At 61.5% G+C, this 55,885-nt stretch carries 54 protein-coding genes (2 of these 54 running past the window's edge); 23 read left to right on the forward strand and 31 right to left on the reverse strand.

Translation table 11 applies throughout. The features are described 5' to 3' along the window. The 16 genes from dnaE to rpsB form a co-directional block, all read right to left on the reverse strand. On the reverse strand, positions 1–2,258 hold the 5' portion of the coding sequence (gene dnaE / locus BLO80_RS22595) for a DNA polymerase III subunit alpha (RefSeq protein ID WP_092330638.1). The gene continues 1,264 nt to the left of window position 1, outside the view; 2,258 of the gene's 3,522 nt are visible here — the first part of the coding sequence; its start codon is at positions 2,256–2,258; its stop codon lies off the left edge, out of view. A gap of 201 nt (positions 2,259–2,459) precedes the next feature. Beyond that, entirely contained in the window at positions 2,460–3,113 is a 654-nt protein-coding gene (gene rnhB / locus BLO80_RS22600; protein ID WP_092330641.1) for a ribonuclease HII, read from the reverse strand. After that, a complete protein-coding gene (lpxB, locus tag BLO80_RS22605; protein ID WP_092330643.1) occupies positions 3,110–4,240 on the reverse strand; it encodes a lipid-A-disaccharide synthase in 1,131 nt (376 codons plus the stop codon). Before lpxB ends, rnhB begins: the two co-directional genes overlap by 4 nt. A 2-nt stretch (positions 4,241–4,242) precedes the next feature. Then, positions 4,243–5,019: an acyl-ACP--UDP-N-acetylglucosamine O-acyltransferase gene (lpxA, locus tag BLO80_RS22610; protein WP_003198252.1), complete on the reverse strand. Its 777-nt coding sequence runs from the start codon at positions 5,017–5,019 to the stop codon at positions 4,243–4,245. After that, positions 5,016–5,456: a 3-hydroxyacyl-ACP dehydratase FabZ gene (gene fabZ, locus BLO80_RS22615; RefSeq protein WP_003184897.1), complete on the reverse strand. Its 441-nt coding sequence runs from the start codon at positions 5,454–5,456 to the stop codon at positions 5,016–5,018. Before fabZ ends, lpxA begins: the two co-directional genes overlap by 4 nt. 105 nt (positions 5,457–5,561) lie before the next feature. Next, positions 5,562–6,617, reverse strand: coding sequence for a UDP-3-O-(3-hydroxymyristoyl)glucosamine N-acyltransferase (gene lpxD / locus BLO80_RS22620; RefSeq protein WP_092330646.1), 1,056 nt, complete (start codon positions 6,615–6,617; stop codon positions 5,562–5,564). A 3-nt stretch (positions 6,618–6,620) separates the two neighbouring features. Further along, positions 6,621–7,124 (reverse strand): OmpH/Skp family outer membrane protein, encoded by a 504-nt coding sequence (locus BLO80_RS22625; protein ID WP_003184901.1) that lies wholly within the window; start codon positions 7,122–7,124, stop codon positions 6,621–6,623. A gap of 45 nt (positions 7,125–7,169) precedes the next feature. Next, a complete protein-coding gene (gene bamA / locus BLO80_RS22630) occupies positions 7,170–9,545 on the reverse strand; it encodes an outer membrane protein assembly factor BamA (protein WP_092330649.1) in 2,376 nt (791 codons plus the stop codon). 74 nt (positions 9,546–9,619) lie between these two features. Further along, positions 9,620–10,972, reverse strand: coding sequence for an RIP metalloprotease RseP (gene rseP, locus BLO80_RS22635; protein WP_092330651.1), 1,353 nt, complete (start codon positions 10,970–10,972; stop codon positions 9,620–9,622). 52 nt (positions 10,973–11,024) lie between these two features. Continuing rightward, positions 11,025–12,215: a 1-deoxy-D-xylulose-5-phosphate reductoisomerase gene (gene ispC / locus BLO80_RS22640; RefSeq protein WP_092330654.1), complete on the reverse strand. Its 1,191-nt coding sequence runs from the start codon at positions 12,213–12,215 to the stop codon at positions 11,025–11,027. After that, positions 12,212–13,018, reverse strand: a complete 807-nt coding sequence (locus BLO80_RS22645) for a phosphatidate cytidylyltransferase (protein ID WP_092330656.1) — start codon at positions 13,016–13,018, stop codon at positions 12,212–12,214. Before BLO80_RS22645 ends, ispC begins: the two co-directional genes overlap by 4 nt. Beyond that, the gene (gene uppS / locus BLO80_RS22650) at positions 13,018–13,773 is read right to left on the reverse strand and encodes a polyprenyl diphosphate synthase (RefSeq protein ID WP_060739000.1); all 756 of its coding nucleotides are present in this window, start codon (positions 13,771–13,773) and stop codon (positions 13,018–13,020) included. Before uppS ends, BLO80_RS22645 begins: the two co-directional genes overlap by 1 nt. 13 nt (positions 13,774–13,786) lie before the next feature. Further along, positions 13,787–14,344 (reverse strand): ribosome recycling factor, encoded by a 558-nt coding sequence (gene frr, locus BLO80_RS22655; RefSeq protein WP_092330659.1) that lies wholly within the window; start codon positions 14,342–14,344, stop codon positions 13,787–13,789. Then, complete coding sequence (gene pyrH / locus BLO80_RS22660; protein WP_024779012.1) at positions 14,341–15,084, reverse strand: UMP kinase; 744 nt, start codon at positions 15,082–15,084, stop codon at positions 14,341–14,343. The genes frr and pyrH overlap by 4 nt, the downstream gene beginning before the upstream one ends. Before the next feature lie 216 nt (positions 15,085–15,300). Next, complete coding sequence (gene tsf, locus BLO80_RS22665; RefSeq protein WP_092330662.1) at positions 15,301–16,167, reverse strand: translation elongation factor Ts; 867 nt, start codon at positions 16,165–16,167, stop codon at positions 15,301–15,303. 195 nt (positions 16,168–16,362) lie between these two features. Next, positions 16,363–17,100, reverse strand: a complete 738-nt coding sequence (gene rpsB, locus BLO80_RS22670; RefSeq protein ID WP_003198231.1) for a 30S ribosomal protein S2 — start codon at positions 17,098–17,100, stop codon at positions 16,363–16,365. A gap of 433 nt (positions 17,101–17,533) precedes the next feature. Between rpsB and map the strand changes: the two genes are divergently transcribed. The 5 genes from map (at position 17,534) to BLO80_RS22695 (ending at position 23,217) form a co-directional block, all read left to right on the forward strand. Beyond that, positions 17,534–18,316, forward strand: coding sequence for a type I methionyl aminopeptidase (map, locus tag BLO80_RS22675; RefSeq protein WP_053118843.1), 783 nt, complete (start codon positions 17,534–17,536; stop codon positions 18,314–18,316). 53 nt (positions 18,317–18,369) lie between these two features. Continuing rightward, the gene (locus BLO80_RS22680) at positions 18,370–21,072 is read left to right on the forward strand and encodes a [protein-PII] uridylyltransferase (protein WP_092330665.1); all 2,703 of its coding nucleotides are present in this window, start codon (positions 18,370–18,372) and stop codon (positions 21,070–21,072) included. 123 nt (positions 21,073–21,195) lie between these two features. Then, positions 21,196–22,395 (forward strand): succinyldiaminopimelate transaminase, encoded by a 1,200-nt coding sequence (gene dapC / locus BLO80_RS22685; RefSeq protein WP_092330667.1) that lies wholly within the window; start codon positions 21,196–21,198, stop codon positions 22,393–22,395. 167 nt (positions 22,396–22,562) lie between these two features. Next, a complete protein-coding gene (locus BLO80_RS22690) occupies positions 22,563–22,904 on the forward strand; it encodes a type II toxin-antitoxin system RelE/ParE family toxin (RefSeq protein ID WP_170862084.1) in 342 nt (113 codons plus the stop codon). A gap of 10 nt (positions 22,905–22,914) precedes the next feature. Beyond that, complete coding sequence (locus BLO80_RS22695; RefSeq protein ID WP_092330670.1) at positions 22,915–23,217, forward strand: XRE family transcriptional regulator; 303 nt, start codon at positions 22,915–22,917, stop codon at positions 23,215–23,217. 305 nt (positions 23,218–23,522) lie between these two features. Here the strand turns inward: BLO80_RS22695 and BLO80_RS22700 are convergent, their stop codons facing one another. After that, positions 23,523–23,882 (reverse strand): DUF6124 family protein, encoded by a 360-nt coding sequence (locus BLO80_RS22700; protein WP_092330672.1) that lies wholly within the window; start codon positions 23,880–23,882, stop codon positions 23,523–23,525. Between the two features lie 723 nt (positions 23,883–24,605). Here BLO80_RS22700 and BLO80_RS22705 point away from each other — a divergent pair. From BLO80_RS22705 to BLO80_RS22715, 3 genes are all read left to right on the forward strand, one after another. Then, the gene (locus tag BLO80_RS22705; RefSeq protein WP_092330675.1) at positions 24,606–24,908 is read left to right on the forward strand and encodes a type II toxin-antitoxin system HigB family toxin; all 303 of its coding nucleotides are present in this window, start codon (positions 24,606–24,608) and stop codon (positions 24,906–24,908) included. 5 nt (positions 24,909–24,913) lie between these two features. Then, entirely contained in the window at positions 24,914–25,285 is a 372-nt protein-coding gene (locus BLO80_RS22710; protein ID WP_092330678.1) for a helix-turn-helix domain-containing protein, read from the forward strand. A 139-nt stretch (positions 25,286–25,424) separates the two neighbouring features. Beyond that, a complete protein-coding gene (locus tag BLO80_RS22715; RefSeq protein WP_092330680.1) occupies positions 25,425–25,619 on the forward strand; it encodes a hypothetical protein in 195 nt (64 codons plus the stop codon). Positions 25,620–25,721: 102 nt separating this feature from the next. On the opposite strand, the gene BLO80_RS22720 is transcribed toward BLO80_RS22715, so the two are convergent. Both BLO80_RS22720 and BLO80_RS22725 read right to left on the reverse strand, forming a co-directional pair. After that, positions 25,722–27,368 carry a Na+/H+ antiporter gene (locus BLO80_RS22720; protein ID WP_092330683.1) on the reverse strand — a complete coding sequence of 549 codons (1,647 nt, stop codon included), beginning with the start codon at positions 27,366–27,368 and terminating at the stop codon, positions 25,722–25,724. 192 nt (positions 27,369–27,560) lie between these two features. Beyond that, positions 27,561–28,721: a type III effector protein RopAA gene (locus BLO80_RS22725; RefSeq protein ID WP_256574234.1), complete on the reverse strand. Its 1,161-nt coding sequence runs from the start codon at positions 28,719–28,721 to the stop codon at positions 27,561–27,563. Positions 28,722–29,091: 370 nt separating this feature from the next. On the opposite strand from BLO80_RS22725, the gene BLO80_RS22730 reads away from it, so the two are divergent. The 4 genes from BLO80_RS22730 (at position 29,092) to BLO80_RS22745 (ending at position 32,301) form a co-directional block, all read left to right on the forward strand. Further along, entirely contained in the window at positions 29,092–29,454 is a 363-nt protein-coding gene (locus tag BLO80_RS22730) for an ArsC family reductase (protein ID WP_092330688.1), read from the forward strand. Between the two features lie 32 nt (positions 29,455–29,486). After that, positions 29,487–30,521: a 2,3,4,5-tetrahydropyridine-2,6-dicarboxylate N-succinyltransferase gene (dapD, locus tag BLO80_RS22735; RefSeq protein ID WP_092330690.1), complete on the forward strand. Its 1,035-nt coding sequence runs from the start codon at positions 29,487–29,489 to the stop codon at positions 30,519–30,521. Between the two features lie 173 nt (positions 30,522–30,694). After that, positions 30,695–31,900, forward strand: a complete 1,206-nt coding sequence (locus tag BLO80_RS22740; RefSeq protein WP_092330693.1) for an aminotransferase class V-fold PLP-dependent enzyme — start codon at positions 30,695–30,697, stop codon at positions 31,898–31,900. Continuing rightward, positions 31,897–32,301, forward strand: a complete 405-nt coding sequence (locus tag BLO80_RS22745; RefSeq protein ID WP_092330695.1) for a SufE family protein — start codon at positions 31,897–31,899, stop codon at positions 32,299–32,301. Before BLO80_RS22740 ends, BLO80_RS22745 begins: the two co-directional genes overlap by 4 nt. A gap of 111 nt (positions 32,302–32,412) precedes the next feature. Here BLO80_RS22745 and tcdA read toward each other — a convergent pair whose 3' ends face one another. Next, positions 32,413–33,231, reverse strand: a complete 819-nt coding sequence (gene tcdA, locus BLO80_RS22750; protein ID WP_092330698.1) for a tRNA cyclic N6-threonylcarbamoyladenosine(37) synthase TcdA — start codon at positions 33,229–33,231, stop codon at positions 32,413–32,415. 412 nt (positions 33,232–33,643) lie between these two features. Between tcdA and dapE the strand changes: the two genes are divergently transcribed. The 3 genes from dapE (at position 33,644) to BLO80_RS22765 (ending at position 36,066) form a co-directional block, all read left to right on the forward strand. Further along, positions 33,644–34,795 (forward strand): succinyl-diaminopimelate desuccinylase, encoded by a 1,152-nt coding sequence (dapE, locus tag BLO80_RS22755; RefSeq protein ID WP_092202223.1) that lies wholly within the window; start codon positions 33,644–33,646, stop codon positions 34,793–34,795. Beyond that, on the forward strand, positions 34,795–35,604 hold the full coding sequence (locus tag BLO80_RS22760; RefSeq protein ID WP_092330701.1) for a putative RNA methyltransferase: 810 nt from the start codon (positions 34,795–34,797) through the stop codon (positions 35,602–35,604). The genes dapE and BLO80_RS22760 overlap by 1 nt, the downstream gene beginning before the upstream one ends. Positions 35,605–35,688: 84 nt before the next feature. Then, positions 35,689–36,066, forward strand: a complete 378-nt coding sequence (locus BLO80_RS22765) for a hypothetical protein (protein WP_053182357.1) — start codon at positions 35,689–35,691, stop codon at positions 36,064–36,066. Positions 36,067–36,246: 180 nt separating this feature from the next. Here BLO80_RS22765 and BLO80_RS22770 read toward each other — a convergent pair whose 3' ends face one another. Next, positions 36,247–36,456, reverse strand: coding sequence for a cold shock domain-containing protein (locus tag BLO80_RS22770; protein ID WP_092165825.1), 210 nt, complete (start codon positions 36,454–36,456; stop codon positions 36,247–36,249). A gap of 233 nt (positions 36,457–36,689) precedes the next feature. On the opposite strand from BLO80_RS22770, the gene plsB reads away from it, so the two are divergent. The 4 genes from plsB to BLO80_RS22790 all read left to right on the forward strand — a co-directional run bounded on the left by plsB (position 36,690) and on the right by BLO80_RS22790 (position 40,961). After that, positions 36,690–39,188, forward strand: a complete 2,499-nt coding sequence (plsB, locus tag BLO80_RS22775) for a glycerol-3-phosphate 1-O-acyltransferase PlsB (protein WP_092330703.1) — start codon at positions 36,690–36,692, stop codon at positions 39,186–39,188. A gap of 187 nt (positions 39,189–39,375) precedes the next feature. After that, positions 39,376–39,747, forward strand: coding sequence for a hypothetical protein (locus BLO80_RS22780; RefSeq protein WP_092330706.1), 372 nt, complete (start codon positions 39,376–39,378; stop codon positions 39,745–39,747). A 95-nt stretch (positions 39,748–39,842) separates the two neighbouring features. Next, the gene (locus BLO80_RS22785; protein WP_092330710.1) at positions 39,843–40,238 is read left to right on the forward strand and encodes a YbaY family lipoprotein; all 396 of its coding nucleotides are present in this window, start codon (positions 39,843–39,845) and stop codon (positions 40,236–40,238) included. A 33-nt stretch (positions 40,239–40,271) separates the two neighbouring features. After that, complete coding sequence (locus BLO80_RS22790; protein ID WP_092330713.1) at positions 40,272–40,961, forward strand: DUF4197 domain-containing protein; 690 nt, start codon at positions 40,272–40,274, stop codon at positions 40,959–40,961. 189 nt (positions 40,962–41,150) lie between these two features. Here the strand turns inward: BLO80_RS22790 and BLO80_RS22795 are convergent, their stop codons facing one another. Then, positions 41,151–44,216 carry an efflux RND transporter permease subunit gene (locus BLO80_RS22795; protein ID WP_092330715.1) on the reverse strand — a complete coding sequence of 1,022 codons (3,066 nt, stop codon included), beginning with the start codon at positions 44,214–44,216 and terminating at the stop codon, positions 41,151–41,153. Between the two features lie 5 nt (positions 44,217–44,221). Continuing rightward, positions 44,222–45,322 carry an efflux RND transporter periplasmic adaptor subunit gene (locus tag BLO80_RS22800; protein WP_092330718.1) on the reverse strand — a complete coding sequence of 367 codons (1,101 nt, stop codon included), beginning with the start codon at positions 45,320–45,322 and terminating at the stop codon, positions 44,222–44,224. A 94-nt stretch (positions 45,323–45,416) separates the two neighbouring features. On the opposite strand from BLO80_RS22800, the gene BLO80_RS22805 reads away from it, so the two are divergent. After that, complete coding sequence (locus tag BLO80_RS22805) at positions 45,417–46,052, forward strand: TetR/AcrR family transcriptional regulator (RefSeq protein WP_092330720.1); 636 nt, start codon at positions 45,417–45,419, stop codon at positions 46,050–46,052. Between the two features lie 125 nt (positions 46,053–46,177). On the opposite strand, the gene BLO80_RS22810 is transcribed toward BLO80_RS22805, so the two are convergent. Continuing rightward, a complete protein-coding gene (locus BLO80_RS22810) occupies positions 46,178–46,960 on the reverse strand; it encodes a class I SAM-dependent methyltransferase (RefSeq protein WP_092330723.1) in 783 nt (260 codons plus the stop codon). Between the two features lie 91 nt (positions 46,961–47,051). On the opposite strand from BLO80_RS22810, the gene BLO80_RS22815 reads away from it, so the two are divergent. After that, positions 47,052–47,672 (forward strand): energy transducer TonB, encoded by a 621-nt coding sequence (locus BLO80_RS22815; protein WP_092330726.1) that lies wholly within the window; start codon positions 47,052–47,054, stop codon positions 47,670–47,672. 1 nt (position 47,673) lies between these two features. On the opposite strand, the gene BLO80_RS22820 is transcribed toward BLO80_RS22815, so the two are convergent. From BLO80_RS22820 to ppc, 7 genes are all read right to left on the reverse strand, one after another. Further along, positions 47,674–48,372 (reverse strand): extensin-like domain-containing protein, encoded by a 699-nt coding sequence (locus tag BLO80_RS22820; RefSeq protein ID WP_092330728.1) that lies wholly within the window; start codon positions 48,370–48,372, stop codon positions 47,674–47,676. Positions 48,373–48,388: 16 nt separating this feature from the next. Then, the gene (locus tag BLO80_RS22825; RefSeq protein WP_092330731.1) at positions 48,389–49,210 is read right to left on the reverse strand and encodes an isocitrate lyase/PEP mutase family protein; all 822 of its coding nucleotides are present in this window, start codon (positions 49,208–49,210) and stop codon (positions 48,389–48,391) included. Between the two features lie 33 nt (positions 49,211–49,243). Further along, positions 49,244–50,104 carry a DUF72 domain-containing protein gene (locus BLO80_RS22830; RefSeq protein WP_092330733.1) on the reverse strand — a complete coding sequence of 287 codons (861 nt, stop codon included), beginning with the start codon at positions 50,102–50,104 and terminating at the stop codon, positions 49,244–49,246. Next, a complete protein-coding gene (locus tag BLO80_RS22835; RefSeq protein WP_092330736.1) occupies positions 50,104–50,412 on the reverse strand; it encodes a hypothetical protein in 309 nt (102 codons plus the stop codon). Before BLO80_RS22835 ends, BLO80_RS22830 begins: the two co-directional genes overlap by 1 nt. Before the next feature lie 199 nt (positions 50,413–50,611). Next, complete coding sequence (gene tsaB, locus BLO80_RS22840; protein WP_092330739.1) at positions 50,612–51,289, reverse strand: tRNA (adenosine(37)-N6)-threonylcarbamoyltransferase complex dimerization subunit type 1 TsaB; 678 nt, start codon at positions 51,287–51,289, stop codon at positions 50,612–50,614. Between the two features lie 93 nt (positions 51,290–51,382). Further along, on the reverse strand, positions 51,383–52,030 hold the full coding sequence (gene adk, locus BLO80_RS22845) for an adenylate kinase (RefSeq protein WP_092165800.1): 648 nt from the start codon (positions 52,028–52,030) through the stop codon (positions 51,383–51,385). Between the two features lie 291 nt (positions 52,031–52,321). Continuing rightward, positions 52,322–54,952, reverse strand: a complete 2,631-nt coding sequence (ppc, locus tag BLO80_RS22850) for a phosphoenolpyruvate carboxylase (RefSeq protein WP_092330741.1) — start codon at positions 54,950–54,952, stop codon at positions 52,322–52,324. A 180-nt stretch (positions 54,953–55,132) separates the two neighbouring features. Here ppc and BLO80_RS22855 point away from each other — a divergent pair, with 180 nt between their 5' ends. Together BLO80_RS22855 and BLO80_RS22860 are read left to right on the forward strand one after the other, a co-directional pair. After that, positions 55,133–55,477 (forward strand): hypothetical protein, encoded by a 345-nt coding sequence (locus BLO80_RS22855; protein WP_003198166.1) that lies wholly within the window; start codon positions 55,133–55,135, stop codon positions 55,475–55,477. A 387-nt stretch (positions 55,478–55,864) separates the two neighbouring features. Continuing rightward, positions 55,865–55,885 carry the beginning of a DUF4398 domain-containing protein gene (locus BLO80_RS22860; RefSeq protein ID WP_092330744.1) on the forward strand. It continues 393 nt past the right edge of the window, so 21 of the gene's 414 nt are visible here — the first part of the coding sequence; it begins with the start codon at positions 55,865–55,867; its stop codon lies beyond the right edge, outside the window.

Below are 55,885 nucleotides of genomic sequence, written 5' to 3' on the forward strand. Positions count from 1 at the left end.
AATTTTTCCACCAGGTCGAAGATGTTGCCCGCCAGGTCCGCATCGATGCCGTTGTTCGCGCAACCTTCGATGAAACCGCCGCGCTGCTTGGCCATTTCCTCGGGTTTTTTCTTACCCATGGCTCGACGCAGCATGTCCGCGCCGCCGAGGGTGTAGCCGGCCATCACCTGGGCAATCTGCATCACCTGTTCCTGGTACAGGATGATGCCGTAGGTCGGGGCCAGCACTGGCTTGAGGCCGTCGTACTGATAATCCGGGTGCGGGTACGCCAGCTCGGCGCGACCGTGCTTACGGTTGATGAAGTCATCCACCATGCCCGATTGCAGGGGCCCCGGACGGAACAGGGCCACCAGTGCGATCAGGTCTTCCAGGCAGTCGGGCTTGAGCTTCTTGATCAGCTCCTTCATGCCCCGGGATTCAAGCTGGAACACCGCCGTGGTTTCGGCTTTTTGCAACAGGCTGTAGGTCGGCTTGTCATCCAGCGGGATGAAGGCAATGTCCAGCGGCTCTTCACCAACCTTGGCCCGGTCGCGGTTGATGGTTTTCAGCGCCCAGTCGATGATCGTCAGGGTCCGCAGGCCGAGGAAGTCGAACTTCACCAGGCCCGCCGCCTCGACGTCGTCCTTGTCGAACTGGGTCACCAGGCCGTCGCCTTCTTCATCGCAATAGATCGGCGAGAAGTCCGTCAGCTTGGTCGGCGCGATGACCACGCCCCCGGCGTGCTTGCCGACGTTACGCACCACGCCTTCGAGCTTGCGGGCCATCTCCCAGATTTCCGCGGCCTCTTCGTCGACCTTGATGAAGTCCCGCAGGATTTCTTCCTGCTCATAGGCCTTCTCCAGGGTCATGCCGACTTCGAACGGAATCATCTTCGACAGGCGATCCGCCAGACCGTAGGACTTGCCCTGCACCCGCGCCACGTCACGCACCACCGCCTTGGCGGCCATGGAACCGAAGGTGATGATCTGGCTTACCGCGTTGCGGCCGTATTTCTCGGCGACATAGTCGATGACCCGGTCGCGGCCGTCCATGCAGAAGTCGACGTCGAAGTCGGGCATGGATACCCGTTCCGGGTTGAGGAAACGTTCGAACAGCAGGTCATATTCCAGCGGGTCGAGGTCGGTGATCTTCTGCACATAGGCCACCAGCGACCCGGCACCCGATCCACGGCCAGGGCCCACCGGCACGCCGTTGTTCTTGGCCCACTGGATGAAGTCCATCACGATCAGGAAGTAACCGGGAAAACCCATCTGGATGATGATATCCAGCTCGAAATTCAACCGATCGACATAGACCTGGCGCTTGGCTTCGTAATCTTCGGTGGTGTCCTTGGGCAACAGGACGCGGAGGCGTTCTTCGAGGCCGTCGAAGGAGACTTTGCGGAAATATTCGTCGATGGTCATGCCATCGGGAATCGGGAAGTTGGGCAGGAAGTGCTTGCCCAGCTTCACTTCGATGTTGCAGCGCTTGGCGATCTCGACAGTGTTTTCCAGCGCCTCGGGCAAGTCGCTGAACAACTCGGCCATTTCCTCGGCGCTCTTGAGGTATTGCTGGTCGCTGTAGTTCTTCGACCGACGCGGGTCGTCGAGGGCACGGCCCTCACCGATGCAGACCCGCGTTTCGTGGGCTTCGAAATCTTCCTGCTTGATGAACCGCACGTCGTTGGTCGCCACCAGCGGCGCGCCGATCCTGTCGGCCAGGGCCACGGCGGCATGCAGGTGCTCTTCGTCATTGGGACGGTTGGTGCGCTGCACCTCGATGTAGAAGCGGTCCGGGAACACCGCCATCCAGTCACGGGCCAGGGTCTCGGCTTCGTCGGGACTGCCACTGAGCAGGGCCAGGCCGATTTCACCTTCCTTGGCCGCCGACAGCATGATCAGCCCTTCGCTGGCCTCGGCCACCCACTCGCGCTCGATGATGATCGAGCCGTTGCGCTGGCCATCGATAAAGCCGCGGGAGATCAGCTCGGTGAGGTTGCGATAACCCACGCCGTTCATCACCAACAGGCTGATACGGCTCAGCGGCGCGTCCGGGTCCTTGTTCGACAGCCACAGGTCGGCGCCACAGATCGGCTTGATCCCGGCGCCCATGGCGGCCTTGTAGAACTTGACCAGCGAGCACATGTTGTTCTGGTCGGTAACCGCCACGGCAGGCATGTTCATGCCCACCAGGGTCTTGACCAGGGGCTTGATCCGCACCAGACCGTCGACCAGGGAGTATTCAGTGTGCAGGCGTAGATGAACGAATGAAGCCGGCATAGTGATCCTGCGTTAAGTCATGAAAACAACAAGGCCCGGATTGTACCGGGCCTTGGGTAAAACATCAGCCTGCAACCCATACCGCTCATTGAAGTGATTGAATCCGTGGCGAGGGAGCTTGCTCCCGCTGGGCTGCGCAGCAGCCCCCTTCTTATGGGCGCTTCGCACCCAAGCGGGAGCAAGCGCCCTCGCCACAATGAATCAGGTGAATCCCTCGCTTTCGATCAAGCCTTCACGAGCTTCATAAGCCAGCCGCACCGGGGCGAACGAGCGCCGGTGGATCGGCGTTGGTCCCAGGCGCGCCAGGGCTTCCAGATGAACGGGGGTCGGGTAGCCCTTGTGGCTGCCGATGCCGTAGCCCGGGTAGATCAACTCGAAGGCGCTCATTTCCCGGTCACGGCTGACCTTCGCCAGGATCGAGGCCGCCGCGATGGCCGGCACCTTACCGTCGCCCTGGATGACCGCTTCGGCGCGCATAGACAGTTTCGGGCAGCGATTGCCATCGATCATCGCCAACTTCGGCGTGATGTGCAGGCCCTGCACCGCACGCTGCATGGCGAGCATGGTGGCGTGCAGGATATTGAGCTCATCGATTTCTTCGACTTCGGCCCGGGCGATGCACCAGCTCAGGGCTTTCTCGCAGATTTCGTCGTAGAGTGTTTCGCGACGGGCTTGTGTGAGCTTCTTCGAGTCATTGAGCCCCAGGATCGGCCGGTTCGGGTCGAGAATCACCGCCGCCGTCACCACCGCGCCGCACAATGGGCCGCGCCCCACTTCATCGACACCAGCCACCAGCTCTTCCACTTCGGCGACCAGGTTGAAGTCCAGGCCCATCTGTAGCTTTACGTTGCTCATGGTTTTGCGCCGATCAGGGTCAGTACCGCGTCAGCCGCCTGGTTGGAGGCATCGCGACGCAGGGTACGGTGAATTTCGTCAAAGCCCCGCGTCTGTTCCTCGCCGCCGTCGATCAAGGGCGAGAGCGTGGTGGCCAGCGCCTCGGCGGTCGCATCGTCCTGCAGCAGCTCCGGCACCAACAGGCGTTGGGCCAGCAGGTTCGGCAAGGACACGTAGGGACTCTTGACCATGCGCTTGAGAATCCAGAACGTCAGCGGCGCCAGGCGATAGGCGACCACCATCGGGCGTTTATACAACAATGCCTCAAGGGTAGCAGTGCCGGAAGCAATCAACACCGCATCACAGGCCGCCAACGCGTCATGGGAACGGCCGTCGAGCAACGTCACCGGCAAATCGCGACCGACCAGCAGGGCTTCCAGCTGGACGCGACGCTGAGGACTGGCACACGGCAGGACAAAACGCACATCAGGACGCATCGCCCGAAGGCGTTCGGCGGCGTCGAAGAACAAGCCACCCAGGCGACTCACCTCGCCGCCCCGGCTACCGGGCATCAAGGCCACCAGCGGCCCGTCGGGCAAGCCCAACGCCTGGCGAGCCGCCTCGCGGTCGGCCTCCAGGGGAATGGTATCGGCCAGGGTGTGCCCGACAAACCGCACCGGCACGCCCTTCTCTTCGTAGAACCTGGCCTCGAACGGCAGCAGCGTCAGCATCAGGTCGCAGCCTTCGCGGATCTTCAGCACTCGCTTCTGCCGCCAGGCCCAGACCGACGGGCTGACGTAGTGCACGGTCTTGATCCCGGCCTGACGCAATTTGAGTTCGATAGTGAGGGTGAAATCCGGCGCATCGATGCCGATGAACACATCCGGTTTTTCTTCGATCAGGGTCTGGATCAGTTTCTTGCGCCGGGCCAGCAGCTCGCGCAGGCGACCGAGCACTTCCACCAGGCCCATCACCGACAGGCGCTCCATCGGAAAATAGGAGATCAGGCCTTCGGCCTGCATCAATGGCCCACCGACCCCGATGAATTCCACCGCAGGGTGCTGCGCCTTGAGCGCTCGCATCAGACCCGCACCCAGAATGTCACCGGAAGCCTCTCCCGCCACCAGTGCAACGCGCACGTTAGCCATGGTCAGCGAGTGATGCCGCGGGTCGAAGACTGGATGGAGTCGCGGAAGATCGCGACTTCCGGGTGTTGCGCCGACGCCTCGGCCAGTTCGGCGAGCGCCTGCTCGACGGTCAGGCCCTGGCGGTACACCACCTTGTAGGCGCGACGCAGGGCCGTAATCGCCTCTTCGCTGAAACCACGACGGCGCATGCCTTCGAAGTTCATGCTGCGGGCTTCCGCCGGGTTGCCGAACACCGTGACATAGGCAGGGACGTCCTTGCCAATGGCGGTGCCCATGCCAGAGAAGCTGTGGGCGCCGATATGGCAATACTGGTGCACCAGGGTGAACCCGGACAGGATCGCCCAATCGTCCACGTGCACATGGCCGGCCAACGCGGTGTTGTTGACCAGGATGCAATGGTTGCCAATCACGCTGTCATGGCCGATGTGTGCGTAAGCCATAATCAGGTTGTGGTCGCCCAGGGTCGTTTCGGAACGATCCTGAACAGTGCCACGGTGAATCGTCACGCCTTCGCGGATCACGTTGTGATCGCCAATGACCAGACGGGTTTCTTCACCTTTGTACTTGAGATCGGGCGTGTCCTCGCCTACCGAAGAAAACTGGTAGATGCGATTGTGCCGACCAATCCGGGTCGGTCCCTTGAGAATTACGTGGGGACCGATCACCGTACCCTCGCCGATTTCCACACCTGCGCCGACAATCGACCACGGGCCGACCTCGACATCGGCGGCCAGGACGGCCGTCGGATCGATGATTGCGCGAGGGTCAATCAAACTCATAGTTTGCGTTCCGCACAGATGATTTCAGCGGAGCAGACTGGCTTGCCGTCGACCGAAGCCTGGCATTCGAATTTCCAGATCTGGCGCTTGCAACTGATGAACTTGGCTTCGAGGATCAACTGATCGCCCGGGGTGACCGGCTGGCGGAAGCGCAGCTTGTCGGAGCCGACGAAGTAATAGAGCGTGCCGTCGGCAGGCTTGACGTCGAGCATTTTGAAACCAAGGATCCCGGCAGCCTGGGCCATCGCCTCGATGATCAATACGCCCGGCATGATGGGATGCGCGGGGAAGTGACCATTGAAGAACGGCTCGTTGATGCTGACATTCTTATAGGCGCGAATGCGCTTGCCTTCAACGTCCAGGTCCACCACCCGATCCACCAGCAGGAACGGGTAACGGTGAGGCAGGTATTCGCGAATCTCGTTGATGTCCATCATTTCGGGGGGAAGCCTATGTAAAGATTGGAAGCGCACGAGTGACGCGCACTCCGCTAGCAAATCAAGATGCCCTAACGGCTGTGCACACTTGATATGGAAATGGTATCAGCCATCTGATGAAGCATTACCGCCAGGGGTCACGTCCCCTACACGCTTTTCCACCTGCTTGAGGCGCCGCGCGATGTCGTCGAGCTGGCGGATACGCGCCGCGCTCTTGCGCCATTCGGCTGCCGGTTGCATGGCTGTGCCGGAAGAATAGGCGCCCGGCTCGGTAATCGAGTGGGTCACCATGGTCATCCCGGTCAGGAATACGTTGTCACAGATGTCGATATGACCCACCAGGCCCACGCCACCGGCGAGCATGCAGTGCTTGCCGATCTTGGTGCTGCCAGAGATGCCCACGCAGGCGGCCATGGCGGTGTGGTCACCGACCTGGACGTTGTGGGCGATCTGGATCTGGTTGTCGAGCTTGACGCCATTGCCGATGACCGTGTCGGCCAGGGCACCGCGGTCGATCGCGGTGTTGACGCCGATCTCCACGTCATCGCCGATGGTGACACCACCGATCTGGGCGATCTTCTGCCAGATGCCTTTCTCGTTGGCAAAACCGAACCCTTCGCCACCCAGCACGGCGCCGGACTGGATCACCACCCGCTTGCCGATGCGCACATCGTGATACAGGGTGACCCGTGGCGCCAGCCAGCCGCCTTCGCCGATCTCGCTGCGTGCGCCAATGAAGCAATGGGCGCCCAGCGTGACGCCGGCACCAATTCGGGCCGCGCTTTCGATGACCACGAACGGGCCGACGCTGGCGGTAGGGTCCACCACGGCATCTGCGGCGATCACGGCACTGGGATGGATACCGGCGGCCGATGTCGGCTTGGGATCGAACAGATGGGAAATGCGGGCATACGCCAGGTACGGATCGGGCACGATCAGGGCATCGCCGGCAAACCCATCGGCATCAGCGGCCTTGAGCAACAGGGCGGCCGCCCGGCTGTCGACCAGGTACTTGCGGTATTGAGGGTTTGCCAGAAAGCTCAACTGAGCTGGGCCAGCCTCTTGCAAAGTGGCTAGCCCAGTAATTGTCTTCTCCGGGTCGCCACGCAGGGTGGCGCCGAGGAACTCGGCCAACTGGCCGAGCTTGATAGTCGCTGTCATGGATTACTTCAGCTGATTCATGCGCTCGATCACTTGGCGCGTGATGTCGTATTGAGGCTTGACATCGATCACTGCGCCACGCTCGAACACCAGGTCAAAACCACCTTTCTTGATGACTTCTTCCACCGCGCTATCGAGTTTCGGTTTGAGTTGCTTGAGCATTTCGCGGTCGGCAACAGCTTTCGCTTCGTTCAGTTCCTTGGACTGGAACTGGAAGTCACGGGCCTTTTGCTTGAATTCAAGCTCCAGCCGCTCGCGCTCGCCCTGGGCCATCTTGTCGCCACCGGCGACCAGACGATCCTGGATGCCCTTGGCACTGCTTTCCAGGCCTTTGAGCTTGGTCAGTTGCGGACCGAATTTCTTCTCGGCATCCACGGCGTATTTCTTCGCCGCGTCGGATTCCAGCAGGGCCATCTGATAATTCAGCACGGCAATCTTCATGTCGGCAAAAGCCGGACCTGCGACCAGTACGGTCGCCAGGAGAACCAATTGAGTCAACTTACGCACGATGCACTCCTACAAAATCCATTGTCGTTATCTTGGGTCAGACGCTTAGAACGTCTGGCCGAGGGAGAATTGGAACACTTGGGTTTCAGCGTCATCCGGTTTCTTGATCGGCATCGCCAATGCGAAGCTCAAGGGACCCAGCGCGGTGACCCAGGTCACGCCCACACCGACGGAACTGGCCATGTTGCTCAGGCTGATGTCGTTGCACTGAGTATCGGACCTGGTGCCGTTGGCGTTGGTAGTGTCGCTGCACTTGGAGTCGAATACGTTACCCACGTCCCAGAATACCGAGGTACGCAGGGAACGCTGATCCTTGACGAACGGCATCGGGAAGAGGACTTCCAGACCACCCTGGATAAGGACGTTGCCACCGAACGGAAGCGGATCCTGGTCCGGGTCGGCAATGGTACCTGGATTGTTGCCTCGGCTCGGCGTACTGCGCGGGCCCAGGGTACTGTCCTTGAAGCCACGTACCGAGTTGAAACCACCGGCGTAGTAGTTCTCGTAGAACGGCAGGCCATCGGTCGAGCCGTAGCCGTCACCATAGCCCAGCTCGGTGTGCAGGCGCATGGTGTAGTTATCGGACAGTGGCTGGAACAACTGGCCACGGTAGTCGAGTTTGAAGAACGACAGGTCACTGCCTGGCGTAGTCGTTTCCAGTACCAGGCTCTGGGAATGACCACGGGTCGCCAGCACGCCCTTGTTCAGGGTCGACTCGGACCAGCCGGCGGATGCCTTGAAGTTCAGGTAGCTGTCGCCTTCCTTGTTAACGAAGTCGAAGATCTCGTCGACGGTGTAGCGACCGGTGTTGATCTTGTCCTGCTGGGCGGTGAGGCCGAAGGTCAGGCGCGAGGTCTCGCTGATCGGATAGCCGATGTTGGCGCCGACACCGTAGCTGTCCACCGCATAGCTGGAGATATCGGAGTCGAGCTCGTCGTAGTCGGTGGTGCGATAGAAGGCGTTGTAGCCCAGGCTCACACCATCAGCGGTCCAGTAGGGGTCCACGTAACCGAAGTTGTAGCGGGTCTGGTATTCACTGCGGGTCAAGCCGATGCTGACCTTGTTACCGGTACCCAGGAAGTTGTTCTGGGTAATGGAACCACCGAGGATCAGGCCGGCGCTCTGGGCGAAACCGACGCTGGCGGTGATCGAGCCGGAAGCCTGCTCTTCGACGCTGTAGTTCACATCGACCTGGTCATCGACACCCGGCACGGCCGGCGTCTCGACGTTGACTTCCTTGAAGAAGCCCAGGCGCTCCAGGCGGGTCTTGGACTGGTCGATCAGGTAGGTCGACGCCCAGCCACCTTCCATCTGGCGCATTTCACGGCGCAGCACTTCGTCCTCGGACTTGGTGTTGCCACGGAAATTGATGCGGTTGACGTAGGCACGCTTGCCCGGGTCCACGGCGAAGGTGATGTCGACAGTGTGGTCTTCATCGTGTGGCTGCGGCACGCCGTTGACGTTGGCGAAGGTGTAGCCCTCGTTACCCAGGCGGCGGGTGATCAGCTCGGAGGTGGTGGTCATCAGCTTGCGCGAGAACACCTGGCCCTTCTGCACCAGCAGCAACGACTTGACCTGGTCCTCGGGAACCTTCAGGTCACCGCTGAGCTTGACGTCACGAACGGTGTACTTCTCGCCTTCGTTGACGTTGACGGTGATGTAGACGTGCTTCTTGTCCGGGGTGATGGACACCTGGGTCGAAGCGATGTCCATGTTGATGTAGCCACGGTCCAGGTAGTAGGAGCGCAGGCGCTCCAGGTCACCGGAGAGTTTTTCACGGGCGTACTTGTCGTCGTTCTTGAAGAACGACAGCCAGTTGGTGGTCTTGAGTTCGAACAGGTCGATCAAGTCTTCATCCGGGAAAACCGTGTTGCCCACCACGTTGATGTGCTGGATGGCCGCCACGGTGCCTTCGTTGATGTTGACCTTCAAGCCGACGCGGTTGCGCGGCTGCGGCACCACTTCGGTGTCGACGGTGGCCGAGTAGCGGCCCTGGGCAACGTACTGGCGCTGCAGCTCGTTACGCACGCCTTCGAGGGTGGCGCGCTGGAAGATCTCGCCTTCGGCCAGGCCGGACTGCTTGAGGCCCTTCATCAGGTCTTCAGTGGAGATCGCCTTGTTGCCTTCGATCTCGATACTGGCGACCGACGGGCGCTCGACTACCGTGATGACCAGGACATTGCCGTCACGGCCCAGCTGGATATCTTGAAAGAAGCCGGTCTTGAACAGCGCACGCGTGGATTCCACCAGGCGCCGATCATCCGCCTGCTCGCCGACGTTCAACGGCAAGGCACCAAAGACGCTACCCGCGGAGACCCGCTGGAGGCCATTGACGCGAATATCAGAGATAGTGAAGGACTCGGCGTGAACTTCGGCGATCATCAATACGGTGAGAACCGCAGTTAGCAGCAGACGTTTCATGAAGTCCTTTCTTATTCCAACTGGCAATAAACAAACTGCCGCAAAATGCGGCAGATTCGCAATTCAGCGAAGCGTTACAGACGACCCAGATCGTTGACGAGGGCAAGCAACATGACCCCGACCACCAAGCTGATGCCGATCTGTATCCCCCAACCTTGCACCCGATCCGACAAGGGACGACCACGCGCCCACTCGATCAGATAAAACAGCAGATGCCCCCCATCCAGTACCGGAATGGGCAGCAAATTCAGAACCCCCAGGCTAATGCTCAGATAAGCAAGGAAATTCAGGAAATCAGCGACGCCCGACTGGGCAGAAGCGCCCGCCACTTTAGCAATGGTTATCGGTCCACTCAAGTTTTTTACCGAGAGCTCGCCGAACAACATTTTCTTGAGCGAGTCCAGCGTCAGGATGCTCATGGTCCAGGTACGACGCGCACCCTCGCCAATCGCCGCCACCGGGCCGAAACTGACCTCGCGGATCATTTCCGGTGGCCAGTCGACCGCCTTGACGCCCGCCCCCAGGTAACCGGTCGGCGCCTTGCTCTCGCCACGGGCGGCCAGGGTTACCGGGACGTCGATTGGAGCACCGTCGCGCTCGATGCGCAGCACAATTTTGGTATCAGGACGTACACGAACCGAATCGACCACCTGCTGCCAGTCGCTGACCGGCTGGCCGTCGAGGGCCAGCAACCGATCGCCGGTCTTCAGACCTGCCGTCTGGGCCGGGCCTTTCGGGTCGAGTTCGGCGAGGATCGGCGGCAAGGCCGGACGCCACGGCCGGATCCCCAGGGAGCGGATCGGATCCGGCTCGTCCGCGCCCTTGAGCCAGTTGTCCAAAATGAGTTCGCGAGGCGAATCCACTGTGGAGCCTTGCTCACGCACCATCAATTGCAACGAACCGCTCTCACCCAGGCGACGCACCAACTGCAGATTGACCGCCGCCCAGCCCGATGTCGGCTCGCCATCGATGGCGACGATTTCCTGCCCGGCACCCAGCCCGGCACGGGCGGCAACGCTACCGGCCTCTACCCCACCGATGACCGGGCGCACCTGTTCGCTGCCCAGCATGGCCAGGCCCCAGAAAAACACCATGGCCAGCAGGAAGTTGGCAATCGGCCCCGCCGCGACGATGGCAATACGCTGACGGACGGTCTTGCGATTGAAGGATTGATCGAGCTGATCGACCGGGACTTCGCCTTCGCGCTCGTCGAGCATCTTGACGTAGCCCCCCAACGGGATGGCCGCCACGACGAACTCGGTGCCTTTCTTGTCGTGCCAGCGCAGCAATGGCATGCCAAAGCCCACGGAAAAACGCAGGACCTTGACGCCACAGCGACGCGCAACCCAGAAATGACCGAATTCGTGAAAAGTGACCAACACCCCCAAGGCAACCAGGGTGCCGACAATCATATAGAGCGCGCTCATCTGTTTTCTCCGCAATCCTGTCCAGGGCAACCCTGGCTAACGTATCGCAGCTTCAACGCCCGTGGCGCTGCAGCCATTGGCCCGCCAACTCACGAGCCCTGGCATCCGCCGTAAATACTGTATCGAGGTCATCGACCGAAACCACGGCCTCGAGATTCAAGACTTCCTCGATGATACTCGCGATCTCGAGGTAACGGACACGTCCATCGAGAAACGCGGCAACGGCCACCTCATTGGCAGCGTTCAACATGGCCGGCGCACTGTTGCCCGCCTCGGCCGCCTGGCGCGCCAGGCGCAGGCAGGGGAAGCGCTGCTCATCGGGCGCCTGGAAGTCCAGGCGAGCGACAGCGAACAGGTCCAGCGGCGCAACGCCCGAATCGATACGCTCCGGCCAGGCCAGGGCATTGGCGATCGGGGTGCGCATGTCCGGGTTCCCCAACTGGGCCAGCACGGACCCGTCGACGTAGTCCACCAGGGAGTGAATCACGCTCTGGGGGTGAATCACCACCTCGACCTGCGACGGCTTGGCATCAAACAGCCAACAGGCCTCGATCAGTTCCAGGCCCTTGTTCATCATGCTGGCCGAATCCACGGAAATCTTGCGCCCCATGGACCAGTTCGGATGGGCACAGGCCTGTTCGGGTGAAACATGCGCCAATTCTTCCAGCGGCGTCTGCCGGAACGGACCACCGGAGGCTGTCAGCAAAATCCGCCGGACACCCACCGCACCGAGACCACGGGAGAAATCCCGCGGCATGCATTGAAAAATCGCGTTGTGCTCGCTGTCGATCGGCAGCAGCACCGAGCCGCTCTTGCGTACAGCTTGCATGAACAGCGCGCCGGACATCACCAGCGCCTCTTTATTGGCCAGCAGGATCTTCTTGCCGGCCTCCACCGCCGCCAGGGTCGGACGCAGGCCCGCCGCACCGACGATCGCCGCCATCACGGCGTCGACTTCAGGGTCGGCAGCCACTTGGCAGAGCCCCTCCTCCCCCACCAGCACACGGGTTTGCAGGCTGGCTGCGCGCAGATCGTCCTGCAACGCCCGCGCCACGCCAACCTCAGGTACCACGGCAAACCGCGGCGTGTGGCGAATGCACAACGCCAGCAATTCGCTCAAACGCGTGAAGCCGCTGAGGGCGAACACCTGGTAGCGCTCCGGATGTCGGCCAATGACGTCCAGCGTACTGAGGCCAATCGAACCGGTCGCACCAAGGACAGTGATCTGCTGGGGGCGACTCACGATGCCGCCATCCACAACAGCACGGCAAAGATCGGGATCGCGGCAGTCAGGCTGTCGATGCGATCCAGCACACCACCGTGACCGGGCAACAGGTTACTGCTGTCCTTGATCCCGGACTGACGCTTGAACATGCTTTCGGTCAGGTCGCCGACCACCGACACAAATACGATCAGGGCGGCGCCAATAAGGCCCATGAACAGTTGCGCGACCGTCCAGTCCCGCACGAAACCGACTACCGTGGTGATCACCAGGCTCAAGGCCAAGCCACCATAGACCCCTTCCCAGCTCTTGCCAGGGCTGACTTTCGGCGCGAGCTTGCGCTTGCCGAAGGCCCGACCGGAGAAGTAGGCGCCAACGTCGGCCCCCCAGACCAGCACCATCACGGCCATGATCTGCCAGTTGCCCAACGGGCCTTGCTTGATCCAGATCAGCCCCTGCCAGGCCGGCAGCAGGATCAACAGACCGATCACCAGCTTGGTCGCCGTATTGGCCCAATGATGCGTCGTCCGTGGATAGGTCAGGACCAGGAAGGTCGCCGTCGCCCACCACAGCACCGAGGCACCCAGCACCCAAGGCGCGAGGCCGGGCACCACATACATGATGAACAGCATGGCCGCCACGGCCGTCGCATAGGTCACGCGCGCCGCCTGCGCAGGAAAACCCGCCAGCCGCGCCCACTCCCACGCGCCCAAGGTCACGACCAGCCCGATGAACAGCGCAAAGCTGCCACCTTCGAGCAGGAAGAAACCAGCCAGGGCGATAGGCAACAGGATCAAGGCGGTGATGATTCGTTGTTTAAGCATTAAACCCGGGCTCCAGCTTCGATCTGCTCGCTCGTTTTACCGAAGCGACGCTGACGGGAAGCGAAATCGGCCAGTGCGGTGCGCATGGCTTCGTGTTTGAAGTCCGGCCAGAACAGGTCGGAGAAGTACAGCTCGGCATAAGCCAACTGCCAGAGCAGGAAGTTGCTGATGCGATGCTCGCCACCGGTACGGATGCACAGGTCCGGCAATGGCAGGTCACCGGTCGCCAGGCAGGTCTGCAACAGCTCAGGGGTGATGTCTTCCGGGCGCAAGTGTCCGGCCTGGACTTCCCGCGCCAGCCGCTGGGCAGCCTGGGCAATGTCCCACTGGCCGCCGTAGTTGGCGGCGATCTGCAGGACGAACCGATTGGTGCCCGCCGTCGCGGCCTCGGCCTCGCGCATCGCAGCCTGCAATTCAGGATGGAAGCGCGAGCGATCACCAATGATGCGCAAGCTGATCTTGTTGTCGTTGAGGCGCTTGGCCTCACGACGCAGGGCCTTGAGGAACAAGTCCATCAAGGCGCTGACTTCATCGGCCGGCCGCTGCCAGTTTTCGCTGGAGAAGGCGAACAGGGTCAGCACCTCGACCCCCGCCTCGGCGCACACCTCGATGACCGCACGAACCGCATCGACCCCCGCCTTGTGCCCGGCGACGCCAGGCATAAAGCGTTTCTTGGCCCAGCGGTTGTTGCCGTCCATGATGATCGCCACGTGGCGCGGAACCGCGAACGGCACGGCCTGCTTGGTCTTTTCCATGAAAACGAGACCCTTATACGGCCATCAGGTCTTTTTCTTTCTGCGCCAAATCCGCGTCGATCTTAGCCACGTACTTCTTGGTCAGGTCGTCGATTTCGCCAGTGGCGCGACGCTCTTCGTCTTCGCTGATTTCCTTTTCCTTGACCAGATCCTTGAGCTGGCTGTTGGCATCGCGACGGATGTTGCGCACCGCAACGCGAGCGTCTTCAGCCACATCGCGAGCCTGCTTGGTGAAACCACGACGGGTTTCTTCAGTCAGGGCCGGCATGGAGATCAGCAGCAATTCACCCAGGTTGGTCGGGTTCAGGTTCAGGCCGGCACTGCCGATGGCCTTGTCCACGGCTGCGAGCATGTTGCGCTCGAAGGCCACGACTTGCAGGGTACGGGCGTCCTTGACGGTGATGTTGGCCACCTGCTTGATCGGCGTGTCGGCGCCGTAGTAAGGCACCATGACGCCTTCCAGGATGCTGGGGTGCGCCTGGCCGGTACGAATGCGACCGAAGTTGTGCGCCAGGGACTCCAGGGATTTCTGCATGCGCTGTTCAGCGTCTTTCTTGATTTCGTTGATCATTGTTGAACTTCCTCGATCAGTGTTCCTTCGGCGCCGCCATGGACGATATTCAACAGGGCACCGGGCTTGTTCATGTTAAAGACGCGCAGCGGCATCTTGTGGTCGCGGCACAGGCAGATAGCCGTCAGGTCCATGACACCCAGCTTGCGATCCAGCACTTCATCGTAGGTCAGATGATCGAACTTCTCGGCATGCGGGTCTTTGAACGGGTCAGCGGTATAGACGCCATCGACCTTGGTTGCCTTGAGCACGACATCGGCATCGATCTCGATCGCTCGCAGGCAAGCGGCCGAATCCGTGGTGAAGAACGGATTACCGGTACCGGCGGCAAAAATCACCACTTCCTTGGCGTTGAGGTGGCGCATGGCTTTGCGGCGGTCGTAGTGATCGGTCACGCCAACCATGGAAATGGCCGACATCACGATGGCCGAGATATTGGCACGCTCCAGCGCATCGCGCATAGCCAGGGCGTTCATCACAGTGGCCAGCATGCCCATGTGGTCGCCCGTGACCCGATCCATGCCGGCCGCGCTCAGCGCCGCACCGCGGAACAGGTTGCCGCCGCCGATGACCAGGCCGACCTGAACGCCAATCCCGACCAACTGGCCCACTTCCAGGGCCATGCGATCCAGCACTTTCGGATCGATCCCGAACTCTTCCGAGCCCATCAGGGCCTCGCCGCTAAGCTTGAGTAGAATGCGTTTATAGCGAGCCTGATAACCACTGCCCTGCTGAGCCATTGCGAATCTCTCCTGCGGCGTATGTGTTCAAAAAATTCTTTGCAAGCTGTTTGCAGCCTGCGTTCACTCTAGCTCGACGCTGACACAGCGCCATCGGAACACGGCTTTGTAAGCCAGTTCCGACAGGAAACCAATAAAAATCGGCATCCCCATCCGAAAAGAGGCTGCGCGCGTTAAGCGGGCAGCCTCTTCAGGGCGACAGTTATGAAAACCGTCTTATTGCTTGCTGGCAGCAGCTACCTGGGCAGCAACTTCAGCAGCGAAGTCATCAACCGGCTTCTCGATGCCTTCGCCTACTTTGAAGTAGGTGAACGAAACGATTTCAGCACCGGCTTTCTTCGCCAGGTCGCCGACCTTGACTTCCGGATTCTTGACGAAAGCCTGCTCAACCAGGCTGGCTTCGGCCAGGAACTTGGAGATACGGCCGCTGACCATTTTTTCTGCGATTTCAGCAGGCTTGCCTTTGAGCTTCTCTTCGTTCAGCTGCAGGAAGACGCCCTTCTCGCGCTCGATCGCTTCAGCCGAAACGTCCGTAGGCAGCAGGAACTCAGGGTTGGTAGCAGCCACGTGCATGGCGATGTCTTTCGCCAGCTCGGTGTCGCCGCCCTTCAGGACAACCGCAACACCGATCTTGTTGCCGTGCAGGTAGGTACCGACCACGTCACCTTCAACGCGAACCAGGCGACGGATGTTGACGTTCTCGCCAGTCTTGCCGACCAGTACCAGGCGTGCTTCTTCCTGGGCTTCGATCAGCGGGGCTGCGTCGGTCAGTTTGTCAGCGAAGGCCTTCTCGACGCTGGCAGCGACGAATGCCTTGAAGTCATCCTGCAGAGCCAGGAAGTCGGTCTGGGAGTTGACTTCCAGCAGAACGGCGGCCTTGCCGTCGTCCTTGATGGCGATGGCGCCTTCAGCGGCGACGTTGCCAGCTTTCTTGGCGGCCTTGATGGCGCCCGAAGCACGCATGTCATCAATGGCTTTCTCGATGTCGCCGCCAGCCTTGGTCAAGGCCTTCTTGCAGTCCATCATGCCTTCGCCGGTACGCTCGCGCAGTTCTTTGACCAACGCTGCAGTAATCTCTGCCATTTCAAAATCCTCTTGGATAGGTTTTCAACCATTCCACCCGACCGAACGGGCGTTCAATTCTTCCTGGAAAACCATTGCTTATAGGCCGCGGCAGGTTACAAACAGGTCACTGCGCTGGCGGCAAAGGGTTTTCGAGGTGGCAAAAAGGGGGCCAAGCCCCCTTTTTGCTTACTGAGTCAACGCCAGGGGCGTCAATTACTCAGCGGCTGCTGCCGGAGCTTCTTCAGCGAAGACTTCGGTGCCGCCATTCACGTTGTTGCGACCACGGATCACAGCGTCAGCCATCGAACCCATGTACAGCTGGATGGCGCGGATGGCGTCATCGTTGCCTGGGATGATGTAGTCAACGCCTTCCGGGCTGCTGTTGGTATCGACAACGCCGATGACCGGGATACCCAGCTTGTTGGCTTCGGTGATCGCGATGCGCTCGTGATCAACGTCGATCACGAACAGTGCGTCAGGCAGACCGCCCATGTCCTTGATACCGCCCAGGGAGCGGTCCAGCTTCTCAAGATCGCGAGTGCGCATCAGCGCTTCTTTCTTGGTCAGCTTGGCGAAAGTACCGTCTTCGGACTGGACTTCAAGGTCACGCAGACGCTTGATGGAAGCGCGAATGGTCTTGAAGTTGGTCAGCATGCCGCCCAACCAGCGGTGATCGACGTACGGCGAACCGCAACGTGCCGCTTCTTCGGCAACGATCTTGCCAGCGGAACGCTTGGTGCCGACGAACAGAATCTTGTTTTTGCCCTGGGCCAGGCGCTCTACGAAGGTCAGTGCTTCGTTGAACATCGGCAGGGTTTTTTCAAGGTTGATGATGTGGATCTTGTTACGCGCGCCGAAAATGTACTTGCCCATTTTCGGGTTCCAGTAACGGGTCTGGTGACCGAAGTGCACACCGGCCTTCAGCATATCGCGCATGTTGACTTGGGACATGATAGTTCCTTGATAAGTCGGGTTTGGCCTCCACGTATCCCAATGACCAACCAGCGGCTATATAAACCGAAGGCACCCAGGTCATCGTGTCGACACGTGTGTGGATTTAAGCTTACGGGGTCATCCCCGGAAAGCGGCGCATTTTATACCACAGCAAGGGCGAAAACGGAACACGGATTCTGAAAACCTCTGTGGCGAGGGAATTGTGGGAGCAAAGCTTGCTCGCGATTGGGGCAGGTCAGTCTACAACGGTGTCGACTGGTCTACCGCTATCGCGAGCAAGCTTTGCTCCCACTCGCTCTCGCCACAGAGTTCCAGGCCGGGAGCGCTTTGCCCCGATGGTCTGTTAGAATCGCGTTTTCAGGGCCGCGCTGGTCATCATCCGCCGCCCATTTCGTTTTGAACAGCGCCGTCGGGCGCAGAGAGAGCCTGTATGACCGTTACCCTCAAGACACCCGAGGACATCGCCAAAATGCGTGTCGCCGGCAAACTCGCCGCCGAAGTGCTGGAGATGATCGCCGACTACGTCAAGCCGGGCGTGACCACCGAAGAGCTGGACCGCATCTGCCACGACTACATCGTCAACGAGCAGAAGGCCATCCCGGCCCCGCTCAACTATAAAGGCTTCCCGAAGTCGATCTGTACCTCGATCAACCACGTGGTCTGCCACGGCATCCCCAACGAAAAACCGTTGAAGGATGGTGACACCCTGAACATCGACGTCACCGTCATCAAGGACGGCTATCACGGTGACACCAGCCGCATGTTCCATGTCGGCAACGTGCCGGAGTGGGCCCAGCGCCTGTCCAAGGTGACCCAGGAATGCATGTACATGGCCATCGAACTGGTGAAACCGGGCTGCCGCCTGGGAGACATCGGCGAAGTGATCCAGAAGCACGCGCAGAAGAACGGCTTCTCGGTGGTGCGCGAGTTCTGCGGCCACGGCATCGGCAAGGTGTTCCACGAAGAACCGCAGATCCTGCACTACGGCCGTGCCGGCACCGGCATGGAGCTGCAGGCGGGCATGACCTTCACCATCGAGCCGATGATCAACCAGGGCCGCGCCGACACCAAGGTGCTGGGCGACGGCTGGACCGCCATCACCAAGGACCGCAAGCTGTCGGCCCAGTGGGAACACACCCTGCTGGTCACTGAGACCGGCTATGAAATCTTCACCCTGCGTAGCGATGACACCATCGCGCGCGTTTCCGCCTGATCCGAACCCAGCCTACAGACCCGATAGATATAGATAGAAAGGAAAGCCATTCAATGCCGCAGGTGGATCCCGAACTCTTCGACCGCGGCCAGTTCCAGGCTGAACTGGCCCTGAAGGCAAGCCCCATCTCGGCGTTCAAGAAGGCGATCCGCCAGGCCCACGAAGTGCTCGACCAGCGCTTTCGCAATGGCCGGGACATTCGCCGGCTGATCGAGGACCGCGCCTGGTTCGTCGATAACATCCTGCAAAAGGCCTGGGAGCAGTTCGATTGGAGCGAAGACGCCGACATCGCCCTGGTGGCGGTGGGCGGCTATGGGCGCGGGGAGCTGCACCCTTACTCCGACATCGATTTGCTGATCCTGCTGGACAGCGCCGATCACGAAGTTTTCCGCGATTCCATCGAGCGGTTCCTGACGCTGCTGTGGGACATCGGCCTGGAAGTCGGCCAGAGCGTGCGCTCGGTGCAGGAATGCGCCGAGGAGGCCCGCGCCGACCTGACGGTGATCACCAACCTGATGGAAAGCCGCACCATCGCCGGCCCCGAGCGCCTGCGCCAGCGCATGCTCGATGTCACCAGCACAGAGCACATGTGGCCGAGCAAAGACTTCTTCCTGGCCAAGCACGCCGAGCAGAAGGCCCGTCACCACAAGTACAACGACACCGAATACAACCTGGAACCCAACGTCAAGGGCTCGCCCGGCGGGCTGCGGGACATCCAGACGATCCTGTGGGTCGCCCGTCGCCAGTACGGCACGCTGAACCTGCGCGCCCTGGCCGGCGAAGGTTTCCTGGTGGAAAGCGAAAACGCCTTGCTGGCCTCGTCCCAGGAATTCCTGTGGAAGGTCCGCTACGCCCTGCACATGCTCGCCGGGCGCTCCGAAGACCGCCTGCTGTTCGATCACCAACGCTCCATCGCCGGCCTGTTGGGTTTCGAAGGGCAGGATGCCAAACAGTCCATCGAAAACTTCATGCAGCAGTACTACCGCGTGGTGATGAGCATCGCCCAGCTCAGCGAACTGATCATCCAGCACTTCGAGGAAGTCATCCTCGCCCCCGAAGACGAAGAGCCGCCGCAGCCGATCAACTCACGCTTCCAATTGCATGACGGCTACATCGAAGCGCGCAACGCCAACGTGTTCCGCCGCACGCCCTTCGCCATGCTCGAGATCTTCGTGCTCATGGCCCAGCAGCCGGAAATCAAGGGCGTACGCGCCGACACCATCCGCCTGCTACGGGAAAACCGTCATCTGATCGATGAAGATTTCCGCCACGACATCCGCAACACCAGCCTGTTCATCGAGCTGTTCAAGTGCAGGATCGGCGTGCACCGCAACCTGCGCCGAATGAACCGTTACGGGATTCTCGGGCGCTATTTGCCGGAGTTCGGCTTCATCGTCGGACAGATGCAGCACGACCTGTTCCACATCTATACGGTCGATGCCCACACCCTGAACCTGATCAAGCACCTGCGTAAGTTGCAATACACCCAGGTGTCAGAGAAATTCCCGCTGGCCAGCAAGCTCATGGGCAAGCTGCCCAAGCCCGAGCTGATCTACATGGCCGGGCTGTACCACGACATTGGCAAGGGCCGCCACGGTGACCACTCCGAAATCGGCGCGGTGGATGCCGAGGCGTTCTGCCAGCGCCATCAACTGCCCCTGTGGGACAGCCGACTGATCGTCTGGCTGGTGCAGAACCACCTGGTGATGTCCACCACCGCCCAGCGCAAGGACTTGTCCGACCCGCAGGTGATCCATGACTTCGCCCAGATCGTCGGCGATGAAACGCGCCTGGATTACCTCTACGTGCTGACCGTGGCCGACATCAACGCCACCAACCCGAGCCTGTGGAATTCCTGGCGCGCCAGCCTGTTGCGCCAGCTCTACACCGAGACCAAGCGGGCCTTGCGCCGTGGCCTGGAAAACCCGGTGGACCGCGAAGAACAGATCCGTCGTACCCAAAGCGCGGCCCTGGATATCCTGGTGCGCGGCGGCACCGATCCGGACGATGTCGAGCAGCTCTGGTCGCAATTGGGCGATGACTATTTCCTGCGCCACACCGCCGGCGACGTGGCCTGGCACAGCGACGCGATCCTGCAGCAACCGGCCGATGGCGGGCCGCTGGTGCTGATCAAGGAAACCACCCAGCGCGAGTTCGAGGGCGGCACACAGATCTTCATCTACGCGCCGGACCAGCACGACTTCTTCGCCGTGACCGTGGCGGCGATGGACCAGCTCAACCTCAACATCCATGACGCCCGGGTCATTACCTCCAGCAGCCAGTTCACCCTCGACACCTACATCGTGCTCGACACCGACGGCGACTCGATTGGCGACAACCCGGCGCGGGTCAAGCAGATCCGCGACGGCCTCACCGAAGCCCTGCGCAACCCGGCGGACTACCCGACCATCATCCAGCGCCGGGTGCCGCGCCAACTCAAGCATTTTGCGTTTGCGCCCCAGGTGACAATCCACAACGACGCCCAGCGCCAGGTCACCGTGCTGGAACTCAGCGCCCCGGACCGCCCGGGCCTGCTGGCGCGGATCGGCCATATTTTCCTGGAGTTCGATCTGTCGCTGCAAAACGCCAAGATCGCCACCCTCGGCGAACGGGTAGAAGACGTGTTTTTCATCACCGACGCTCACAACCAGCCGCTGTCCGATCCGCAACTGTGCAGCCGCCTGCAGGAGGCCATCGTCCGGCACCTGAGCGTCAACCAGGAACCCGATGCTCACCTGACACGCATCAGCATCTGAACGAACAAATTTCCCGCTGTGGGAGCGGGCTTGCTCGCGAAAGCGGTGGGTCAGTCAGCATAATCATTCACTGACCCACCGCTTTCGCGAGCAAGCCCGCTCCCACATTGAACGAGGCCCCCGATGAATAACGCTTTGAACCAGTTGCAGCCCTACCCGTTCGAAAAGCTCCGCGCCCTGCTCGGCAGCGTCACGCCCAACCCCGACAAACGCCCCATCGCATTGTCCATCGGCGAACCCAAGCATCGCTCGCCCAGCTTCGTGGCTGAAGCCCTGGCCAGCAATCTGGAAAAAATGGCCGTGTACCCGACCACCCTCGGCATCCCGGAACTGCGTGAAGCCATCACCGGCTGGTGCGAGCGTCGCTTCAGCGTGCCGAACGGCTGGCTGGACCCGGCGCGCCATGTGCTGCCGGTCAATGGCACCCGTGAAGCCTTGTTCGCCTTCACCCAGACCGTGGTCAACCGAGGCGACGATGCCCTGGTGGTCAGCCCGAACCCGTTCTACCAGATCTACGAAGGGGCGGCGTTCCTGGCCGGGGCCAAGCCGCACTACCTGCCGTGCCTGGACGCGAACGGTTTCAACCCGGATTTCGATGCTGTCTCGCCGGACATCTGGAAACGCTGCCAGATCCTGTTCCTGTGTTCCCCGGGCAACCCGACCGGCGCGCTGATCCCGGTGGACGTGCTGAAAAAACTCATCGCCCTGGCCGATGAGCATGACTTCGTGATCGCGGCGGACGAGTGCTACAGCGAACTGTACTTCGACGAACAGACCCCGCCGCCAGGGCTGCTCAGCGCCTGCGTCGAACTGGGGCGAAAGGATTTCAAGCGCTGCGTGGTGTTCCACAGCCTGTCCAAACGCTCCAACCTGCCCGGCCTGCGCTCCGGTTTCGTCGCCGGCGACGCGGACATCCTCAAGGGTTTCCTGCTGTACCGCACCTATCACGGCTGCGCGATGCCGGTTCAGACCCAACTGGCGAGCATCGCGGCGTGGAACGACGAAGTGCACGTACGGGCCAACCGCGCGCTGTACCGGGAGAAGTTCGACGCCGTGCTGGAAATCCTCAGCCCGGTGCTGGACGTACAGCGTCCTGATGGCAGCTTCTACTTGTGGCCGAATGTAGCCGGCGATGATGCAGTGTTCTGCCGCGACCTGTTCGAACAGGAACACGTGACCGTGGTGCCGGGCTCCTACCTGTCCCGCGATGTGGATGGCGTCAACCCGGGCGCCGGGCGTGTGCGCATGGCCCTGGTTGCGCCATTGGCCGAATGCGTGGAAGCGGCGGAGCGGATCCGCGCGTTCATCCAGCGTCGAGGTTGATGGCTGTATCGGACTGAAGTGGATCGCTGTTGTGGCGAGGGAGCTTGCTCCCGCTGGGCTGCGTAGCGGCCCCAACAGCAACATCCGTACCGGCCATCACCTCTCCCTGTACAAATCCTCAGTGATGCCTAGGTTGCGCAATGCACCTATTTCGGTACACTTCATTCATGGTTGATATTGCCCCCATACTGAACGTACGTTTTTTCCGCACAGACGCTGGGAATGAACCCGTTCGCGAATGGTTGACTGACCTGCCTCGCGAGCACAGACGGATGATCGGAACTGACATCAAGACAGTTCAAATTGGTTGGCCGATAGGTATGCCGGTGGTTCGCAAGCTGGACACTGGGCTATGGGAGGTCAGGATTGACCTTGGAGATACGATTGCCCGTGTTCTCTTCACCGTGGTGGGCTCCGATATGGTTCTACTCCACGGCTTCATCAAGAAAAGTCAAAAAACGCCAGCCACCGACATGGCAACCGCCAAGCAGCGCAAAGCAAGATTATGAGGTACCGCAAATGAACAAGCATATTGGATCGGATTTTGACGATTTCCTCGCCGAGCAAGGCATCGCCGAAGAAGTTTCCGCCGCTGCGCTCAAACGCGTTATTGCCTGGCAGATTGCCGAAGCCATGAAGCTTCAGAAAGTGACCAAAAAGGCCTTGGCACAACGAATGCACACCAGTCGCACTGCTGTTGATCGTGCGCTGGATCAGAACGATGCAGGAATGACACTGGCAACGCTTGCCAGCGCAGCACGTGCGCTGGGTCAGAGAGTGGAAGTGCGGCTGGTTCCTGAGCAGGAAGGGGCTCACGCATAAATGCTGTTGTGGCGAGGGGATTTATCCCCGCTGGGCTGCGAAGCAGCCCCAAAGCAGTCCACTCAATCTGCCTGACACACCGAGGCGCCAGATTTTAGGGCTGCTGCGCAGCCCAACGGGGCGGTGCGACGTTTCGCTAAATTCCCTCGCCACAGGTCCAGTGTTCGGGATTTTTGTGTTTGCCTTTCGATTTATCGCGAGCAAGCTCGCTCCCACAGTGGACGGGTGTTGTACACAAAACTTGTGATCGACACCTGCCTCCTGTGGGAGCGAGCTTGCTCGCGATGAGGCCGGCACTTATTGCATCAAGTCCGAAGCTCTACCCGATCCAGGCACTTATTCGCCAACAACATCCCCAGCTCAATCATCTGCGCCACTCCCAAGGCTACATGCCGCCGCGAGCCGTCCAGGCCAAACGCCAGGTCGCTGAGCATCGCATTGGCCGAAGCCAGGGTTTCGCTGAGGTTGGCTAGCAGGGCTTCGGTATCAACGCTGTCCGAGACGGTGAACAACTGTACCGAAGGCTTGGGGTCTGACTCGCTGTCGTCAGGCTTGAGGTAATGATCCAGCGCACGATCAGCGGCTTCTTGCAGCTTTTCGGGGGCGTAGTCGCCGTAGGGGAACGTGGAGGCAGGTTTGGGTGAGGTTTGAGATTCTTTGGTCATGAAACTGCTACCTAGAGCTGAAGTATTGGAAGCCCTGCGCTTACATAGCGCAGAAGCATGTGCTCCTAGGGAATGTTCGGATTCTCACGTCCGGTCGCTGAATTGGCAGCGACACCCAGAGGCTAGAGCCCTCGCTTCCGACGGACAACCTTAAAAACTTGTCGGAAACTTCGGTGCGTCTGACAGACCACAATCGATTGCTCAGACAAGAAAAGAAACAAAACGTACTGCGATAAGCGAAACCATTGATTTCGTTGGCTCAGTACGTCGACACATCCCAGGCAACGCTGTTTAGAGCGCGCAAGCTGGCTTGAATTCGCTAATACCAGTAGCCATGATCGCCCCCGTCACCAGCGAAGCTGGCAGGAGTCTGGGTCCCTCTCGAGGTTGACCCAGCGGCGCAGAAGGGCAAATCAAGCTCAACTGCGTGTCGATTGAAGCCGCCTTCGGGCGGCTTTGCTTTTTATGAGGGTAAGGATTGGTCCCGTGTGACAAGCAAGGCTAATGTCCCCAATACGGCACACTAACCATCATTTTTAAAACGACTGAAGAGCGCGAGGAACAGACTGGTTTCTTCAAAGCGGAAAGGCTCGAAAAAGGCCAGATCTGCCATGCTCGAGACACTCGCTACGGGGTCGAAGATCGTATCCAAGATCCGCAGGGCTGCAAGCTTTTGCTTGTGAAAGCTTGCGCAAGTCCCACCATGGGACTATATTCTCACCCATGAGAATTATCGCCATCAGCCATCTGAAAACCTTCTGGGAGAAATACCCAGACTCCGAGCAGCAGTTTAAAGCTTGGCTTGACGATGCCAAGCAGGCCGCATGGACCAACCCAAGCGACATCAAGGCACAATACGGTAACGCAAGCATTCTCAAGAGTCGCCGCGTGGTATTCAACATCAAGGGTAACGACTACCGTCTCGTGGTCGCCATTGCCTACCGCTTCGGCGCTGTGTACATCAAGTTTGTCGGGACTCACCAGCAGTACGACAAAATCGACGCAAACACCGTGGAAATGGAGTAATCATTATGAACATTCGCCCAATCCGCACCGATGAAGAATACCGGGTAGCTCTCAAAGAGATCTCTCCTCTGTTCGAGAATGAGCCTGAACTTGGCACCCCGGAAGGCGATGCTTTTGAAGTCATGGTCACCCTGATCGAGGCCTACGAAACCAAGAACTTCCCGGTTGATCTGCCTGATCCAATCGAAGCCATCAAGTTTCGCATGGAGCAATCCGGACTCACCGCGGCCGATCTGGCTCCCGCTATCGGAAAAACGAACCGCGTATACGAGGTGCTCAACCGTAAACGCTCGTTAACTCTACCCATGATCTGGAAGCTTCACGATATGTTCGGCATCCCAGCAGAAAGCCTGATAAAGCCAGTAAAAGTTGCCTGATACTGGCCCGGCCCGCCGGGCTTTTTCAAACCAGCAAGGACAAGAAATGACCTCAACCGGAGAAAGACATACCAGAGGTCGACCTGGGTGAGTTCGTAAAGCACATCGGCTTGAGAAATCGGTTCCTGGGCGTTACAGCTTGTTGCTGGCTGCAAATCTTTACGGAGGCACCCTCTCCGGCACGCAAAACCCCGCCAAGATTGTTCGCGAAATTGAACTCCTTGAGCAGGGAGAGCTAGGGCAGTTAAAGCAGCCGATCCAGGCAACGCGTGCGGAACACGATCAGATGCTGCTCAAGATTCTAGATCCGTCGGCTGAAGCAATCCAAAAATAGCAGCACAGGATCGCCCACCATTCGTATTTGACTTTACCCATCGCAAGGTATGTCCATAGAGTTTGTGGTCGCCCCCAGACTCTTCGGGCGATGAGGCCGATATTATTTCCCCAACCCCAAATTCGCCTCCGCCAGATCCAACTCCCCCAGCACCTCACGCAGCACATCATCGCCGATCTGGTGATGACGGCTGAGGCGATACAATTCCAGCCGCTGCGCCCGAAAAGCCTTCAAGCGCAGCCGGCGCTCCAGCAGGTCCATTTCGAACGCCAGCGCCTGGGCCTCGGCGGAGTCGTTGAACACGTCGAGCTGGTGGCGATACTCGGACATCAGCCGTGCCTTGACCTCGGTCGCCAACGCCGCCTGGGCCGCATCCGGCGGACTGCCCGCCTCGGTCGGTTCTTCCACTTCCAGCGCATGGATCGCCGCTTCAGCGGTTTTGCGCCAGGCCTCGCGGACTTCGTTGCGACGTTTGTCATCAGGGCTCTTTTCGATGCCCCGCAGCAGCAACGGCAAGGCGATGCACGCCGCGATCAGCGACAGCAGAATCACCCCGGCGGCGATGAAGATCAGCAGGTCCCGCTCGGGAAACGCCTCGCCCGCGTCCAACAGCATCGGCACCGACAGCACACCCGCCAGTGTCACCGCGCCGCGCACGCCACCGAAAGTCAGCAACCAACAAGAACGTGCGGTCGGCATCGGGGTCAGTTCGCCCTGGCCACGCCAGCGTCGCAACAGCCCGGACAAGCGCCAGATGCTTTGCACCCAGACAAACCGCAGTACCAGCAGCACCAGGAAAATCGCCACTACATCCAGGCAACGGTAGAACAACGTCGGCCAGAGCGTGGTCTCGAGGTGGGTCACCGCCTTGATGATGTCCGGCAGTTGCAAGCCCAGCAGCAGGAAGATCAACCCGTTGAAGGCGAACTCCAACAGCGACCAGACACTGCGATTGAGCAGCCGCGTGCCGGTCTGGCGCGGCAGCAGGTCGAGCCAGCTCTGCATCATCCCCGCCGCCACTGCCGAGAGAATGCCCGAGGCGCCCAAGCGCTCAGCCAGCACATAGGCGGCAAACGGCAGCAGCAACATGAACACCACATGGGTGGCCGGATCGTCCCAGCCCTGGGCAATCATCCACGCCCGCAGCCGGCCCATCAGCCAACTCAGGGCCACGCCGACCAGCAGGCCGCCGACCGCCACCAATACGAACGTCAGGCTCGCGCTGGCCAGGGAAAAGACCCCGGTGATGGCCGCCGCCAGGGCAAACTTGAAGGTCACCAGGCCCGACGCATCGTTCATCAGCGCCTCGCCCTGGAGCATGTGCATCAACGGCGCGGGCAGACGGTCGCGGGCAATCGCCGACACCGCCACCGCATCGGTCGGCGACAGCACCGCGGCCAGGGCGAAGGCCACCGGCAACGGGATACTTGGCAGCAGCCAATGAATGAAATAACCGGCACCCACCACCGTGAACAACACCAGCCCCACCGCCAGCGTCAGGATCGGCCCGCGCAAGCGCCACAACTCGCGTTTGGGCATGCGCCAACCGTCGGAGAACAGCAGCGGTGGCAGGAACAGAAACAGGAACAACTCAGGATCAAGGGCCACGTGCAGGCCCAGGGACGGCCAGGCCAGCACAGCACCGGCGCCGATCTGTACCAGGGGCAACGGCAGCGGGATCAACCGTCCGATCAGGCGCGACACGCCTACCAGCATCAACAGGATCAGGACGGTATAAGCGCTTTGCATAACGGACTTCCAATGACAGCCATACACATCTGCGGCAACAGTTGGCCGGTGAAGTGCCATATTAACCGCCAAGGTGAACCGCTGCCGTTGCACATTGGTCGCACCTCAACGGCGTCAATGCGCAGTCGCCTTGGCCGCTCCTAACCTCCACGTGGCAGGAGCGACCGGCGACTATCCGGCGACTATCCGAAGCTAAACAGCTCGCTCAGCGGCATTGAGGGTCGAGCGGCCCGAGACAACATCGACGCCGTCACCCTCATTGTCGCGATCTTCGATCTGTTCGGCCGCCGATATTTCGGCCAAGGGCAACATTCCCTGCAGCTCATCCGGATGAGCGGAATCGCCTAATAGCCTGTCCAGCGCGGCGCTAGCCTCGTCCGCCAACGGCTGGGTCACTACTCCCGTTGTCACCCAGGCGGCGACCACCGGGGCCATCGTCGCCGTAACCGTCGCCTTGCCAATCGCCGCAACACCCGCAGGCGAAATCCCGGCGCGCCTGGCGGCGTTGACAGCGGCGGTCTGGGCCATGCCGATCGCCGTAATACCGCCGGCCAACGCTCCGAGACCACTGACCAAGCCAGTCGGCGTAACCAAGTCTTGCAGCGATTTGCTGCCATCGCGCATCACGTCCAGCGGCAGTTTGCCGACCCGCTTCGCAATGCCCACCGCAGCCCTCCCTACGCCATAATTCTTGAGGTCCTTGTAACGCTGATGCCAGTCTTGACGCCCTAACAGGTATTCCGGGCCAACCCGGTGTTGGGCTTTATCGATGGAATGTTGCAAGTCATAGGCGGCCATGCCTGAAATCGGAGAACCGACGGCAGCTATCACAGAGTCCACCCTGCTGCCCGTTTGCGCATCGACGGCCATCGTCACGACGGGCTGGATGACCGTGCGCAACACGTTTCGCGCGGTGAAGGTCTGGAAAGTCAGGCTGCCTTCGATAGCGCGGGTCATCAGGCTCGGCTTCACCGCCCGGGCGGGCTCCCGCATGACCGGCTCCAGATCGGCACTTTCGGCAACCAGCCACTGGGTGTTGCTAGTAGCACGCTTGATCAGGCCATTGCCGACCGTGTCGGCGGCGCTGCTGACCAGGCCGGAAATCGACGACAGCGCCAATGGAGCGGTAATCGAGCCATTGCCGGTCAGCGCCGGGGCGAAGTCCAGCGCGATGGACGCCGCGCCGAAGGGAACCGAACGAAGGAATCCAACAGTGCCCTGGGACGCGCGATCCAGCCGCGCGCCTTTGGCCAGTACCGCGTCGACGCTTTCCGCGGTTTCCCCGTCATTGGCCAAGGTACGCGAACGATCGTCGATCAGTGCTTCGAAGGCCTGGCGATTGGCACCGTTCATATGCGGCTCGAATACCCGGGTGAGCTGGGCCTTGATTGCACCCGTCCGATTTGCCAGGTCCTGTTCAGCCGTGACAGGGCCGATCGGGACGGACGCAGCGGTCCCGATGGTCAATGTCGTTGAATGGGGCGGGGGTGTTCCTTCAGTTTGATATGCCGGTGGATGGGACGGTGTCAGAGAGATGGAATTCATGGGAGGGTCTCTTGTGCGTACAAGTGGTGGGTTTACTTGTGCTGTGTGGTCACCTATTTCGTATCGGTTCCGTCTCGTCCGATCCGTCGCGACAGTCAAGGCACTGAAAGAAACGACGTGGCATAATCGTCCGCTGATTTTCAGGACGATACCGGGAACGTTTTGGGGGGGAGCATTCATGCCCAAGGAAAACAAGCACTTACGGCTTTTCGGCATCAAAGCCTGCGATACGATGAAAAAAGCGCGCACCTGGCTCGATGATCACGCTGTGCACTACGACTTTCACGACTACAAGACCGCCGGCATCGACCGTGAACACCTGACCCAATGGTGCAACGAGCATGGCTGGCAAGTGGTGTTGAACCGTGCCGGTACGACCTTTCGCAAACTCGACGACGAACGCAAAGCCGATCTCGACCAGACGAAAGCCATCGAACTGATGCTCGCCCAACCCTCGATGATCAAGCGCCCGGTGCTCGATCTCGGTGACCGAACCCTGATTGGCTTCAAGCCAGATATTTATGCGGCAGAGATCAAGTAAGCCTGCCCAGTCCATTTTGTAGAGGTAATTTCATGTCCACTACCCTGTTCAGCCTGGCCTTCGGCGTCGGCACCCAAAACCGTCAAGGCGCCTGGCTGGAAGTGTTCTACGCACAGCCGCTGCTCAAGCCGTCGGCTGAGATCGTCGCGGCTATCGCGCCGATCCTTGGCTACAGCGAGGGCAACCAGGCCATCACCTTCACCACCGCCCAGGCCTCGCAACTGGCTGAGGCCCTCAAGGGCGTCGATGCCGCACAAGCGGCCCTGCTGACCCGCCTGGCTGAAAGCCACAAGCCGCTGGTCGCCACTCTGTTGGCCGAAGATGCCCAACTGAGTTCCACCCCTGAGGCCTACCTCAAGCTGCACCTGTTGTCCCATCGCCTGGTCAAGCCCCACGGCCTGAACCTGGCCGGCATTTTCCCTCTGCTGCCGAACGTGGCCTGGACCAGCCAGGGTGCGATCGACCTGGCCGAACTGGCCGAGCACCAGCTCGAAGCCCGCCTGCGTGGCGAACTGCTGGAAGTATTCTCGGTGGACAAGTTCCCGAAAATGACCGATTACGTGGTCCCGGCGGGCGTGCGCATCGCCGACGCCGCGCGCATCCGCCTGGGCGCCTATGTGGGCGAAGGCACCACGGTCATGCACGAAGGTTTCGTCAATTTCAACGCCGGCACCGAAGGCCCGGGCATGATCGAAGGCCGTGTCTCGGCGGGCGTGTTCGTCGGCAAAGGTTCGGACCTGGGCGGCGGCTGCTCGACCATGGGCACCCTGTCGGGCGGCGGCAACATCGTGATCAAGGTGGGCGAAGGCTGCCTGATCGGCGCCAACGCCGGCATCGGCATTCCGTTGGGCGACCGCAACACCGTGGAGTCGGGCCTGTACGTGACCGCCGGCACCAAAGTCGCCCTGCTGGACGAAAACAACCAACTGGTGAAAGTGGTCAAGGCTCGCGACCTGGCCGGCCAACCCGACCTGTTGTTCCGCCGCAATTCCGAGACCGGCGCGGTGGAATGCAAGACGCATAAGTCGGCCATCGAGCTGAACGAAGCACTGCACGCCCACAACTAAGCTTCACACCACCACCTGTGGGGGCGAGCCCTTGTGGGAGCCGAACTTGCTCGCGATGAACGATGACGCGGTCTTGCAGTTAAACCGTGTCGCTGCCATCGCGAGCAAGCTCGGCTCCCACAATAAAGCCCGCTCCCACAAGGTCCGGCGTAACTCCAGCAGGGCCCGAAAGCATGTTGATCCAATCCCCCTGGCGTGCCGATTTCCCGGCCATCGCCGCCCTGCAACGGCAAGGCCAGACCTACCTGGACAACGCCGCCACCACGCAAAAACCCCAAGCACTATTGGATGCCCTGACGCATTACTACACCAACGGCGCGGCCAACGTGCACCGTGCGCAACATTTGCCGGGCGCCCATGCCACCCAGGCGTTCGAGGACAGCCGCCTCAAGGCTTCGCAATGGCTCAATGCCGGAAACTGCGGGCAGGTGGTCTTCACCCACGGCGCCACTTCGGCGCTGAACTTACTGGCCTACGGGCTGGAACATTTATTCAACCCGGGCGATGAGATCGTCATCAGCGCCCTGGAACACCACGCCAACCTGTTGCCGTGGCAGCAACTGGCCGAGCGCCGTTCGTTGACCCTGGTGGTGTTGCCACTGGATGCCGACGGCGTGATCGATCCTGGCGCCGCCGCCGAACTGATCGGCCCCCGTACGCGCTTGCTGGCGGTAAGCCAGTTATCCAACGTGCTGGGCGCTTGGCAGCCCGTGCCGGCGCTGCTGGCGCTGGCCAAGGCCCAAGGCGCGCTGACGGTGATCGACGGCGCCCAGGGCGTGGTCCATGGCCGCCACGACGTGGAAGCGCTGGGCTGCGACTTTTACGTGTTTTCCAGCCACAAACTCTATGGCCCCGACGGGTTGGGCGTGCTGTTCGGCCGTACCGAAGCCCTTGGCAAGCTGCGCCATTGGCAGTTCGGCGGCGAAATGGTGCAACAGGCCGATTACCACAGCGCCACCTTCCGTCCGGCGCCGCTGGGCTTCGAAGCCGGCACGCCGCCGATTGCCAGCGTGATCGGCTTGGGCGCGACCCTGGACTACCTGTCCGCCCTCGATCCGCAAGCGCTCATCGACCATGAGGCGGCACTGCACGACTACCTGCTCCATGGCCTGCTGGCCCGCAACGGCATTCGCCTGCTGGGCAACCCGCGCCTGGCCCTGGTCAGTTTCGTGGTCGACGGCATCCACAACGCCGACCTGGCGCACCTGCTGACCGAACAAGGCATTGCCGTGCGCGCCGGGCATCATTGCGCGATGCCGCTGTTCAAGCATTTGAAGCTGTCCGGGGCGATCCGCGTGTCGCTGGCGTTGTACAACGACTCCGCCGACATCGAACGGTTCTTCGAAGCCCTCGACCAAGCCCTGGAGATGTTGCGATGAACCTGCCAGCCGATGCCGCCACGGCGCTGCAGATCTTCCGGGACGCGTCAGGCTGGGAGCAACGGGCCCGATTGCTGATGCAATGGGGCGAACGTCTGCCGCCCCTGAGGGACGAGGACAAATGCGAGGCCAACCTTGTCCACGGCTGTGAGAGCCAGGTGTGGTTGGTGGGTCGCTTGCACGACGGGCACTGGCAGTTTTGCGCCAGCAGCGATGCGCGGTTGATCCGTGGGTTGGTGGCGTTGCTGCTGGCGCGGGTCAACGGGTTGTCCGCTGACGAGTTGCAGCAGGTGGACCTACCGGATTGGTTCAACCAGCTGGGATTGTCGCGGCAGCTGTCGCCGTCCCGTAGCAATGGCTTGAATGCGGTGTTGAAGCGAATGTTTGAGTTGACTCAGTAACCGCCATCGCGAGCAAGCTCGCTCCCACAGGGGATTTGGTGTACGCAAATACTGCATTCAGCCCGATCCCATGTGGGAGCGAGCTTGCTCGCGATGAGGCCATCAGCCCCCTCAAACCTGAGGCTTGACCCTGTCCGTCGGTCGCCGCACACCCGCCACGATCTTATCCACAGCCTTGGTCGCCGCGACCATGCCAAACGTCGCCGTGACCATCATCACCGCACCAAACCCACCGGCGCAGTCGAGCTTGACGCCGTCGCCGACAAAACTCTTCTGCAGGCAAATGCTGCCGTCCGGCTTCGGGTAGCGCAATTGTTCGGTGGAGAACACGCAGGGCACGCTGTAGTGGCGGGTCACGGTGCGGGAGAAACCGTAGTCGCGGCGCAAGGTGGAGCGCACCTTGGAAGCCAGTGGATCGTTGAATGTACGGTTGAGGTCACAGACCTGGATCAGCGTCGGGTCGATCTGCCCGCCCGCGCCGCCGGTGGTGATGATCTGGATCTTGCGGCGCTTGCACCAGGCGATCAGCGCCGCCTTGGCGTTGACGCTGTCGATGCAGTCGATCACGCAGTCGATGTTCGGCGTGATGTACTCGGCCATGGTGTCGCGGGTGACGAAGTCCGCCACCGCGTGCACCGTGCAGTCGGGGTTGATCCCCCGCAGCCGCTCGGCCATCACGTCGACCTTGGGTTTGCCGACGGTGCTGTCCAGGGCGTGCAACTGGCGGTTGGCGTTGCTGACGCAGACATCGTCCAGGTCGAACAGCGAAATCTCGCCCACGCCGCAACGGGCGATGGCTTCCGCCGCCCAGGAACCGACGCCACCGACGCCGACGATCGCCACATGGGCCGCCCGCAGGCGTTCCAGGCCCTCAATGCCATACAAACGGGCGATACCGGCAAACCGTGGATCTTCTGTACTCATGACCATTACCCCAAAAACCGGCGCGCATTATAGGGCTTTGTCGTGGCAATTCGAGCGGGTCGCAAAATGAATCTCACCTATTTCCCTTGTGGGAGCGAGCTTGCTCGCGATGGCGTCAGTCCAGTCAATAGAGTATCGACTGATCCACCGCCATCGCGAGCAAGCTCGCTCCCACAGGTTCTGTGTCACACACCGTCGGCATACTTGGGCCCATGGTGGTCGTTTTGCTATAAGATAACCGCCATTTTGCGAACCTTGGCCCAAATGCAATCCAACGGCCGAACTCAGGACCTGTGGGAGCGGGCTTGCTCGCGAAAGCGGTGTGTCAGTCACTCATGCATCGCCTGATACACCGCTTTCGCGAGCAAGCCCGCTCCCACAGAGCCCGTGTTTCCTTTCCATGTTTCCGGAGTTTTCCATGACGGCCCACGCCGACCTCTCGCCGACCCTGCAACTCGCCTGCGACCTGATCCGCCGTCCGTCCGTGACGCCGGTGGATGCCGATTGCCAGAAACTGATGATGCAGCGCCTGGGCAACGCGGGTTTCACGCTCGAGCCGATGCGCATCGAGGATGTGGATAACTTCTGGGCCAGCCATGGCAAGCATGACGGCCCGGTGCTGTGTTTCGCCGGGCACACCGATGTGGTGCCGACCGGTCCGGTAAAGGCCTGGCAGCTCGACCCGTTCGATGCGGTCATCGACGAACAGGGCATGCTCTGCGGCCGTGGCGCGGCGGACATGAAAGGCAGCCTGGCGGCGATGGTCGTGGCGGCCGAACGGTTCGTCGCCGACTACCCGGACCACAAGGGTTCGCTGACCTTCCTGATCACCAGCGATGAAGAAGGCCCGGCCCACCACGGCACCAAAGCCGTGGTCGAACGCCTCAAGGCCCGTCAGGAACGACTGGACTGGTGCATCGTCGGCGAGCCGTCGAGCACTACCTTGGTGGGCGATGTGGTCAAGAACGGCCGGCGCGGCTCCCTCGGCGCAAAACTGACTGTGCGCGGCAAACAAGGCCACGTGGCTTATCCACACCTGGCGAAGAACCCGATCCATCTGGCCGCGCCCGCCTTGGCCGAATTGGCCGCCGAGCACTGGGACCACGGCAACGACTTCTTCCCGCCCACCAGTTTCCAGATCTCCAACCTCAATTCCGGCACCGGCGCGACCAACGTGATCCCCGGAGACCTGGAAGCGGTCTTCAACTTCCGCTTCTCCACCGAGTCCACCGTCGAAGGCCTGCAACAGCGCGTCGCCGACATCCTCGACAAGCATCAATTGGACTGGCACATCGACTGGGCCTTGTCCGGCCTGCCGTTCCTCACCGAACCGGGCGCGCTGCTCGATGCGGTGTCGTCGAGCATCCGGGATGTCACCGGGCGCGAGACCCAGGCGTCCACCAGCGGCGGCACGTCCGACGGTCGCTTCATCGCCACCATGGGCACGCAAGTGGTGGAACTCGGGCCGGTCAACGCGACCATCCACCAGGTCAACGAGCGCGTGCTGGCTGCCGATCTCGACGTGCTGACCGAGATCTACTACAAGACGCTGATCAAGTTGCTCGCCTGATGCTCGCCTGCCCGATCTGCAGTGAACCGCTGAACGCGGTGGACAACGGCGTGGTGTGCCCGACCGGCCACCGCTTCGACCGAGCGCGGCAGGGTTACCTGAACCTGCTGCCGGTGCAGCACAAGAACAGCCGCGACCCCGGTGACAACCAGGCGATGGTCGAAGCCCGCCGCGACTTTCTCAACGCCGGGCACTACGCCCCGGTCGCCCGGCGCCTGGCGGAACTGGCTGCCGAGCGCGCGCCCGGGCGCTGGCTGGACATCGGCTGCGGCGAGGGTTACTACACCGCGCAGATCGCCGAGGCGTTGCCCCATGCCGATGGCTATGCCCTGGACATTTCCCGCGAGGCGGTCAAGCGCGCCTGCAAACGCAACCCGCAACTGACCTGGTTGATCGCCAGCATGGCCCGGGTACCGTTGGCGGACGGCTGCTGCCAGTTCCTGGCGAGCGTGTTCAGTCCGCTGGACTGGCAAGAGGCCAAACGCCTGCTCAGCCCCGGCGGCGGCCTGATGAAGGTCGGCCCTACCGCCGGCCACCTGATGGAGTTGCGCGAGCGCCTGTACGACGAAGTGCGCGCCTACACCGACGACAAGCACCTGGCCCTGGTGCCGTCGGGCATGGCGCTGGATCACAGCGAAACCCTCGAATTCAAGCTGACCCTCGACAACGGCCAGGATCGCGCCAACCTGCTGGCCATGACGCCCCACGGTTGGCGCGCCAGCGCCGAACGCCGCGCCAGCGTGATCGAGCAGGCCGAGCCATTCGAGGTCACGGTGTCGATGCGCTACGATTATTTCGTTCTTCAATAACTTTTTTGATTCCGGGCCCCGGGCAACCGTTCGGGGCCAGTTAAATCCGCGAATGGATTTTTCAAGACCGCAGCGAGGACATCCATGCGCCAACCCGATATCGAGATTTACCTCAAAGACGCCGACGTCGACCACAAGGCCATCGCCGCCTGGCTCGGCCAGGCCCTGGGCCCGTGCAGCGACTGGGTCCAGAAAGGCCAGACCTACAAGTGCAAGGCCGGCAGCATCCCCGTGACCTGGCTGCCCAAGGCCGTGGGCAAATGGAACAGCCTGTACCTGGAAAGCGACCAGACCCCGTGGGAAGACGACATCGCCTGCGCCCGCGCCGCCTTCGCCGCACTGAACGTCGAAGTGCGCTGCGCGCCTGGGTCATGGGTGGAGGAAGAAGGGGAAGAATCGGCGGACCGCTGGATTCGCATCAGCGCCGATGGGGAAGAAGAGATTACCTGGAAAACGGCCTGACAGCTGGGTAGGCCTGTTGCGATTGCCAGGCCCGACGCCACTTGCAATGCTAAAACAGATCCCAATGTGGGAGCGGGCTTGCTCGCGAATGCGGTGTGTCAGGCAATATCCTTGTAACTGATACACCGTATTCGCGAGCAAGCCCGCTCCCACAGGGATTACTGTGACGGCAAGCGCGGCTTACAACCCCACCACATCCTCAGCCTGCAGGCCCTTCTGCCCTTCCACGACCGCGTACTCGACCTGCTGGCCTTCGGTCAGGGAACGGTGGCCTTCACCGCGGATGGCGCGGTAATGCACAAACACATCCACCCCGCCTTCGCGTTGGATAAAGCCGTAACCCTTGGCGTCGTTGAACCACTTCACACTGCCGGTTTCCCGTGCTGCCATGATGCTCACTCCCATTCTTATCTTATAAGTCGACTTTTCGATGGAAAGCCGTACGCACTTTCACCACTGTCTGGCCGTCCATGGGAGGCCGGGGCGGTAACTGCCGAGTATATGACACACGGGAAAACTCTCAACTGACTTTACTTCGCCGCTTTTTTGCCGATTTTCGATGAATCCGGCACACTAGCGGGCTCGAGCAGCCGCTCGGTTTTATCCACTCATGCAGAAGCCGTATGACCCGCTCCCCGTTCCGCCGTCTTGTGTTTGGCACCCTGCGCCGACTGTTGTACCTCTGGGTTCGCTCCGAGACCATCAACCAGTCGTCCTTTACCCTCAACCTCGACCGCAGTCGTCCGGTGTTCTACGTCCTGCAAGACCCTTCGCTCACCGACCTGGCGGTGCTCGACACCGAATGCACCAAGGCCGGCCTGCCCCGTCCGGTGCTGCCGGTCTCGGTGGGTAACCTGCTGGAGCCGGCGGCGTTTTTCTACCTGACCCCCGCGCCGGACTGGCTCGGCCGCCAGGACAAGCGTGGCGCGCCCCCCACCCTGACGCGGCTGGTCGACGCCCTGACTCACAATGCCGCCGAAGACGCCCAGATCATCCCGGTCAGCGTGTTCTGGGGCCAGTCGCCGGACAGCGAGTCCAGCCCCTGGAAGCTGTTGTTCGCCGACAGCTGGGCCGTCACCGGGCGCTTGCGCCGCCTGTTGAGCATCATGATCCTGGGGCGCAAGACCCGCGTGCAATTCTCCGCACCGATCCACCTGCGTGAACTGATCGAACACGGCAAGGGCCACGAACGCACCGTGCGCATGGCCCAGCGGATCCTGCGGGTGCACTTTCGCAACTTGAAAGCGGCGGTCATCGGCCCCGACATCTCCCACCGCCGCAATCTGGTCAAGGGTCTGTTGAACCAGCCGCTGGTCAAGCAGGCGATTGCCGAGGAAGCCGAGCGGGAAAAGATCTCCCCGGAAAAAGCCAAGGCCCAGGCCCTGCGCTACGGCAACGAGATCGCTTCGGACTACACCTACACCGCGATCCGCTTCCTGGAAGTGGTGCTGAGCTGGTTCTGGAACAAGATCTATGACGGCATCAAGGTCAACCACATCGAAGGCGTGCAGAACGTCGCCCAGGGCCACGAAGTCATCTATGTACCGTGCCACCGCAGCCACATCGACTACCTGCTGCTGTCGTACCTGCTGTTTCGCAACGGCCTGACGCCACCGCACATCGCCGCCGGCATCAACCTCAACATGCCGGTGATCGGCGGCCTGTTGCGCCGAGGCGGGGCGTTCTTCATGCGCCGCACTTTCAAGGGCAACCCGCTCTACACCGCGGTGTTCAACGAATACCTGCACACCCTGTTCACCAAAGGCTTCCCGGTGGAGTACTTCGTCGAGGGCGGTCGCTCGCGCACCGGACGAATGCTGCAACCCAAGACCGGCATGCTCGCCATCACCCTGCGCAGCTTCCTGCGCTCCTCGCGCATGCCCATCGTGTTCGTGCCGGTCTACATCGGTTATGAGCGGGTGCTGGAAGGCCGCACCTACCTGGGCGAACTGCGCGGGGCCAGCAAGAAGAAGGAATCGATCTTCGACATCTTCAAAGTCATCGGCGCCCTCAAGCAGCGTTTCGGCCAAGTGGCGGTGAACTTCGGCGAACCGATCAAGCTGGCGGAATTCCTCGACGGCGAACAACCCGGTTGGCGCCAACAGGAACTGGGCCCGCAATTCAAGCCGGCCTGGCTCAACGCAACCACCCATCGCCTCGGCGAGCGCGTGGCCCGGCACCTGAACGAGGCCGCGGCCATCAACCCGGTCAACCTTGTCGCCCTGGCGCTGCTGTCCACCAGCCGCCTGGCCCTGGACGACCGCGCCATGGCGCGGGTGCTCGACCTGTACCTGGCGTTGCTGCGCAAAGTCCCGTACTCGCCCCACACCACCCTGCCCGAAGGCGATGGCCAAGCGCTGATCGAACACGTGAAGGGCATGGACCTGCTGTCGGAACAGAACGATGCCCTGGGCAAGATTCTGTACCTGGACGAGCAGAACGCGGTGCTGATGACCTACTACCGCAACAACGTGCTGCACATCTTCGCCCTGCCGGCGTTGCTGGCGAGCTTCTTCCAGAGCAGCTCGCGCATGAGCCGCGAACAGATCCTGCGCTACACCCATGCGCTGTACCCGTACCTGCAATCGGAGTTGTTCATTCGCTGGTCGCTGGAAGAGCTGGACGGCGTGGTCGACCAATGGCTCGACGCGTTTGTGGAACAGGGCCTGCTGCGTTTCGAAAACGACCTGTACCTGCGTCCGGCGCCGAGTTCACGGCACTTCGTGCTGCTGACCCTGCTGTCCAAAAGCATCGCCCAGACCTTGCAGCGCTTCTACATGACCGTCTCGCTGCTGCTCAACAGCGGTCAGAACAGCGTCAGCGCCGAAGAACTGGAAGACCTCTGCACCGTCATGGCCCAGCGCCTGTCGATCCTCCATGGCCTGAATGCACCGGAATTCTTCGACAAGAGCCTGTTCCGCCACTTCATCCAGACGATGCTGGACCTCGATGTGCTGCGCCGCGACGAGGCCGGCAAGCTCAGCTACCACGAATTGCTGGGCGAACTGGCCGAAGGCGCGGCCAAGCGGGTGCTGCCAGCGGAGATTCGCCTGTCGATTCGCCAGGTGGCGTTGCATCGCAGTGAAGATGCGGCGGAAACCGCCGTCAGCCCAGACCTTTGACATTGCCCGATCACTCACCCCGGACATGGAACGGTTCCGGTGAGTGGATCGGTCAATCGACAGGCGTACTCCGACGCTGCGCAGCGGCCAAGGCGACGTCAAACGAAGAAAAGACCTACAGAGAACTTTGGAGCAGGCCTCTAGGATGAGCCCACGTCAATGTCGACGTATTGAAAAGGAATTCAACATGAACATCATCACCCTCACCCTGCGTTTGCCCGAAGGCTATCAACTCCCGGAAGCCGGCCGTGCCGAAATCAGTGTTCGAAATGCCGCCGGTGCGCAGATCAGCACCAGCGGTGGCCAAGGCTCCAACGTGGCCTCAACGGAGGCCCTCCAGCAGCCTTGGCAATATCGCTTCCAGATCAATTCCGAGATGGCGGGCGTCGGCGAGAAACTCTCGGTAAAGGTGCAGATGTACCAGGGTGGTACCGCTCTTTTCCTTGATACCGAACAGGCCTTCACCTGGGATGGCGGCAATCAACACGTTGACATCCCCCTGAGCCTGGCGCCAGCATCGCTGGCTGAAACTGTTCAAGCGCCCGTGTTCGGTTCCTGAGCCGCAACGTTACGCAGGGATGCTTGGACGCAAATCCGCTAAATGCTCGTTGACGCCTGTGTGTGGCTGGCGTCAACGAGCCAGGTGCTTGCCCTATGAAAAAACTCGCTCTGCTTGCATCCATGGCCTTGCTGGCCGCTTGCCAATCGACAACACCACGCCCTGCGTCCCTCGACGGCGAAGTCTTCTATCTGCAACGCATCGCCCTGCCGCCCAACGCCACCTTGAGCGTTAGCCTGCAGGACGTTTCCCTGGCCGACGCTCCTGCGGTGGTGCTCGATGAACAGAGCGGCCCGATCAAAGGCCAGGTCCCGCTGCCGTTCCACCTCAGTTATGATCCCGCCCAGGTCAAGCCCGGCCATCGTTATGCCGTGAGCGCCCGCATCGAAGTGGACGGCCAGTTGATGTTCATCTCCACCGAACAACACGCCGTGCAACTCGATGGCAAGGATCCGCAGCCGTTGAAGATCCGCGTCAACGCCGCACGCTGATTGCTTTTTCCAACTTTTTTCAAGGACGCCATCATGCTCCGCTCTACCCTCCGTTTCGCCGGCCTGTGCGCGGGCCTGTTGATCTGCGCCAATGCCATGGCCCTGTCCCTGGGCGACCTGTCGCAAAAAGATGCCACGGGTGGCCTCAAGGATGCCTTGACCCAAGGCGCACAGGTGGCGGTCAAGCAACTGGGTACACCCGGCGGCTTCAGCAACAACCCGGATGTGAAAATCGAACTGCCAGGCAAGCTGGGCAAAGTCGCCAGCAAGATGAAGGCCTTCGGCATGGGTGAACAGGTCGATCAACTGGAAACCAGCATGAACCAGGCTGCCGAGGCCGCCGTGGTCCAGGCCCAGCCGATCCTGGTCAATGCCGTGAAGAACATGAGCGTGAGCGATGCCAAGGGCATCTTGAGCGGCGGCAACGACTCGGCCACGCAATACCTGAACAAGAGCAGCCGCGAGCAGATCCGCGCCAAGTTCCTGCCCATCGTCAAGCAAGCCACCGACAAGGTCGGCCTGGCCCAGAAATACAATGCCTTCGCCGGCCAGGCCGCGACGCTCGGCGTGCTGGATGCCAAGAGCGCCAACATCGAGAACTACGTGACCGAACAAGCGCTGGATGGGTTGTTCGAGATGATCGGCAAGCAGGAAGCCACCATTCGCCAGAACCCGGCGGCTGCGGCGACCAGTTTGGCGAAGAAAGTCTTCGGCACCCTCTGAGCCCCAACCCGAACCAACTGTGGGAGCGAGCTTGCTCGCGATGAGCACACTGCCTAGCTGACAAACCACGATCCTGTGGCGAGGGAGCTTGCTCCCGCTCGGTTGCGCAGCAACCGCAAAAGCTTGGGGCCGCTGCGCAGCCCAGCGGGAGCAAGCTCCCTCGCCACAGGTTCGGTGTACACCTGTTGATCAGGTTTTCTTGACCCTGAACCACGCCGCATACAACGCCGGCAGGAACAACAGCGTCAACGCCGTGGCCACGATCAAGCCGCCCATGATCGCCACCGCCATCGGCCCGAAGAACAGGCTGCGTGACAGTGGGATCATCGCCAGCACCGCGGCGAGTGCGGTGAGCACAATCGGGCGGAAGCGGCGCACCGTGGCTTCGATGATCGCCTGCCAGGGCGTCAGGCCAGCCTTGATGTCCTGTTCGATCTGGTCCACCAGGATCACCGAGTTACGCATGATCATCCCCGACAGCGCGATAGTGCCGAGCATGGCGACGAAGCCGAACGGCTGGCGGAACACCAGCAGAAACAGCGTGACGCCGATCAACCCCAGGGGAGCGGTGAGAAACACCATGGCCGTGCGGGAGAAACTGCGCAGTTGCAGCATCAGCAACGTCAGCACCACCACGATGAACAACGGCACACCGGCATTCACCGACTTCTGGCCACGGGCCGAATCCTCCACCGTACCGCCCACCTCCAACAAATAACCATCCGGCAGTTCGGCACGAATCGGCTCCAGGGTCGGGAAGATCTGCTGGACCAGGGTCGCCGGTTGCTCCTTGCCGTAGATATCGGCCCGCACAGTCACGCTCGGCAGGCGATTGCGGTGCCAGATCACACCCTCTTCGAAGCCGTACTCCAGGGTCGCGATCTGCGACAGGGCCACGCTCTGGCCGTTGTCGGTTGGCACCGCCAGGCTCGACAGCAACGACAGCTCGGTGCGTTCATGCACCGTACCGCGCAGCAGGATTTCGATCAGTTCGTTGTCTTCCCGATACTGGCTGACGCTGGAGCCGGTGAGGGAACTGCGCAGGAAACTCGCCAGATCGGTGGTGCTGACGCCCAGGGCCCGGGCGCGGTCCTGGTCGACGTTCAGGTACACCACCTTGCTCGGCTCTTCCCAATCCAGGTGCACATTGACCACGTAGGGGTTTTCGCGAACTTTCGTCGCCACTTTCCGCGCCAAGGCCCGGACTTCTTCGATGTGCTCGCCCGTGACGCGGAACTGCACCGGATAGCCGACCGGCGGGCCGTTTTCCAGGCGCGTGACCCGCGAGCGCAGGGTCGGGAATTGCTCGTTCAGGGTCGCGATCAACCAACTGCGCAAAGGCTCGCGGTCTTCGATGGTCTTGGCCAGCACCACGAACTGGGCAAAGCTGGAAGCCGGCAGTTGTTGATCCAGCGGTAGATAGAAACGCGGTGAACCGGTGCCGACGTAGGCCACGTAGTTGTCGATGCCGGCATGGTCCTTGAGCAGCGCTTCCAGGCGCTTGACCTGTTCGGCGGTATTGCTCAGGGAGGCGCCTTCCTGCAGCTTCAAGTCGACCATCAGCTCCAGCCGCCCCGATGCCGGGAAGAACTGCTGCGGCACGAACCGGAACAACACCACCGAGCCGACGAACAACAGCACGGTCAGCAGGATGACGGTTTTGCGCCGACGCACGCACCATTCCACCATCCGCCGGACGCGCTGATAAAACGGCGTGCCGTAAGGGTCGGTCTGGCCGTCAGTCGTGCCATGTTTGGCCGCATGAATTTTCGCCAGGTCTGGCAGGAGCCTTTCCCCCAGGTACGGCACGAACACCACGGCGGCCACCCAGGACGCCAGCAACGCCAGGGTCACCACCTGGAAAATCGAACGGGTGTATTCGCCAGTGCCCGATTGCGCGGTGGCGATCGGCAAGAAGCCCGCCGCCGTGATCAACGTACCGGTGAGCATCGGAAATGCGGTGCTGGTCCAGGCGAAGCTGGCGGCCTTGATCCGGTCGAAGCCCTGCTCCATCTTGATCGCCATCATCTCCACCGCAATGATCGCGTCGTCCACCAGCAGTCCCAGGGCCAATACCAGCGCGCCGAGGGAAATCTTGTGCAGGCCGATCCCCAGGTAGTACATGGCGGCGAACGTCATCGCCAGCACCAGCGGGATCGCCAGGGCCACCACCATCCCGGTGCGCAACCCCAGGGAGAAGAAACTCACCAGCAACACAATCGTCAGCGCTTCCACCAGCACTTGGACGAACTCTCCGACCCCGGTCTTCACCGCCGCCGGCTGGTCCGAAACCTTGCGCAACTGCATGCCGGCCGGCAGGGTGTTCTGGATACGGGCAAAGTCGGCTTCAAGGGCCTTGCCCAGAATCAGGATATCCCCGCCTTCCTTCATCGCCACGGCCAGGCCGATGGCGTCCTCGCCCATGAAGCGCATGCGTGGCGCTGGCGGGTCGTTGAAACCACGACGCACGTCCGCCAGGTCGCTGATGCGGAACGTACGATCGCCGACCCGGATCGGGAAGTTGCGGATCTCTTCCACCGTCTGGAAATTCCCCGAAACCCGTAGCTGCAAACGCTCGCTGTCCGTTTCGAAGAAACCCGCGGTGGAAACCGTATTCTGCGCCTCAAGCGCCTGCTGGACCGCGGCCAAGGGCAGGCCGAGGGTCGCCAGCTTCACGTTCGACAATTCGATCCAGATCTTTTCATCCTGCAAGCCGAGCAGCTCGACCTTGCCCACGTCCTTGACCCGCTGAAGCTGGAGCTGGATGCGATCGGCGTAGTCCTTGAGCACGGCATAGTCGAAGCCGTCGCCGGTCAGTGCGTAGATATTACCGAAGGTGGTCCCGAATTCGTCGTTGAAGAACGGCCCCTGGATACCCGGCGGCAAGGTGTGGCGGATATCGCCGATCTTCTTGCGCAACTGGTACCACAGCTCGGGGATCTGCGCCGAATGCAGGGAGTCGCGGGCCATGAAGGTCACTTGGGATTCCCCCGGCCGGGAGAACGAGACGATCCTTTCGTAGTCGCCGGTTTCCATCAGCTTCTTTTCGATGCGCTCGGTGACTTGCCGCGAAACTTCTTCGGCCGTGGCGCCTGGCCAGTTGGTGCGGATGACCATGGCCTTGAAGGTGAACGGCGGGTCTTCGCTCTGGCCAAGCTTGGTGTAGGAAAGCGCGCCGACGATGGCCAGCAACAGCATCAGGAACAGTACGATCTGGCGGTTACGCAGCGCCCATTCGGAAAGATTGAAACCCATGCGGATTACTCCTTGGCCGTCAGGTTGACCACGCGGTTGGAGCGATCCACCGGCCGCACCTGCTGGCCGTCGAGGAGCACATGCACGCCGGCAGCCACCACCCAGTCATCGGGGCTGAGGCCTTCCAGCACCGGCACCGTCTTTTCGCCGAAGGCGCCGACCCGCACCGGAACTTTTTTCAAGGTGTTGTTGGCGTTGACTACCCAGACATACGTCGCGCCGTTTTCAGCCGTCAGGGCCGACAAGGGCACCGACAGTGGCACATTGTCGGCGGTCTGGATGAACACCCGCGCGCTCTGGCCCAACTCGGCCGGAACGCTGCCGGCGGTGAAGGCCACGCGGGCGGCGAAGGTACGGGACCTGGGGTCGGCGGCGGGTGACAGTTCGCGAATACGCCCGCTGAAACGCTGGTCGGGCTGGCTCCACAGTTCGACCGAGACCGGCTGGCCGATCTTGAACCGCCCAAACCCCTGTTCCGGCAGACTGATCAGCACCTCACGTTCACCGTCGGTGGCCAGGGTGAAGACGGTTTGCCCGGCCGAGACCACCTGCCCGACTTCCACCGAACGCCGTGCCACCACGCCATCCTGGGGCGCACGCAGCACCGAATAGCTGGCCTGGTTGTTGGCGACATCGAACTCGGCCTTGATCTGCTTGAGCCGCGCGGTGCCGGAGCGATAAAGGTTTTCAGCGTTGTCGTACTGGGAGCGGCTGACCATCTGCCGCTCCATCAAGGTCTTGTAGCGGTCACGCTCGGCGCGGACCAGGTTCAGGTTGGCCTCGGCGGCGGCGACCTGGGCACGGGTCGCTTCCAATTGCAGGCGCACGTCTTCGGGATCGAGCTCGGCCAACGGTTGATTGGCTTTGACCCGCTGCCCCTCTTCCACCAGTCGTCGGCTCACCTTGCCGCCAATGCGAAAGGCCAGGTCCGGCTCGAAACGCGCCCGCACTTCGCCAGGGTAACTGTCCATCGCCTGGGCCGACGGCTCGGGCTTGACCACCATGGCCGGGCGCACGGCGACGGGCACCGGCTCGTCATGACCGCACGCAGACAATAAAAAAACCAGGGTGACTGGCACGGCGAGGGGCAGGGCATAGCGGAACATGGCGAGTGACCTTTCGCTAATGGTGCTTGGAATAATTATACTGGCGAGTATGTTATTAATAGCAAACTCACCAGTCCAGTATTAAAGCGAAGAAATGTCGAACAATCCTTCACCCCCCAGCGGCCCTGGTCGCCCCAAGGACCTGGCCAAGCGCCAGGCCATTCTCGACGCAGCGAAACGCCTGTTCCTGAGCCTGGGTTATGCCAATACCAGCATGGACGCCGTCGCCACCGAGGCCGGGGTTTCTAAACTGACGGTCTATAGCCATTTCAACGACAAGGAGACGCTGTTCTCCGCTGCCGTGATGGCCAAATGCGAAGAGCAAGTGCCATCGCTGTTTTATGAATGGCCCGACGGCGTTCCGGTCGAAGAGGTATTGTTGAACATCGCCCGCGGGTTCAACCAACTGATCAACAGCGACGAATCCCTGAACCTGCATCGGCTGATCATGGCCCTGGGTAGCCAGGACCCGAAGCTGTCGACGATTTTCTACGAAGCAGGCCCACAGCGGATGCTCTCAGGCATGGAGCGCCTGCTGACCAAGGTCAACCAGAGCGGTGCCCTGAGCATCGATAAACCGCGCAATGCCGCCGAGCATTTTTTCTGCCTGATCAAGGGCGCGGCGAATTTCCGGTTATTGTCTGGCTGCGGCGAACCTCAGGAACCGGAAGCGGCCGAGGCTCATGTGCAGGAAGTGGTGGGGTTATTCATGCGGGCTTATCGGCCTTAGCTCGACCGGTAGCCTTTCGCAGGCTGGAAGGGCCTCATCGCGAGCAAGCTCGCTCCCACATTGGATCTGTGGTGTACATCAAACCCTGTGGGAGCGAGCTTGCTCGCGATGCAGGCGACCCGGTCTCAGGGCTTGAGCGCTTTCTTCGGGTAGATGTCGTAGCGACTGGATTTGCCGTCGAGCCCATGGCTCGGCTTCGGCCCTTCGATGCACGGGGCTTTGCGCGGGCGCTTGACCACCACCCGGTGCGTCGCCAGGGCCAGGGCCGCGGCGAGCAGTGCCGGAGCGTCCGGGTCATCGCCCACCAGCGGGCGGAACAGGCGCATTTCCTTTTTCACCAGGGCGGTTTTCTCACGATGAGGGAACATCGGGTCGAGGTAGATCACCTGGGGCGGTTCGCCCTCCCAGTTGCGCATCACCTCGATGGAATTGCCCTTGAGCAAACGCATGCGCGCCACGATCGGCGCCACCTCGAAGTCCTCGGCCCCACGGGCCAGGCCATCCTCCAGCAAGGCGCCAATCAACGGCTGGCGCTCGATCAGGCTCATGTCGCAGCCCAGGCTGGCCAGCACAAACGCATCCTTGCCCAACCCGGCCGTGGCATCCAGCACCCGCGGACGCACACCCTGGGCGATGCCGACCGCCTTGGCGATCATCTGGCCACTGCCGCCGCCGTACAAGCGCCGGTGGGCCGCACCGCCTTCGACGAAGTCCACGCGCACCGGCCCTGGTGCATCCGGGCCCAACTGCTGCAATTGCAAACCCTGCTCACCGACCTGCAAGGCAAACTCGCCATCGTCCACTTGCAAAGACAGGCCAAGCCGCTCGGCCCAGTGTTCGGCCTGCGGTTGGAAGGCCGGGGCCAGGGCCTCGACATGGATGCGGCAGGCCGCGGGTTGCTCACTCATGGAAACATGCTCAAAAAATTAAGGATCGGCAAAAACGGCCGATAACAACGGTGAACGGCATTTTGCCAGAGCTGAGCGTCGACCGAGAAAAATGTCAGACATTCAATCCACATCGATAGGCGTTATCTCCCCTTACGGCGATTACAGCCTGCGTAACACCCAAGCGCTGAGCGGCGTCAGTCACCTGTGGCAGGATTTTTTTGCCCGGGCCCTGGCCGATCAACTGGGTGATAACGCACCGGCGCCTGGCAGCTACCAGCCAGTGCCCCTCGATGAGGCCGTTGAACCGACCCTCGGCGCCGAGCTGCTGGCGCACATCGTCAGCCAGCGCACCTGTGAAGTGACCGAAACCCCGGTCAAGCCGCCTGAACCGCTGTTCCTGCCCATCGCCGAATTCGAACTCGACCTGCTGGACAAGCCCTTCCCACCCTTCCCGCCGGAAGAAATCGCCGCCCAGCAAAAACAGCAGACCTTCGAAAGCAACTGGGTTCGCCCACTCGTCCTCGCCAACGGCCAACCGCTGCCAGAGCCAGGCCCGGCACCACAACCGCGCCCATTGCACTTGCCGATCGCCGAGTTCGAACTCGACCTGCTGGACAAACCGTTCCCACCCTTCCCGGAAGAAGAGCTCGTGGCACAGCAGAAACAACTGGACTTCGACACCCGCTGGGCGCGTCCTATCGTGCTGCAGAACCTGCGCATCGCCGCCTGAATCAGCGACAGATCCACCATGGCCCCACGTCCAGATGAAAATGGTTGCGGTGCGCCGCGTTGTAATCCGGGCTCAAGACCACACTGAACATATCGCAGGCGCTATCCCGTGCCTGCCGCAGAAAACGCGCATCGGCATTGTCCTTGGGCCAGTCCCTGAGCACGCTGATCGTGCGCCCATCGGCCAGGCGAAACCCGGCGATGTCCAACGCACTGGCGGTGGCGTGCTGGCTACGCGCACCGCTCTCACGACCGTACATGTTGCGGCAGGCGAAACTGCCAAGGTGATCGACCCGCGTCACTCTCTGTCCGTAGGCCGCCACCGCCGCCGGCTGCAATCCATGGCGCTCGAACAGCGCGAACGCCACCGCCAGCGGGCAACTGGCGAGGAAACTGCTGCTCAGCGCCACCTCACCGCCCTGCACCCTCAACACATTGGTCAACGGGCACGACGTATTGGCGCCACTGTCGGCCTGGCGCGCGGTGCGCAGCCCCGAAGTGGCGAGGGCCTGGTCACACAGCTGCGGGTCGTTGCGCAGGGCCATGAGCTTGTAGCGGGTCAGCAGATTGGGCGCCAGGTTGACGTCCAGGGGCGCCCAGGGGTTCCACTGTGGCGGCAGCGACAGCCAGCCGCGCCATACCGCCAGCACGGCAACGCCAACGAGCAGTGCCACGATCGCAAGAGCTTTCAAAAACCGCACGACAATGCCTCGGGCATCAACCCTTGAATAATTGGTTGGCCTGCTTGAACGGCATCGAGCGGCGCGTGAAGGTGAACGTGCCCTGTTGCTGGATTTCCTCGGCGGCGCGGAAGAACTCGCCATACGCGGCCAGGGCCAGCGCCGACCCGACGCTGATGCGCTTGACGCCCAACTCGCTCAACTGCGCGACAGTCAGGTCCAGCGCCCCGGACATCAGCACATTCACCGGTTTCGGCGCCACGGCCTGCACTACCGCGAGCACTTGCTTGGCGCTGCTCAGCCCCGGGGCGTACAGCACGTCGGCCCCCGCGTCCGCGAAAGCCTTCAGGCGGCGAAGGGTGTCATCCAGATCCAGATTGCCGTGCAGGAAGTTTTCCGCCCGGGCCGTCAGCAGGAAGGGATACGGCAAGCTGCGCACGGCCTCGGCGGCGGCCTTGACCCGCGCCACGGCGTGGTCGAAGCAATAGATCGGGCTGTCTTCGCGCCCCGTGGCATCCTCGATCGAACCGCCCACCGCACCGGCCTGCGCCGCACGGAGCAGGTTACGGGCGCAGTCCTCGGGGGCATCGGCAAAACCGTTCTCCAGGTCGACGGCCACCGGCAGGTCAGTGGCCGCCACAATCGCCCGTACGTTAGCCAGCGTGTCCTCCAGGCCCAGCGCGCCATCGGGTCGGCCCAAGGAAAAGGCATGACCGGCACTGGTGGTCGCCAAGGCTTCGAAGCCGAGGCTGGCCAGCATCTTGGCCGAACCGGCATCCCACGGGTTGGGAATGACAAAGGCCCCTTCGCGTTCGTGCAAGGCCTTGAACGCCTGGGCTCGACGAGTTTGCGCATCCATGTAGTTCGCTCCTGAGCAGAGAAGGAGTGGGCCTCAGAGCAAACCCAGTTGCTCGGCGGCGGGCTCTCTATATAGCGCAGGCAGGGCCGGCAAGCCAGGCAGTCGACTCATCAAACGCTCGTGAAAGCGTTGCGCGAGCCGGGCCGCCAGCCGGTTGTCGGCAGTGTGCAGGAAGATATAGGGCGTGCGTCCCTCTTCGATCCAACTGGCGATTTTCTCCACCCAGGGCGTCAGGAACGGCTCGTTGGCTTCCAGCACCGGATGGCCGATGAAGCGCACTTGCGGACATTGGGTGAACGCCGCCGGCCGGGGCGGCACGCGGGGCTTTTTCGATTGCGCGTGAAGCACGGCGGGATCAAGGGAGGTGCAACTGAACAAGGCCCGGGGATCGAGGCAGATGCGTTCGACGCCGCGATCGAGCAACAGACGATTGAGGCGTCGCTCGGCGTCGCCCTTGGCAAAGAACTCATCGTGACGGACTTCCACGGCCAAGGGGCGCTGCAAGGCGTCGATGAACCCCGCCAGTTCCGCTAACCGATTCGGGGTGAAGGCCTTGGACAGTTGCAGCCAGTACGGCGCGACGCGCTCGCCCAATGGGCTGAGCAGTTGCAGGAAGGTTTCGGTGGCCGTCAGGCGCTCGCGCAAGTCGCCATTGTGGCTGATGTCACCGGGAAACTTGGCGGTGAAACGAAAGTGTTCGGGCATGATGTCGGCCCAGCGCTGGACCGTGGCCGCAGACGGGCTGGCATAGAAGGTCGTATTGCCTTCCACGGCATTGAACACTTGGGAATAGAGATCGAGAAAGTCGGTGCTTTTGGCGTCCTGGGGATAGAGGTAATCGCGCCAGGCGTTTTCGCTCCAGGACGGACAGCCCAGGTAGTAAGGCAAGACCATCAGATGTAGAGATCGAGTCCCAGCACTTCCATATCCCAATCGACGAAACCGGCGGTGCTCAGGTAGCTCGCCAGGGCCGTGGCGACACTGCGGCTCATCGCACGGTGATAAATCATGTCTTGCTGACGGGCGGGAAGATTGCTCAGGCGTTGCGCGGAAGCTTTGGCGGCACGGGCGGCCAATTGTTCCTCGGACGGAAATTCCAGGTCACCGTCGATGTCATCGAAGTTTTCCGGCTCAGTGGCTTTACCCGCACGAGGCCGACGCTTGATGGGGTAGGACTGGGATGAAACGCCGTCTATACGCATAACAGAATGCTCGGTATCAATGATGGCAATTTAGCGGCACTTTCGCAGCCGCGCAAATGCGCAAGTGATAACTAGAACACATAAAGTCAAAAAGGTTTAAAAACAGGCCGAAAAAGTGACGACTGGCAATACCGGGTGTGACTTTTGGAGGTGCAAATGACTTTGTGGCGAGGGAGCTTGAATACCCGTCGCTGTCGAGTTACCGCTCGGACTTGGGTGTTGCAACCTTGTCTCGCAGGTACACCGGCTGCGCATCATCGGCTGGAATGGCTTCGCCGCGTGCCCAGGCGAAACGGGCCAGGGCCAGCAGGTCTTCGGCGTGAGGCAACAGGGTGGCGTCCTGGCCGGTCAGGCTGACCGCGATGCGCTCGCCGTAACCCCAACCTGTGCCGGCGCCAAACCAGTCACCGTCAGCCCCGCTTGGCAACGCCGCGGCCTCAGGTGGCAATACCGCCTCAGAACCGACCAGGCGCATCTCGCCGTCGGTTTCGCAGTAGCAGCCCCAGTACACCTCGTCCATACGCGCATCAATGGCCGCCGCCACCTGGCGGGCGCCGTGCTCACGCATTGCCCGCTGGGCCAGTACCGCCAGGTTCGAGACTGGCAACACCGGCCGCTCCAGGGCAAAGGCCAGCCCCTGCACCACACCGATGGCGATGCGCACGCCAGTAAAAGCCCCTGGCCCGCGACCGAAAGCAATCGCGTCCACCGCCTGCAAGGTCGTCCCGGCATCGCTCAACAGTCGCTGGATCATCGGCAACAGTTTCTGCGCATGCAGGCGCGGGATCACCTCGTAATGGCTCGTGACCTTGCCGTTGTGCAGCAAGGCAACGGAGCAAGCTTCAGTCGCGGTGTCCAGGGCCAGCAAGGTGCTCATCGATGTGTCCGTAAATCAGGTGGAAAAAAGTGCGCCAGTATAAACAACTACGGCCCGCAAGCGGGCCGTAGTTGTTGCAGCTAATCAGACTTTTCAGCTCAAGGCTGCAAGCACCTTGGCCGTGATCGCTTCAACCGAACCGACGCCTTCGATGTGGCTGTACTTCGGCTTGCCATTGGCAGCCGACAGTTTCTGGTAGAAATTCACCAGCGGCTTGGTCTGGGAATGGTAGACCGACAGGCGATGACGCACGGTTTCTTCGGTGTCGTCCTTGCGTTGCACCAGGTCTTCACCTGTCACATCGTCCTTGCCTTCGGTTTTCGGCGGATTGTAGACGGTGTGATAAACGCGACCGGAAGGCTCATGAACGCGTCGACCGGCAATGCGCTGGACGATTTCCTCGTCTTCGACGGCAATTTCAACCACCGCATCCAGCTCGACGCCAGCCGTCACCAGGGCTTCAGCCTGGGGAATGGTGCGCGGGAAGCCATCGAACAGGAAGCCATTGGCGCAGTCGGGTTGAGCGATGCGATCCTTGACCAGGGCGATGATCAGGTCATCCGACACCAGGCCGCCGGCATCCATGATGCTCTTGGCTTGAACGCCCAGTGGAGTGCCCGCCTTGACCGCGGCACGCAGCATGTCGCCAGTGGAGATTTGCGGGATACCGAATTTTTCGGTGATGAACTTTGCCTGAGTACCTTTACCGGCCCCGGGAGCTCCCAGCAGAATGACGCGCATCGATGTGCTCCTCAATTTTTTTATGTAAAACGCTCGGATTCGCCTCGTGGGGCCAATCTTCGAAAAACAGGATCGTGACCGCCCAAACGGCCAAAGGCTGATCAAGATACACAGCAGGCCCGACCCACACAAGCCGCCGAAAGTCGGAGGAACCCGCGCCCGATACGACCTTCGGAGGGGGTGGCGAGCGTCGCAACCGAACAACAAACTGTCGCCTGCTCGACCTGCCCCCTTCCCCTGCAGGCAACGCCCGGCAACGCCGGACGAGCCGTTTCGGTGCGCTGCCTGATGTTAGCCGGTATTACGCAAACCGGCGGCGATCCCCGCCACAGACACCAGCAACGCCTGTTCCACGGGGCTGCCCTGGGCCACGTCCTGCTGCCGCGAACGCGCCAACAGTTCGGCCTGCAACAGGTGCAACGGGTCGAGGTAGGTGTTGCGCAGGCGAATGAATTCCAGTGTGGCTGGGCTATGTGCCAGTAGCTGCGACTGACCGGTCAAGCCAAGGACCACCGAGCAGGCCTGCGACAATAGGTCGCGTAAGTGCGCACCCAAAGGCAGCAGCCCAGGTTCCACTAAACGCTCGTCGTAAGAGCGCGCGATATCGGCGTCGGCCTTGGCCAGCACCATCTCCAGCATATCGATGCGGGTCCGGAAGAACGGCCATTGCTCGCGCATCTGCCCCAGCAACTCACCTTCGCCGCGCTCCAGGGCCTTGCTCAGCGCGGTTTCCCAGCCGAGCCAGGCCGGCAGCATCAGGCGGGTCTGGGTCCAGCCGAAGATCCACGGGATCGCCCGCAGACTTTCGATACCGCCGGCCCGACGCTTGGCCGGACGACTGCCGAGAGGCAGGCGCCCGAGTTCCTGCTCGGGGGTGGACTGGCGGAAGTACTCGACGAATTGCGGGTTCTCCCGCACCACGGCGCGATAGGCACTGACGCCATCGGCCGCCAGTTCATCCATCAAGTCTCGCCACTGCGGCGTGGGTGGCGGCGGTGGCAGCAACGTCGCTTCAAGCACTGCGGCGAGGTAAAGATTGAGGTTCTGCTCGGCGATGTCCGGCAGGCCGAATTTGAAACGAATCATTTCGCCTTGCTCGGTGGTGCGAAAACGCCCGGCCACCGAACCGGGTGGCTGGGACAGGATCGCCGCGTGCGCCGGACCGCCGCCACGGCCCACGGTGCCGCCACGCCCGTGGAACAACAGCAGTTCGACTTGCTGCTCGCGGCAGATGTCCACCAGCCGCTCCTGGGCCCGATACTGTGCCCAGGCCGCCGCCGTGGTTCCGGCATCCTTGGCCGAGTCGGAGTAGCCGATCATCACCTCCTGAGGACCTTGCAGCCGTGAGCGATAGCCGGGCAGCAGCAACAGCCGCTCGATCACCGGCCCGGCGTTGTCCAGGTCGGCCAGGGTTTCGAACAGCGGGACCACCCGCATCGGCCGCAACACGCCAGCGTCCTTCAACAACAATTGCACGGCGAGGACATCGGAAGCCGCGCCGGCCATGGAGATCACATAGGAACCCAGGGACGCCGCTGGCGCCGCAGCCACTTCCCGGCATGTCGCCAACACTTCCGCCGTGTCGGCCGAGGGCTTGAAATGGGCCGGCAGCAGCGGGCGCCGGTTATTCAGTTCCTCGAGCAGGAAGCCGATGCGCTGCTCCTCGTTCCAATCCTCATAGCGACCCAGGCCCAGGTAGTCGGTTATTTCCGTCATGGCGGCACTATGGCGCGTCGAGTCCTGGCGCACATCGAGGCGCACCAGGAACAAGCCGAAGGTCACCGCCCGGCGCAGGCAATCGAGCAACGGCCCGTCGGCAATCACGCCCATGCCGCACTCGTGCAAGGAGTGGTAGCACAGCTCCAAGGGGTCCAACAGTTCGCGGTTGTGCTGCAACACCTCGGCACCGGGTGGCGTGGCGGCACTCAAGGAGGCGTGGGCCCAGTTGCGGGTGGCGCGCAGGCGTTCGCGCAGTTGCTTGAGCACGGCGCGATACGGTTCGGCGCTGTCGCCGGCCTGGGCACGCAAGGCCTCACTGGCGTTTTGCATGGACAGCTCGGCCGCCAGTTGGTCGACATCACGCAGGTACAGGTCGGCCGCCATCCACCGCGCCAGCAACAGCACCTCGCGGGTCACGGCGGCAGTCACATTCGGGTTACCGTCACGGTCGCCGCCCATCCACGAGGCAAAGCGGATCGGTGCGGCCTCCAGCGGCAGACGCAAGCCGGTGGCGGCATGCAGGGCCTGATCGGCCTTGCGCAGGTAATTGGGGATAGCGTGCCACAGCGAATGCTCGATCACCGCGAACCCCCACTTGGCTTCGTCCACCGGGGTCGGCCGGGTGCGGCGGATCTCTTCGGTGTGCCAGGCTTCGGCGATCAAGCGTTGCAGCCGTTCGTGAATCTGCGCGCGCTCGGCGCTGGTCAGGTCGCGGTGATCCTGGGCGGCCAGTTGCGCGGCGATGGCGTCGTATTTCTGGATCAGCGTGCGGCGAGCCACTTCCGTGGGGTGGGCTGTGAGGACCAGTTCGATCTCCAGGCGCCCCAACTGCCGGGCCAGGGCCTCGGCGCCATGGCCCTCGGCCCGCAACCGGGCGAGCAGCTCGGGCAGGACCCGTGCTTCGAAGGGCGCCGGTTGCGACTCGTCGCGACGGTGGATCAGTTGGTACTGTTCGGCAATGTTGGCGAGGTTGAGAAACTGGTTGAACGCTCGCGCCACCGGCAGCAATTCATCCTCGCTCAGTTGGTTGAGGCTGGCGCTGAGTTCGGCGTCCACGGAGCCGCGTCGATCAGCTTTGGCCCCCTTGCGGATCTGCTCGATCTTGTCGAGAAACGTGTCCCCGTACTGTTCGCGGATGGTATTGCCCAGCAGTTCGCCGAGCAGGTGGACATCCTCGCGCAAGCGGGCATCGATATCGGTCATCAGCATTTCTCCAGCAAAAAAGTCCGGACAGCTCTTGGCTTAGAGAGTGCCGATGCCCGCCGCTTATGACAAGCGACGAAGGGACTTTAAACCTTGTCCAACAAAGCTAGTCTCATGAGTAAGCCACACAACGGCTTGTCACTCACCGCGCCTGCCACGAGCAGACTGATTGAGGTCATCATGAAAATTCGTGAGCTTGCCCAGCATTGGGAAGAGAACGCCAAGGGTCGCCTGACCCAGACTGGCTACACGATCCATCTGGACGTGGAAGCCGCCGCACGCCTGGCGGCGATTTGCGACATGTACCCCAAGCGCCAGCCCGAGGAACTGCTGGGCGAACTGATCGGGGCGGCGCTGGAAGAACTGGAAGCGAGCTTCCCCTACATCAAGGGTTCGCAGGTGGTGGCCACCGATGAAGAAGGTGACCCGCTGTACGAAGATGTGGGCCCGACCCCGCGATTCCTGGCGTTGTCCCGTCGGCATCTGCACGAACTTTCCTCGCAGAACGACAAATCCAAACACTGATTTCCCAACGGCGCAAAGCGTTGTAGGCGCTGCCGAAGGCTGCGGGCTTTTGATCTTTCGCTTGAGACTCAAGCGGCAAGGGAAAGATCGCAGCCTCGCTTCGCTCGGCAGCTCCTACACGCGCGCCCTCCAAAAAACGCACGTTTCCCTACGCCGGGAATACCGCTGCGCGCCCTGAAAGTTCAGCTTTTCTGTCGCTGACCGATCAGTCAGTCATTCCTTTTGGCGAATGGCCATCCTCGCTGAACTTTTGAAAAACGCCTCGGGTCACACCGAGTAACCATACTGGAACGGTTGTTTAAATAAACGCGCCTTGGCGCCAACGCCTAGCCAGACGTCACGGTTTCGGTCCCAGCATGGATTTGTCGTTTTTTCAGGAGTTTTCCAATGGAGTTGAAGCCTATGAAT

Origin of the sequence: Pseudomonas sp. NFACC56-3 (genome assembly GCF_900100025.1) — a bacterium.
Lineage (GTDB): Bacteria > Pseudomonadota > Gammaproteobacteria > Pseudomonadales > Pseudomonadaceae > Aquipseudomonas > Aquipseudomonas fluorescens_AA.

What these genes read in the sequence shown, in the direction of transcription:
- rnhB (WP_092330641.1), bottom strand. Translation starts at nt 3,113, where the DNA reads ATGAGCAACGTAAAGCTACAGATGGGCCTGGACTTCAACCTGGTCGCC.
- lpxB (WP_092330643.1), bottom strand. Translation starts at nt 4,240, where the DNA reads ATGGCTAACGTGCGCGTTGCACTGGTGGCGGGAGAGGCTTCCGGTGAC.
- lpxA (WP_003198252.1), bottom strand. Translation starts at nt 5,019, where the DNA reads ATGAGTTTGATTGACCCTCGCGCAATCATCGATCCGACGGCCGTCCTG.
- fabZ (WP_003184897.1), bottom strand. Translation starts at nt 5,456, where the DNA reads ATGATGGACATCAACGAGATTCGCGAATACCTGCCTCACCGTTACCCG.
- lpxD (WP_092330646.1), bottom strand. Translation starts at nt 6,617, where the DNA reads ATGACAGCGACTATCAAGCTCGGCCAGTTGGCCGAGTTCCTCGGCGCC.
- bamA (WP_092330649.1), bottom strand. Translation starts at nt 9,545, where the DNA reads ATGAAACGTCTGCTGCTAACTGCGGTTCTCACCGTATTGATGATCGCC.
- rseP (WP_092330651.1), bottom strand. Translation starts at nt 10,972, where the DNA reads ATGAGCGCGCTCTATATGATTGTCGGCACCCTGGTTGCCTTGGGGGTG.
- BLO80_RS22645 (WP_092330656.1), bottom strand. Translation starts at nt 13,018, where the DNA reads ATGCTTAAACAACGAATCATCACCGCCTTGATCCTGTTGCCTATCGCC.
- uppS (WP_060739000.1), bottom strand. Translation starts at nt 13,773, where the DNA reads ATGGAAAAGACCAAGCAGGCCGTGCCGTTCGCGGTTCCGCGCCACGTG.
- frr (WP_092330659.1), bottom strand. Translation starts at nt 14,344, where the DNA reads ATGATCAACGAAATCAAGAAAGACGCTGAACAGCGCATGCAGAAATCC.
- pyrH (WP_024779012.1), bottom strand. Translation starts at nt 15,084, where the DNA reads ATGGCTCAGCAGGGCAGTGGTTATCAGGCTCGCTATAAACGCATTCTA.
- tsf (WP_092330662.1), bottom strand. Translation starts at nt 16,167, where the DNA reads ATGGCAGAGATTACTGCAGCGTTGGTCAAAGAACTGCGCGAGCGTACC.
- rpsB (WP_003198231.1), bottom strand. Translation starts at nt 17,100, where the DNA reads ATGTCCCAAGTCAACATGCGCGATATGCTGAAGGCCGGTGTGCACTTC.
- map (WP_053118843.1), top strand. Translation starts at nt 17,534, where the DNA reads ATGACCGTTACCCTCAAGACACCCGAGGACATCGCCAAAATGCGTGTC.
- BLO80_RS22680 (WP_092330665.1), top strand. Translation starts at nt 18,370, where the DNA reads ATGCCGCAGGTGGATCCCGAACTCTTCGACCGCGGCCAGTTCCAGGCT.
- dapC (WP_092330667.1), top strand. Translation starts at nt 21,196, where the DNA reads ATGAATAACGCTTTGAACCAGTTGCAGCCCTACCCGTTCGAAAAGCTC.
- BLO80_RS22690 (WP_170862084.1), top strand. Translation starts at nt 22,563, where the DNA reads ATGGTTGATATTGCCCCCATACTGAACGTACGTTTTTTCCGCACAGAC.
- BLO80_RS22695 (WP_092330670.1), top strand. Translation starts at nt 22,915, where the DNA reads ATGAACAAGCATATTGGATCGGATTTTGACGATTTCCTCGCCGAGCAA.
- BLO80_RS22700 (WP_092330672.1), bottom strand. Translation starts at nt 23,882, where the DNA reads ATGACCAAAGAATCTCAAACCTCACCCAAACCTGCCTCCACGTTCCCC.
- BLO80_RS22705 (WP_092330675.1), top strand. Translation starts at nt 24,606, where the DNA reads ATGAGAATTATCGCCATCAGCCATCTGAAAACCTTCTGGGAGAAATAC.
- BLO80_RS22710 (WP_092330678.1), top strand. Translation starts at nt 24,914, where the DNA reads ATGAACATTCGCCCAATCCGCACCGATGAAGAATACCGGGTAGCTCTC.
- BLO80_RS22720 (WP_092330683.1), bottom strand. Translation starts at nt 27,368, where the DNA reads ATGCAAAGCGCTTATACCGTCCTGATCCTGTTGATGCTGGTAGGCGTG.
- BLO80_RS22725 (WP_256574234.1), bottom strand. Translation starts at nt 28,721, where the DNA reads ATGAACGGTGCCAATCGCCAGGCCTTCGAAGCACTGATCGACGATCGT.
- BLO80_RS22730 (WP_092330688.1), top strand. Translation starts at nt 29,092, where the DNA reads ATGCCCAAGGAAAACAAGCACTTACGGCTTTTCGGCATCAAAGCCTGC.
- dapD (WP_092330690.1), top strand. Translation starts at nt 29,487, where the DNA reads ATGTCCACTACCCTGTTCAGCCTGGCCTTCGGCGTCGGCACCCAAAAC.
- BLO80_RS22740 (WP_092330693.1), top strand. Translation starts at nt 30,695, where the DNA reads ATGTTGATCCAATCCCCCTGGCGTGCCGATTTCCCGGCCATCGCCGCC.
- BLO80_RS22745 (WP_092330695.1), top strand. Translation starts at nt 31,897, where the DNA reads ATGAACCTGCCAGCCGATGCCGCCACGGCGCTGCAGATCTTCCGGGAC.
- tcdA (WP_092330698.1), bottom strand. Translation starts at nt 33,231, where the DNA reads ATGGTCATGAGTACAGAAGATCCACGGTTTGCCGGTATCGCCCGTTTG.
- dapE (WP_092202223.1), top strand. Translation starts at nt 33,644, where the DNA reads ATGACGGCCCACGCCGACCTCTCGCCGACCCTGCAACTCGCCTGCGAC.
- BLO80_RS22760 (WP_092330701.1), top strand. Translation starts at nt 34,795, where the DNA reads ATGCTCGCCTGCCCGATCTGCAGTGAACCGCTGAACGCGGTGGACAAC.
- BLO80_RS22765 (WP_053182357.1), top strand. Translation starts at nt 35,689, where the DNA reads ATGCGCCAACCCGATATCGAGATTTACCTCAAAGACGCCGACGTCGAC.
- BLO80_RS22770 (WP_092165825.1), bottom strand. Translation starts at nt 36,456, where the DNA reads ATGGCAGCACGGGAAACCGGCAGTGTGAAGTGGTTCAACGACGCCAAG.
- plsB (WP_092330703.1), top strand. Translation starts at nt 36,690, where the DNA reads ATGACCCGCTCCCCGTTCCGCCGTCTTGTGTTTGGCACCCTGCGCCGA.
- BLO80_RS22780 (WP_092330706.1), top strand. Translation starts at nt 39,376, where the DNA reads ATGAACATCATCACCCTCACCCTGCGTTTGCCCGAAGGCTATCAACTC.
- BLO80_RS22785 (WP_092330710.1), top strand. Translation starts at nt 39,843, where the DNA reads ATGAAAAAACTCGCTCTGCTTGCATCCATGGCCTTGCTGGCCGCTTGC.
- BLO80_RS22790 (WP_092330713.1), top strand. Translation starts at nt 40,272, where the DNA reads ATGCTCCGCTCTACCCTCCGTTTCGCCGGCCTGTGCGCGGGCCTGTTG.
- BLO80_RS22795 (WP_092330715.1), bottom strand. Translation starts at nt 44,216, where the DNA reads ATGGGTTTCAATCTTTCCGAATGGGCGCTGCGTAACCGCCAGATCGTA.
- BLO80_RS22800 (WP_092330718.1), bottom strand. Translation starts at nt 45,322, where the DNA reads ATGTTCCGCTATGCCCTGCCCCTCGCCGTGCCAGTCACCCTGGTTTTT.
- BLO80_RS22805 (WP_092330720.1), top strand. Translation starts at nt 45,417, where the DNA reads ATGTCGAACAATCCTTCACCCCCCAGCGGCCCTGGTCGCCCCAAGGAC.
- BLO80_RS22810 (WP_092330723.1), bottom strand. Translation starts at nt 46,960, where the DNA reads ATGAGTGAGCAACCCGCGGCCTGCCGCATCCATGTCGAGGCCCTGGCC.
- BLO80_RS22815 (WP_092330726.1), top strand. Translation starts at nt 47,052, where the DNA reads ATGTCAGACATTCAATCCACATCGATAGGCGTTATCTCCCCTTACGGC.
- BLO80_RS22825 (WP_092330731.1), bottom strand. Translation starts at nt 49,210, where the DNA reads ATGGATGCGCAAACTCGTCGAGCCCAGGCGTTCAAGGCCTTGCACGAA.
- BLO80_RS22830 (WP_092330733.1), bottom strand. Translation starts at nt 50,104, where the DNA reads ATGGTCTTGCCTTACTACCTGGGCTGTCCGTCCTGGAGCGAAAACGCC.
- BLO80_RS22835 (WP_092330736.1), bottom strand. Translation starts at nt 50,412, where the DNA reads ATGCGTATAGACGGCGTTTCATCCCAGTCCTACCCCATCAAGCGTCGG.
- tsaB (WP_092330739.1), bottom strand. Translation starts at nt 51,289, where the DNA reads ATGAGCACCTTGCTGGCCCTGGACACCGCGACTGAAGCTTGCTCCGTT.
- adk (WP_092165800.1), bottom strand. Translation starts at nt 52,030, where the DNA reads ATGCGCGTCATTCTGCTGGGAGCTCCCGGGGCCGGTAAAGGTACTCAG.
- ppc (WP_092330741.1), bottom strand. Translation starts at nt 54,952, where the DNA reads ATGACCGATATCGATGCCCGCTTGCGCGAGGATGTCCACCTGCTCGGC.
- BLO80_RS22855 (WP_003198166.1), top strand. Translation starts at nt 55,133, where the DNA reads ATGAAAATTCGTGAGCTTGCCCAGCATTGGGAAGAGAACGCCAAGGGT.